Genomic DNA, 55,780 nt, shown 5'->3' with positions numbered 1-55,780 from the left:
CGATCTCCGCGACGGGGTTCGTGTTCCCGGTGGCGGCCTCCGCGTGCACCAGCGACACGAAGTCGATCGACGGATGCTCGGCGAACGCCTCCCGCACCTGCGCGGCGGTGACAGCGGTGTGGAAGGGCACCGCCAGGTCGATCACCGTCGCCCCGCAGTCCCGCAGCCAGTCGCCGAAGGTCTGCCCGTACGGACCGGTGATCACGTTGAGCGCGGTCGTGCCCGGCCCGGCGGTCCCGCGGATGGCACCCTCCAGCGGCAGCAGCGCCTCGCCCTGCATGATCACGACGTCCTGCTCGGTGGCGAGCAGCCGGGCCACGCGGTCCTCGATCGAGGCGAAGCGCGCGGCACTCAGCGGCGCCAGGTCCAGGAAGGGATGGGTCACGGCGGTGCTCTCTTCGCTCACGGGGTCGACAGATCAGAGGGTAACCGGCGCACTCGGGCCCCTCGGACCGGCGACTTCTGAGGCCAGACGGCGCAGCAACCATCGGATTGATTTGAGCAACTCAAACGTTTCCTTATAATCGGAACTCATAGTTCCCCCACAGGAGGTTCCCGTGAACTCGGTCCTCGGACGCCGGACCCGCATTCTGGCCGCCACCACCGCGACGGCCGGGCTGCTGCTCGTGGCCGGCTGTTCCTCGGACAGCGGAGGGGGCAAGACCACCGTCAAGGGGGTCCCCCTGGTCAAGGCGGGCCAGCTCACGACGTGCACCCACCTCCCGTACCCGCCCTTCCAGTCGGAGATCGACGGCAAGGTGCAGGGCTTCGACGTCTCCCTGATCGACCTGGCCGCCAAGGACCTCGGTGTGAAGCAGGTCATCGTCGACACGCCCTTCGAGAACTTCAAGACGGGCGCGTTCCTCAACTCCGAGCAGTGCGACCTCGCCGCGGCCGGCATGACGATCACCGAGGAGCGCAAGAAGAACGTCGACTTCTCCGACCCGTACTTCGAGGCCACGCAGGCCGTCCTGGTCGACAAGAAGAGCGGCGTCACCTCCCTCGCCGACGTGAAGGCGAAGGGCAAGAAGCTCGGCGCCCAGGCGCAGACCACCGGCGAGGAGTACGCGAAGAGCAAGGGCTTCGACCCGGTCTCCTTCGAGTCCTCCGACGCGGTCCTCAGCGGTCTGCGCAGCGGCCAGGTACAGGCCGTCATCATCGACTACCCGGTCGTCCAGGGCTGGCTGAAGGACAAGGCCAACGCCGACGCCTTCAAGGTGGTGGACAACCTCAACACCGGTGAGCAGTACGGCTTCACGGTGAAGAAGGGCAACACCAAGCTGCTCGCCGAGCTCAACAAGGTGATCAAGCAGGCGAAGGCCGACGGCACGTACAAGAAGATCTACGAGCAGTGGATCGGCCCGTACGACGCGTCCGCGGCCACCGCCTCCCCGTCCGCCTCATGAGCGGTGCCGACGCAACTGTCCAGCCCCGCAAGTCCGGCCTGACCCGACGTCAGAAGCGCGCGCTGTCGCGAGGCGCGCAGTACGTCGTGTTCGTCGCGGCCGTGATCGCCTTCGCGGTCACGGCCGACTGGGGACGTCTGAAGAACCAGTTCGCGCAGTGGGACCTGGTCAAGCAGATGTTCCCGGACGTCATCACGCTGGCCCTGAAGAACACCGTGCTCTACACGATGTCCGGCTTCGTCGTCGGTCTCGTGCTCGGCATGGTCATCGCCCTGATGAGACTGTCCCCGGTGGGCCCCTACCGCTGGGTCGCCGGCATCTACATCGAGATCTTCCGAGGCCTGCCCGCCCTGCTGATCTTCGTGTTCGTGGGCGTCGCCGTGCCGTTGGCGTTCCCGGGCACGGAGATCCCCGGCGGCACCTACGGCAAGGTGGCGCTCGCGCTCGGCCTGGTCTCGGCCGCGTACATGGCCGAGACGATCCGCGCGGGCATTCAGGCGGTGCCCAAGGGGCAGATGGAGGCGGCCCGTTCGCTGGGCTTCTCGCACACGCGGGCGATGGTCTCGATCATCATCCCGCAGGCCTTCCGCATCGTGATCCCGCCGCTCACCAACGAACTCGTCCTGCTCTTCAAGGACTCCTCGCTGGTGCTGTTCCTCGGGGTCACCCTGGAGGAGCGCGAACTCACCAAGTTCGGGCGGGACCTGGCGAGCCAGACCGCCAACTCCACGCCGATCCTGGTCGCGGGCCTGTGCTATCTGCTGGTGACGGTGCCGCTCGGTTTCGTCGTACGACGTCTCGAAGCGAAGGCGGGGGAGGCCACCAAGTGAGTACAGGTACTCCAGAGATCCAGGTCCGGGGCCTGCACAAGTCCTTCGGCGACAACGAAGTCCTGCGCGGCATCGACCTGGAGGTCGGACAGGGCGAGGTCGTCTGCGTCATCGGCCCGTCCGGCTCCGGCAAGTCGACCCTGCTCCGGTGCGTGAACCTCCTGGAGGAGCCCACCAAGGGGCAGGTCTTCGTCGGCGGTACGGAGGTCACGCACCCCGACGTCGACATCGACGCCGTACGCCGCCGCATCGGCATGGTCTTCCAGCAGTTCAACCTCTTCCCGCACCTGTCGGTGACCGAGAACCTCACGCTGCCGCAGCGCCGCGTCCTCGGCCGCGACAAGGCGGAGGCCGCGAAGGTCGCCGCCGAGAACCTCCGGCGCGTGGGCCTGTCCGAGAAGGCCGACGCGTACCCGGCCTCGCTCTCCGGTGGCCAGCAGCAGCGCGTCGCCATCGCCCGCGCGCTCGCCATGGGCCCCGAGGTGATGCTCTTCGACGAGCCGACCTCGGCGCTCGACCCCGAGCTCGTCGGCGACGTACTCGCCGTCATGCGGATGCTCGCGAACGAGGGCATGACCATGATGGTCGTCACCCACGAGATGACCTTCGCGCGCGAGGTCGCCGACCGCGTCGTCTTCATGGACGGCGGCGTGATCGTCGAGGACGGCACGCCCGCTCAGGTCATCGGCAACCCGAGCCATGAGCGGACGCGGCACTTCCTGTCCCGGCTCCTCGACCCGGCGATGGCGGATGTGGAGGAAGGGACCCCGGACCAGGTGGGCAAGGGGGACCAGGCCCCGAATTAAGGTGCAGTCCATGAGCGATCGCGCGGTGCTGCACGTGAAGGGACGGGTGCTCGTCGGGCCCGACGACGTCCGGGACGACCTCTGGGTCGTCGGCGGGAGGATCTCGTACGAGCGTCCCGCCGGCGCCCGTGACATCCGCACCGTGGAGGGCTGGGCGCTGCCCGGCCTCGTCGACGCGCACTGCCATGTCGGGCTCGACCACCACGGCCCGGTCCCCGACGACGTCTCCGAGAAGCAGGCGCTGACCGACCGCGAGGCGGGCACCCTGCTGATCCGGGACGCGGGCTCACCCTCCGACACCCGCTGGATCGACGACCGCGAGGACCTCCCGAAGATCGTCCGGGCAGGCCGCCACATCGCGCGCACACGCCGCTACATCCGCAATTACGCGTGGGAGATCGAGCCCGAGGACCTCGTCGCGTACGTCGCCCAGGAGGCCCGGCGCGGTGACGGCTGGGTCAAGCTGGTGGGCGACTGGATCGACCGCGGAACGGGTGACCTGTCGGCCTGCTGGCCGCGCGAGGCCGTCGAGGCGGCCATCGCCGAGGCCCACCGTCTGGGCGCCCGCGTCACCGCGCACTGCTTCGCCGAGGACTCCCTGCGGGACCTGGTGGAGGCCGGCATCGACTGTGTCGAGCACGCGACGGGCCTGACCGAGGACACCATCCCGCTCTTCGCCTCGCATGGTGTCGCGATCGTCCCCACGCTCGTCAACATCGCCACCTTCCCGCAGCTCGCGGCCGGCGGCGAGGCCAAGTTCCCCCAATGGTCCGCGCACATGCGGCGGCTGCACGAGCGGCGCTACGACACCGTGCGCGCCGCGTACGACGCCGGGATCCCCGTGTACGTCGGCACCGACGCGGGCGGCTCCCTCGCGCACGGGCTCGTCGCGGGCGAGGTCGCCGAACTCGTCACCGCGGGCATCCCGCCCGTCGAGGCGCTCTCCGCCACCACGTGGGGTGCGCGGCGCTGGCTGGGGAGGCCGGGGCTCGACGAGGGGGCGCCCGCGGACCTCGTGGTGTACGAGGGGGATCCGCGCGCGGACGTACGGGTGCTGGCGGCTCCGCGCCGGGTGGTGCTGAACGGGCGAGTGGTCGGCTAGGCGTTTGGTCGGTCGGGTCGGTCGGTCCGTCAGCCGGTCAGGTCGGTCAGGTCGGCCGGGTCGGCCGGGTCGGCCGGGTCGGTCTCCGGCGGCCGGTTGACGCTGCGTGACGGGCTGCCGGACCTGCTCGTTATGCACTCCTCTCCGTGCTCCGGCGCGTCAATCGGCGCGTTCGTACAAGGGCAGTTGAGCGGGTGACAACAGGGAACAACCGTGCCGTGAGATTCGAAGACATTCACGGAAACCCCACGTTGGAGTGAAGTCGCGGAAGGTTGCTGACTGTTCACTCTCCGTGCGTAATTCTTGCCGGGTCCCAAGCTTTCTCTTATGGGGGTCCCACCCTTGAACAGCAACAACCTCCGCATGCCCGCACGCCGTTTCGCGGCCACCGCGGCCGCCACCGTCCTCGCCGCCGGTCCCGCGGCGCTGGCCGGCGCGGGCTCCGCTCACGCGACCGCCGACCACGGTCGCGCGAGTGCCGTCGTGCTCCGCGCCGGGCTCGACGTGTCCCTGCTGAACAAGACCGTGAACGTGCCGCTCGCGGTCTCCCTCAACCAGGTGCAGGCGCCGCAGAGCGCCCAGAAGACCGCGTTGACCGCGCGGTTGGACGGTGTCGACGGCGGGCGTCCGTTCAGCGTACTGCGCGCCGACGTCGCCACCGCGAAGGCGACGGTCTCCGCCGGGAAGGCCGAGGGCTACACGAACCTCGCGCATGCCCAGATCCACGTCCCCGGGCTGCCGCTGCTGTCGCTCATCGAGGTCGAGGGGGTGACGTCCAAGGCCACCTGCGAGGCCGGGAAGAAACCCGTCGCCACGGCGAATCTGCTCGGCGGGGTCACGGTCCTCGGCAAGAAGGTGACGCTCTCCGCGGGCGGCCCGACGGAGGTTCAGGTGCCGGGGGTCGGTTCGGTCCGCCTCGACCTCTCCACGACGCAGACCACGTCCCGCACGGCGGCGGCGTCCGCGCTCGAACTCAAGGTGTCCATCAATCCGTTGAAGCTGAATGTGGCCGAGGTGGAGGGGACGTTGACCTTGGCGGGGGCGACGTGTTCGGCGCCCGCTGCTCCGGCGGCGGGCGCGCCGAGCGCCGATCCGGCGTCGGATGTGAAGCCGCAGGGTGCGCCTGCGGAGGCGAACCTCGCGGAGACCGGGGGGAGTTCTCTGACGCCGTACATCGCGGGCGGTGCGGTCGCGTTGTTGGTGACGGGCGGGGGATCGGTCGCGCTGGCGCGCCGCCGTCGGGGCTGAAGTCAGCCCGTCCGGCGTTTGAGGACGAGCGCGTCAGCGCGATACGGGGGTCTGGGGGCGGAGCCCCCGGGGACGGGAAGGGTGGGGGCGGAGGGGGCGAAAAACCCCTCACCGCCCCACCACCGTCACCGCCCGATCCAGAGCCTGCAGGAAACGGTTGACGGTGGCCCGGTCCCGTACCGCCAACCGCAGCCACTCCTCGTCGAGCCCGGGGAACGTGTCCCCGCGCCGCACGGCGAAGCCGAGATCGCGAAGGTGGCGGCGTACGGCGGCGGCACGGGGGAGACGGACCAGCACGAAGGGACCCTCCGCGGGCTCCACGACCCGCAGCCCGTCGGAGGCGAACTCCGCCAGCCCCGCCACGAGATGGGCCCGGTCCGCGGCGACGCGGTGGGCCGCGTGGGCGGCCTCCGCGAGGGCCTGGGAGGACACGCAGGCCTCGGCCGCGGCGAGGGCGGGCGTGGAGACGGGCCACAGAGGCTGCGCCCGCGAAAGGGCGGCGATCGTCTCGGGCTCGGCCAGGACGTACCCGATCCGCAGCCCCGCCAGCCCCCACGTCTTCGTGAGGCTGCGCAGCACGACCAGGCCCGGCACACCCGTCCGCCCGGCAAGAGCTTCCCGCTCACCCGGCACGGCGTCCATGAACGCCTCGTCGACGACCAACGTCCGCCCGGGCCGGGCGAGTTCGGCGATCGACTCGGCCGGATGCAGCACCGACGTCGGGTTGGTCGGATTGCCGATCACGACCAGGTCGGCGTCCTCGGGGACGGCCGCCGGATCGAGCCGGAAACCGTCCTCCTCCCGCAGCAGGACACGGCCGACGGTGTGACCGGCGTCCCGAAGCGCCGCCTCGGGCTCGGTGAACTGCGGGTGCACGACGACGGGTTGACGCACCTTCAGGGCGCGCGCGAGCAGCACGAACGCCTCGGCCGCGCCCGCCGTGAGCAGCACCCGCTCCACGGGCAGCCCGTGCCGCGCCGCCACCGCGGCCCGCGCGGCCCGCGCGTCCGGGTAGGCCGCGAGCCCGGTCAGCGACGCGGCGATCCGCTCGCGCAGCCACGCCGGAGGCGTGTCCGCGCGGACGTTCACGGCGAGATCGGTGAGCACGGAGCCGTCGTCACGCACCTCGGCGTCCCCGTGGTGCCGCAGATCGTGCGCGTCACCGCCCTCGCGCGTGTCCTCAGTGCGCATGGGAGTGGGAGGGCGCATGACCACCGTGGTGGTGCCCGTGGTGTCCGTCGTGGTGGTGACCGTCGTCGTCCGGGTGGAAGTGCGGCTGCTGGGGCAGCCCCACCTTGTCCTCGAAGCCCGGCAGCGCGATGCGGTAGACGCAGGAGTCGCAGTTCATCCGCAGGTCGCCCTTGACCGCCTCCCGGTAGCGCTCCATGACCAGGTCGAGCAACTCCGGCTCCGGGCCGATGACATCGGCGGAGCGCACCTCGACCTCCGGGTGCGCGGCGGCCCAGCCCTCGGTCTGCTGCCGCACCCGGTCCGGGAGGATCCCGGTGAAGAGGAAGTAGGGGAGGACGACGACGCGGCGCGCGCCCAGCTTCACGCAGCGGTCGAGCCCGGACGGTACGTCGGGAGCGGCCAGCGACACGAAGGCGGTCTCCACGCCCGCGTAACCCCGGCCCTCCCACAGCAGTCGCGCCGCCTTCAGCACCTCGGCGTTGGCATCCGGGTCGGTGGACCCGCGCCCGACGAGCAGCACGGTCACATCGGCCCGGTCCTCCGGCGTACGGGCCGTGCCGCCGAGCGCCTCGTCGAGCCGTCGCTCCAGGACGGCCAGCAGCGACGGATGCGGGCCCAGCGGACGCCCGTACGTGTAGGAGATCCCGGGGTGCCGCTCCTTCTCGCGGGCCAGCGCCGCCGGGATGTCCCCCTTGGCGTGCCCGGCGGACACCAGCATCAGCGGTACGGCGGCGAAACGTCGTACCCCCTGCTCGACCAGCTCGGTCACGGCGTCGCCCAGCGGCGGCGGCGACAGCTCGATGAAACCGCCCGTGACGGGCAGTTCGGGGTGACGGCGCCCCAACTCCCGTACGAAGTCGCGGAAGGCCTCGGCTCCGGCCTCGTCCCGGGTGCCGTGTCCGGCGATGAGCAGGGCGGGGGCAGGGGTGGTCACGATTTCTCCTTAGCGGCCTGTGCGGTCTTGGCGGCCTGTGAAACGGGGTGGTACAGCAGGGCGTTGAGCGCGGCGGCGGCGACCGCCGAGCCGCCCTTCTCGGACACGTTGCTGACAGCGGGCAGCCCGCTCTCGCGCAACGCCGCCTTGGACTCGGCCGCCCCGACGAAACCGACGGGCAGACCGATGACGAGCGCCGGATCGGCGTCCAGGGTCAGCAGCTCCTCCAGGGCGGTCGGCGCACAGCCGATCACCCACAGCGCGCCGGGCCCGACATCCTCGTACGCGAGCCGGATCGCGTGTGCCGAACGGGTCAGACCGGGGCCCGACTCGGCGTCCTTGAGGCGGCAGACGGTGTCGCGGCGCGTGATGCCCGCCGCGACCATCTCCACGTCCACCACGACGGGCGCCCCGGCGTGCAGCGCGGCATGGGCCCGCTCCAGGGCGCGCTCGTCGGTGACGAGGTCCGTCGCGTAGTCGAGGTCGGCCGCGGAGTGGATGACCCGCTCCACGACCGCGCGCGTCAGTGGCGCGAAGTGCGAGGTGTCCAGGCGGGCGCGCAGCCGCCGGAAGGACTCCTGCTCGATGGGGTGCACGACCCGGGTCTCCGGGAACACCTGGCTCACTTGGGCTCCTCCTGCCAGCGGTAGCCGCGCGGCGTCACCATGCGGCCGGCGATCTCACGGGTCGCCGTGTTGCCCACGGTCACGACGGTCATCATGTCCACCGTCGCCGGATCGAGTCCCGCGAGTGTGCTGAGACGGCTGGATTCGTCCGCCCGCGATGCGTTCCGTACGACACCCACGGGCGTCGTCGGCTCCCGGTGCTCCGCGAGGATCGCGAGCGCCTTGGGAAGCTGCCAGTCCCGGCCCCGGCTGCGCGGGTTGTAGAACGTCACGACGATGTCGGCCTCGGCCGCCGCCCGTACCCGCCGCTCGATGACCTCCCACGGGGTGTGCAGGTCGGAGAGGCTGATCGACACGTGGTCGTGCCCGAGGGGCGCGCCCAGGATCGCACCGGCCGCGAGCGCGGCCGTCACGCCCGGCACACCGACCACGTCGATGTCGTCGGACGCCTCGGCCAGCGCGGGCGACGCCATCGCGTACACCCCCGCGTCCCCGCTCCCGATCAGCGCGACGGCCTGCCCCCGCCGGGCCTGAGCCACCGCCGTACGCGCCCGCTCCTCCTCGGCACCGAGCCCCGACTCCAGGATCCGGGTGCCGGGGCGCAGCAGATCGCGGATCTGGTCGACGTACTGGTCGAGCCCGACGAGCACGGACGCCCGCCGCAACTCCGCCTTCGCACGGGGCGTCAGCAGATCACGGGCGCCGGGCCCGAGGCCCACGACCGCGAGCCGTCCGCGCGCCACCCTGCGCACCACCGCACAGGTCGCCATCGCGGGCTGCCCGTCCGCGCGCGCCGACTTCCGCTTGGGGACCAGGAGTTCACCGCCGCCCACGAGCGCCGCGGCCTCCGCCACGGACGGCGTCCCGACAGCGGCGAGCGGCGCGTCCGAGGGGTTCGGCACGTCCACCTCCGCCAACTCCTCGGCGGTGTACGTCACCACGGGCACCCCGAGCCGCCCGGCCGCCCCGACGATGCCGGGCTCATCGGCCTTGGCGTCGACGGTGGCGAGCTCGGCGACGGACTTCGGTGACAGCCCGGCGTCCCGGAGGGCCTCTTCGACGAGCCCGAGGACCTCGTCGACAGGCGCGTCCTTGGAGGCGCCGACACCGACGACGAGGGAGGGCGGGCGGAGGACCACTTCTTGGTCCGCGGATTCAAGGATGCGGTCGGAAATGCGAAGGATGGCGGTGCCTTGCTGTGCCGGGCTCCCCACATTCGAAGGCAGCGCGGGCAGAGGCCAGCTCAACTCCGCCTCCAGCGCGACGGGTTCCCCGTCCAGCATGGCCCGAGAAACCCCCGCCACATCCCCCTCCACAGGGAACCCGAGCGTATCCAGCCCCGGCACCCCGACGGAGTCGGTCGCGGTCGTCACGACGGGCTCGGCCCCGAGCAACTCGCCCACTTCCCGGGCGAGTTCATTGGCTCCTCCCCCGTGCCCCCCGACGAGGGACACGGCAAAGCGCCCCGCCTCGTCGACACACACGACCCCGGGGTCGGAGACCTTGTCGGAAAGCAGCGGCGCCACAAGACGCACCACCGCTCCCGTGGCGAGGAAGCACACCAGCTGGTCGCACTCCGCGAACGCGGCCCGCACGGCATCCCCGACGGACCCGTCGTACACACGCGCACGGGTGGGCCAAGCCGCGGCCAGCCGGTCACGGGCAGCCGCGCCCGCCGCCGTGGCGGAAATCAGGCCGATCACTGGGGGACTCCTTCGGTACGGGCCGGAGGACGGACGCCCCACAGCAGAAAAACGGGATTGGTGGCCGCGAGCCGGGTGACGTCACCCGGCAGCGGCGCGAGCCGGGAGGACTGCAACAGCACGCCGTCGCAGTCGAACCCGGCCCCGGTGAGCGCGCTTCGGGCAGCGGGAACCCGGTCGAGCGCGGCCATGGCGATGACGACCGCGCGCCGGGCCCGCCGCGCGCAGGTCGTGACGATGGCGGGCAGTTCGCGCCCGCCGCCGCCGATGAAGACCGCGTCCGGATCGTCCAGGTCGGACAGCACGGTGGGCGCGGCCCCGTGCACGACCTGTACGTCCACGCCGTGCGCCGCGGCGTTGGCGCGGATCCGCTCGACCCCGTCCCGCGTCTTCTCGATCGCGGTGACGGCGGCGCCGAACCGCGCGCACTCGACGGCGACGGACCCGGAGCCCGCGCCCACGTCCCAGATCAGCTCGCCGAGGCGCGGCCCGATCCGGGCCAGCGCGAGCGCCCGTACCTCGAACTTGCTGATCATCGAGTCGCGGTGGGTGAACTCGCTCTCGTCCAGGGCCCATCGGCCGGGCCCGGACGGCGGCCCGGCGACGGTTCGTACGGGCGCGAGGGCACGCGACTCGTCCAGACAGAGGACGACGCTCACCGCCGTACCCCAGTCACGGGCCGCGGCCTCGGCGGGCGTGACCCGCTCCACACGCTCGTGCTCGGGGTCGCCCAGGGCGCTCGCCACGACGAGGACCCGCTCGCCGGTGCGGTACGCGAGGGCGGCGCCCAGCTCGGCGGGCCCGGAGCCGGGGCCGGTCAGCACGGCCACCTTCGGGTGGGACCGGCAGACCTGGACAGCCGTGCGCAGATCACGCCCATGCGCGCTCACCACCACCGCGTCGTCCCAGGGCAGCCCCAGCCGCGCGAAGGCGGTGGCCACGGACGAGACACCGGGACGGACATCCAGCCTCTCCGGTCCGAACCGCTCGGCCAGCGCCCGCACGATCCCGAAGAACCCGGGGTCTCCGGAGGCGAGAACCACCACCCGGCCCTGCTTCTCCCCTTTTTTCAGGTATTGCTCGATCGAGTCCAGGGCGGGAGCCAGCGGCCCGAGCACGATCCGCTCCACCGCGTCCGGCAGCCGCGCGGCCGCCAGATGGCGCCGGGCACCCACGACGAGCCCGGCCTCGGCAAGAGCGGACGTGGCATCCGCGGGCAGCGGCGCCCCCGTCCCCGTACCGACGACCGTGATCACGACGGACTGCCCTTCCGCGCCGCACGCAGCTCCGCGCGCGCCTGCGGGTCGGCCTTGCGGAACCCGTGGAAGTGACCGGGGTGGTAGAGGTGCGAGCGCGTGCCGCTCGCGTCGAGCGCCGGGCCGACGAGGAAGAGGGTGTGCTTCCAGAGCTTGTGCTCCTTGACCGTCTCCTCGAGCGTCTCGATCGTGCACTTCACGACCAGCTCCTCCGGCCAGGTCACCTGGTAGGCGACCACGACCGGCGTGGACGTCGGATAGCCGCCCTCCAGCAGCTCCCGTACGAGCTGCCCGCTGCGGGCGGCCGACAGGAACAGCGCCATCGTCGTCCCGTGCCGGGCGAACTCGCGCACCTCCTCCCCGGGCGGCATCGGCGTCTTGCCGCCGCCGAGCCGGGTGAGGATCACGGACTGCGCGACCTCGGGAATCGTCAGCTCGCGCTGCGCGAGCGCGGCCACGGCGGAGAAGGAGGAGACACCCGGGATGATCTCGGTCTCGACCCCGATGTCCGTGCACCGGTCGAGCTGCTCCTGCGTACCGCCCCACAGTGCCGGGTCGCCGGAGTGGATCCGGGCCACCTTCAGCCCTTCCTCCGCGGCCCGCTCGTACACGGCGACGACGTCCTCAAGGGACATCGTGGCGGAATCCAGGATCTCCGCGCCCTCGCGCGCGTGGTCGAGGACCTCGGCCTGCACCAGGCTGGCCGCCCAGATCACGACGTCGGCCTCGGCGATGGCGCGCGCGGCGCGGAACGTCAGCAGGTCGGCGGCGCCGGGGCCTGCACCGACGAAGGTCACCTTGCCGGTGGGGGCATCGGCCATGGGAATCGGTCCTCTCCTACAAAAAATGCGAGTGCTACGAAAAGTCGGGGGTACGGGGCCGTCGGACGTGCGCGAACGGGGGCTGATCGGATAGCAAGGGCGTATGGCGGTCCTCGTCGCGCTCGGCGCGTTCCTGATGACGCTGGCCGGCGGCTGGACGGCACAGCGAGTCACCGACCGCCGCCATCTGGTCCTCGGCCTTGCGGGTGGCCTGATGCTGGGCGTGGTGGGCCTGGATCTGCTGCCGGAGGCACTGAGAGCGGCGGGCGACGAGGTCTTCGGCGTACCGGCCGCGCTGCTGCTGTTCGTCGTCGGCTTCCTGCTGGCCCATCTGGTGGAACGCCTGCTGGTCGCGCGCCAGGCCGCGCACGGCGGCGAGGAGAACAACGGAGGACGCGCGCCCGAGGTGGGCCTGACGGCGGCCGCCGCGATGGTCGGGCACAGTGCGATGGACGGCGTCGCGATCGGCGCCGCCTTCCAGGTGGGCGGCGGTATGGGCCTGGCGGTCGCCCTCGCGGTGATCGCCCACGACTTCGCGGACGGCTTCAACACCTACACGATCACGAGCCTGTACGGGAACGCCCGGCGCAAGGCGATCATGATGCTCGTCGCGGACGCCGCGGCCCCCGTGGTCGGTGCGGCCTCCACCCTCTTCTTCACCATCCCGGAGCAACCGCTCGGCTGCTATCTCGGCCTCTTCGGCGGCGTACTCCTGTACCTCGCCGCCGCCGAGATCCTCCCCGAGGCGCACCACGTGCACCCCGCCCGCTCGACCCTGCTGTGCACGGTCGCGGGCGTGGGCTTCATCTGGCTGGTGGTCGGCCTCGCGGCCTGATCCGTCTCCTGGACCGCTCACAGTTTCCCGCCGCGTCCGCCGTCGCGCGGGGCGGGCGCGATGAGCGTGGAGAGGTAGGGGAGCGGCCCTTCGTCGAGCTCGGCCGCGGGCCGGATGGACTCGTCCTCGAGGCCGAGCGCGGACCCCCACACGGCGTTGTCGAGCCGCCCGGTCTCGCGCAGCGCCTCCGCGACCTCCCGCGCCTGCCGCCCGAACTTGTACGCGACGACCGTGCCGGGCCCGTTGAGAGCGTCCTTGAGCACAGCGGCGCCGGCGGTGACGGGCACGAGGGTCAGCGGCTCGGTGCCTTCGGTGAGAACAGCCCCGGACCGGGCGGCGAGATCCTGCATGGCGGTGATGCCGGGCACGGTCTCGATCACCGTGCCCGGGACGAGTTCGCCGATGGTCTGCGCGAGATAGGTGAACGTGGAGTACACATTGGGGTCGCCGATGGTGGCGAACGCGACGGTCGCGTGCGCCCGCAGCAGCCGGGCGACCCGCTGACCCGCCGCGTCCCAGGCGGCCTCGCGCCGCCCCCGGTCGGTCCGCTCGTTGAGCGCGAACACGACCCGTACGACCTTGTCCTCGGGCACGTAGTGCAGGACGGTCGCCTCGGCGCGCCCCCGCTCTCCGGTGTCCATCACGGGTACGACGACGACCTCGGCGGTCCGCAGAGCGTTGACGCCCTTGACGGTCACCAGCTCCGGGTCACCGGGCCCGACCCCGACTCCGATCAGCTTGCTGCTCATGACGTCAGGCACCTCTCTACAAACCGACGGGCCACACCGGGCTCGGACGCCCAGTGCGTGTGCAGATAACTCGCGTGCACACCTTGCTGTACGAAACCTTCGACCCGCCGCTCCGGGGCGCGCACACCCCACGCGGCAGCCGCCCCCGCGCCGGGCTCGACGACAGTCCGGTGGAACTCGTGCCCGCGCATCCGTGTACCGGCGGCGGCCAGCACACTGTCGGACACGGCGACGGCGTCCCGATAGCCCAGCGTGAGCCGCTCGCTCATCCGGGCCGTGGCGTCGAGCACCCCGCACATGGGCTGCCCGTCGAGCTCGCGGGAGAGATAGAGCAGCCCGGCGCACTCGGCGGCGACGGGCGCGCCACTCGACGCCAGCTCGGCAACGGCCTTCCTGAGCGGCTCATTGGCCGACAGCTCGGGCGCGTACACCTCCGGGAACCCACCACCGATGACCAACCCACCCGTTCCTTCGGGCAGTTGCTCGTCCCGGAGGGGGTCGAAGGCGACAACTTCGGCTCCGGCGGCGGCAAGCAGTTCGGCATGCTCGGCGTAGGAGAAGGTGAAGGCGGCTCCGCCCGCGATGGCAACGCGGGGGACTTTCAGCCCGTCGTGGGGGTCCCCCCGCTCATGGGGGTCCCCCCGCTCGAGCGAAGTCGAGAGTGGGGGAGAAGTCGAGAGTGGGGGAGTTCGAGGACGAGGCCGTTCAGGCCGATACAGGGGTCTGGGGGCGGAGCCCCCGGGTTCGGGAATGGGAAGGGGCGGCGGGGGCGCTGCATCCATCAGCGGTTCCGCCGCGGGCCGCACCACCTCACCCGCATCCCAAGCCGCACCCGACAACGAAGGCGCACTGCGCGCCAGCGCGAGCAGAGCATCCAGATCGCACCCACCCCGCACATGCGAGGCCATGGCGGCAACCGCGTCGACGGCGTCGGCCCCCCGCTCGGCAACGGGCACCAGCCCGAGATGCCGAGACGGCGTCCCCATCTGCGAGGCGCGCCGCAAGGCGCCGAGCACCGGCACCCCGGACTCGTCCAGCGCCTCCCGAAGCAACTCCTCATGCCGATCGGACGCGACCTTGTTGAGGATCACCCCGGCAACCCGCACCTCGGGATCCCACGAGGCAAACCCATGCACCAGCGCGGCGACGGACCGCGACTGCGACGACGCGTCCACCACCAGCACCACAGGCGCCCGGAGCAGCTTCGCGACATGGGCGGTGGAGGCCAGCTCCCCCTGCCCCGCGGCCCCGTCGTACAGCCCCATCACGCCCTCGACGACCGCGAGATCGCAGCCTTGCGCCCCATGCGCGAACAGCGGCGCGATCAGCTCCGCCCCGCACAGATAGGCGTCGAGATTCCGCCCCACCCGCCCGGTGGCGAGCGCGTGGTACCCGGGGTCGATGTAGTCGGGCCCCACCTTGTGCGGGGACACGGCAAGCCCCCGCGAGGCGAAGGCCGCCATCAGTCCCGTGGCAACGGTGGTCTTGCCGCTGCCCGAAGAGGGCGCGGCAATGACCAGCCGGGGGACGGACGTCGAGGACATCATGACGGCATCACCACTCGATGCCCCTCTGGCCCTTCTGGCCGGCGTCCATCGGGTGCTTGACCTTGGACATGTCCGTCACGAGATCGGCGAACTCGACCAGCTTCTCCGGGGCGTTACGACCGGTGATCACGACATGCTGAGTCCCCGGCCGGTCCCGCAGCACGGCCACGACCTCATCGACATCCACCCATCCCCAGTGCATGGGGTAGGCGAACTCGTCGAGGACATACAGCTGGTACGTCTCGGCGGCGAGGTCCCGCTTGACCTGCTCCCACCCCTCGCGGGCCTTCTCCTCGTTGTCCATCTGGGAGTCGCGCTGGACCCAGGACCAGCCCTCGCCCATCTTGTGCCAGTCGACGGAGCCGCCCTCACCGCTGGCGCCCAGTACCCGCAGCGCGTTCTCCTCGCCGACCTTCCACTTCGCCGACTTGACGAACTGGAACACCCCGATGGGCCACCCCTGATTCCAGGCACGCAGGGCCAGCCCGAAAGCGGCCGTGGACTTGCCCTTCCCGACCCCCGTGTGCACCACGACCAGGGGACGATTGCGTCGCTGACGCGTCGTCAGACCGTCGTCCGGCACGACACTCGGCTGTCCCTGAGGCATTACGCGGCCCTCCTGTTGTTGCCCTGTACGTCCCTGACCAGCCCGGCGATGGAATCGGCCCGCAACTCGTCCAGCGTCACCGCGGTACCGCCCAGCTCACCCGCGAGCTGCCCCGCGAGCCCGAGCCGTACCGGCCCCGCCTCGCAGTCGACGACCACGGACGCGACCCCGTCGGCCGCGAACAGCCGCGCCGCACGCCCGGCCAGCGCGACGGGCTCCGGCCCGCCGGTGGCCCGTCCGTCCGTCACGACCACGACCAGCGGCCGCCGCGCCGCGTCCCGCAGCCGCTCGACCCGCAGCACCTCGTGCGCGCGCAGCAGCCCGGTCGCGAGCGGCGTCCGCCCACCCGTGGGCAGCGACTCCAGCCGCGCGGCGGCCGCGTCCACCGACGAAGTCGGCGGCAGCGCCACCTCGGCCGCGGACCCGCGGAAGGTCACGAGCCCCACCTTGTCCCGCCGCTGATACGCGTCGAGCAGCAGCGACAGCACCGCACCCTTCACGGCGCTCATCCGCTGCCGCGCCGCCATCGACCCGGAGGCGTCCACGACGAAGAGCACGAGGTTGCCCTCACGCCCCTCCCGGGTGGCCTGCCGCAGATCGTCCCGCCGTACGACGAGACCGCGCCCCGACCGCCCGCGCGCCCGCTGATGCGGCGCCGCCGCCTGCACGGTCGCCGCCAAGTGCAGCTTGGTGAGCGTCCCTCGGGGCCGTCGCGATCCGGTCGTCCGCCCGTGCTCGGTCCGCGCCCGCGAACGCCGGCCGGCGGCACCCTCCCCGAGCCCGGGCACGCTCAGCACCTTCGTGCGAAAGGGTTCGGCGGCCCGTACGGGAGACTGCTCGCCGCCGCCCTGCGCGGCAGGCGCCTGTCCGTCCTCCGAGGGCTCGCCCTGGGCCGGGACGTCACCGGCGGGGGAGTCGCCCTCCGGCCCGTCCTGCGGCGGCTGCCCGCCCCCACCGGGCCCGTCCGGATCCGGATCGTCGTCGTTCTCGTCCTGCCCGCCGAACTCCTCCAGCGTCTCGTCGAGCTTGTCCTCGTCGAGACCGGGAGCGTCGAAGGGATTGCGCCGCCTGCGGTGCGGCAGCGCGAGCAGCGCCGCCTGTCGCACATCCTCTGCGAGCACCTCGGTCCGCCCCGCCCATGCGGCGAGCGCGGTCGCGGTCCGGGCCATGACGATGTCGGCCCGCATCCCGTCCACCTCGAAGGCCGCACAGGTCGCCGCGATCTGCCGCAGCGCCGGGTCCCCGAGCCGCACCGACGGCAACAGCTCCCGAGCCGCCACGATCCGGGCCCGTACGGCGGACTCCTCGTCGGCCCAGCGTGCGGCGAAGCCCTCCGGATCGTCGTCGTACGCCAGCCTGCGCCGGACGACCTCGACCCGCTGATCGGGCTCCCGCGAGGCCGCGACCTCGACGGTCAGCCCGAACCGGTCCAGCAACTGCGGCCGCAGCTCGCCCTCTTCGGGGTTCATGGTCCCGACCAGCAGGAAGCGCGCGGCATGCCGTACGGAGACGCCCTCGCGCTCGACGTACGAGGCACCCATCGCGGCCGCGTCCAGCAGCAGGTCGACCAGGTGGTCGTGGAGAAGGTTGACCTCGTCGACGTACAGGATTCCGCGGTGCGCGTCGGCCAGCAGCCCCGGCTCGAAGGCCTTCACGCCCTCCGCGAGGGCCCGCTCGATGTCGAGGGCGCCGACGAGCCGGTCCTCGGAGGCGCCGACGGGCAGCTCGACCATGCGCGCGGGTCGCCGCACGCCCGGCCCGACCTCGTGCGGTCCGTCCGGGCACGCCGGATCGGGCGACCCGGGCGCACACGAGAAGCGGCACCCGGCGACGACGTCCACCTCCGGGATGAGGGCCGAAAGGGCGCGTACGGCAGTGGACTTGGCCGTGCCCTTCTCGCCGCGCACCAGCACGCCGCCGACGGCGGGCGACACGGCGTTCAGCAGCAGCGCGAGCCGCAGGTCGTCCTGGCCGACCACGGCCGTGAACGGAAACGGGGTACTCACTGGTCGTCGCCCTCCAAGTCGCCTTCGAGCTCCAGATAGGTGGCGCGCAGCCGCTCCAGCGTGTCCGCGTCCGGCTCGGCCCACAGCCCGCGGTCGGCGGCTTCGAGGAGTCGTTCCGTGATGCCACGCAGCGCCCACGGGTTGGACTTCTTCATGAAGTCCCGGTTCTCCGCGTCGAAGACGTACTCGGCGCTGAGCTTCTCGTACATCCAGTCGTCCACGACCCCGGCCGTGGCGTCGTACCCGAAGAGGTAGTCGACGGTCGCCGCCATCTCGAAGGCGCCCTTGTAGCCGTGCCGCCGCATCGCCGCCATCCAGCGCGGGTTGACGACCCGGGCGCGGAACACGCGGTGCGTCTCCTCGCCGAGGGTGCGGGTCTTCACCTGGTCGGGTACGGCCGAGTCACCGACGTACGCTTCCGGGCTCGCCCCGGTCAGATGCCTGACCATCGCGACCATGCCGCCGTGGTACTGGAAGTAGTCGTCCGCGTCGACGAGGTCGTGCTCGCGGGTGTCGACGTTCTTCGCGGCGACGGCGATGCGCTTGAACGCGGTCTCCATGTCGCCGCGCGCCGCCCGCCCGTCGAGCCCGCGCCCGTAGGCGTAGCCGCCCCACACCGCGTACACCTCGGCGAGGTCGGCGTCGGAGCGCCAGTTGCGCGCGTCGATGAGCGGCAGCAGACCGGCGCCGTACGCGCCCGGCTTGGAGCCGAAGATACGGGCCGTGGCGCGCCGCCGGTCGCCGTGCTCGGCGGTGTCCTCGTCGGCGTGCTTGCGGACGTAGTTCTGGTCGGCGGGCTCGTCCAGCTCGGCCACCGCCCGCACCGCGTCGTCGATGAGACCCACGACGTGTGGGAACGCGTCCCGGAAGAAGCCGGAGATACGGACCGTCACATCGATGCGGGGGCGCCCGAGTTCGGCCGGTGGCACGATCTCGAAGCCGTTCACCCGGCGCGACGCGTCGTCCCACACCGGGCGGCAGCCGAGCAGCGCGAGGATCTCCGCGATGTCGTCGCCCTGGGTGCGCATGGCGGAGGTGCCCCAGACGGTGAGGCCGACGGACGTCGGGTACTCGCCGGTGTCCTGGAGGTAGCGCTGGACGAGGGAGTCCGCGAGGGACTGCCCGACTTCCCAACTGAGCCTGGAGGGGATCGCCTTGGGGTCGACGGAGTAGAAGTTACGGCCGGTCGGCAGGACGTTGACGAGCCCACGGGTCGGCGATCCGGACGGGCCCGCCGGGACGTAACCGCCGTCGAGAGCCTTGAGGATGTGGTCGATCTCGTCCGTCGTCCGGGCGAGGCGCGGCACGACCTCACGGCAGGCGAACTCCAACACCGCGACGGCATCGGGAAGTTCGGTGCCCAGCACCTCGCGTACGAGAGCGGGGACGGCGGCCGTCTCCCAGCCGCGCTCCTCCATGCCCTCCGCGACCCGGCGGCACAGCTGCTCAAGGAGGTCGATCGCGTCGGCCGCCGTACGGGCAGGACCCTCGACGAGGTCCGTCAGCTCGACCGGCACCTTCACGGGCGCACCCGGCTCGGCGAGCAACTCCTTCTCGACCAGCCCGAAATGGGCCGCCATCGAGGCCCGCAGACCCGGCAGGGCGTTCGCCTGGCCGCCCCACACCTGCGAGGCGCGCAGCACGGCCAGCACGAGGTTCACGCGCGGCTCGGCCTCCGGGCCGCCGCCGAGAATGTGCAGGCCGTCCCTGATCTGCACGTCCTTGATCTCGCAGAGATAGCCGTCGATGTGCATGACGAACTCGTCGAAGTCACCGTCGTCCGGCTGCTCGTCGACATGCAGGTCGTGGTGGAGTTCCGCCGCCTTGACGAGGGTCCAGATCTGGGCGCGGACCGCCGGGGCCTTCGTCGGGTCCAGGTCGGACACGAGGGCGTACTCGTCGAGAAGCTGCTCCAGCTTCGCCAGATCGCCGTAGGTGTCCGCGCGCGCCATCGGCGGCACGAGGTGGTCGACGACCGTGGCGTGACCGCGGCGCTTGGCCTGGGTGCCCTCACCGGGGTCGTTGACGATGAAGGGGTAGATGAGCGGGAGTTCGCCGAGGACGGCGTCGGGTGCGCAGCCGCCGCTGAGCCCGAGTCCCTTGCCCGGCAGCCATTCCATCGTGCCGTGCTTGCCCATGTGGACGATCGCGTCGGCGCCGAACGAATTGTCCAGCCACCTGTACGCCGCCATGTAGTGGTGCGACGGCGGCATGTCCGGGTCGTGGTAGATCGCGATCGGGTTCTCGCCGAAGCCGCGCGGCGGCTGGATCATCACGACGACGTTCCCGAACTGGAGCGAGGCCAGGACGATGTCGTCGCCGTCGACGTAGAGGGAGCCCGGCGGCTCGCCCCACGCCTCGAGCATGCCGTTGCGCAGCTCGGGGTCGAGCTCGTCGAACCAGGCCCGGTAGTCGGCGAGCGGCACGCGCGCGGGGGCGGCGGCGAGCTGCTCCTCGGTGAGCCATTCGACGTCGTGGCCACCGGCGTTGATGAGCCGGTGGATCAGCTCGTCGCCGTTGTCGGGGTGCCCCTCGACGACGTACCCGGCGTCCCGCAGCGCGTCGAGGACACGTACGGCCGAGGCGGGGGTGTCGAGGCCGACCGCGTTGCCGACCCGCGAGTGCTTGGTCGGATAGGCGGTGAAGACGAGCGCGAGCTTCTTGTCCTCGTTCGGCTTGTGCTTCAACCGGGCGTGGCGTACGGCGATTCCGGCGACGCGCGCGGCCCGCTCGGGGTCGGCGACGTACACCGGGACGTCGTCCGGACCCTGCTCCTTGAAGGAGAAGGGGACCGTGATGAGACGGCCGTCGAACTCCGGGATGGCTACCTGCATCGCCGCGTCCATGGGGGAGAGGGCGGCGTCCGACGCGTCCCAGGCATCCTTGGACGAGGTAAGGCAGAGCCCTTGCAGGACAGGGACGTCGAGGTCGGCGAGCGCGCCGATGTCCCAGGCCTCCTCGTCGCCGCCCGCGGACGCCTGCGAGGCGTGCGTGCCGCCCGCCGCGAGCACGGTGGCGACCAGCGCGTCGGCCTTCCCGAGGATCTCGTACAGACCCGCGTCCGCGCCGCGCAGCGAACCGCAGTACACGGCAAGGGCGTTGGCGTCCCGCGCCTCGATCGCGTCGCACAGCGTGTCCACGAAGGCCGTGTTGCCGGACAGCTCGTGGGCCCGGTAGAAGAGCACGCCGATGGTCGGGCGGCCCTCGACGAAGGCGCGCTCGCCGTGGACGCCGTACTCGGGCATCTTGTGCGGCTCGGTGAAGCCCTCACCGGTCAGCAGCACGGTGTCGGAGAGGAAGCGGGACAGCTCGGTCAGGTTCTCGGGGCCGCCCTCGACGAGATAGCGCAGCGCCTCCGCGACGACGCCCGCCGGAACCGACGACTCGGCCATCAACTCCGCGTCCGGGACGGTCTCGCCGCCCAGCAGCACGGTCGGGATGCCGGACGCCTTCAAGAAGGCGAGCCCGTCCTCCCAGGCCCGCTTGCCGCCCAGCAGCCGTACGACGGCGATGTCCGCGCCCTCGACGAGCGCGGGCAGCTCGGCAGCCACGTCCACCCGGGTCGGATTGCCGATCCGGTACGGGGCGCCGGAGGCACGGGCCGCCAGCAGATCCGTGTCGGCGGTCGACAACAACAACACTGTGCTCATGCGGGCGCTCCCGGTGGAATGAAAGGCAGTCCTGACGGCGCGCCCGACTCGATGAGCCGCCACAGCGCGTCCGTGTCCGCGTGTTCCTCGATCAGATCGCCGAGCCGGTCGAGCTGCTCCTCGCGCAGCGCCGCGAACGACGTGTCGGCGGCCGGCACGAAACGACGGCCCGCGGCGGCCGCCACCTCGCGCAGGAAGGCGCGCCGGAATCCGTCCGACTCCAGCGAGCCGTGCCAGTGCGTGCCCCAGACGGCGCCGACCCGGCAGCCGTCCAGGCTGTGTCCATTGTCATCAGAGATGAACGCGTCCCCGCCGGTGACTTCGGCGATGCCGTGGTGGATCTCGTACCCGTCGACGTGCTCGCCGAGGGCCTCTCCGACGGGCCGGGTGAGGGTCTTCTCGCGCGCGAACCGCACGCGCACGGGCAGCAGTCCGAGCCCGTCCACATGGCCTTGGCGGCTTTCCACCTCGTCCTCGATGTGTTCGCCGAGGATCTGGAAGCCGCCGCAGATGCCCAGGACGGGACGCCCTTCCGCGGCCCTTCTGGAGAGGGCGTCCGCAAGGCCGCGCTCGCGCAGCCACTGCAGCGCCTTCACCGTCCCCCGGGTCCCCGGTACCACGACGAGGTCGGCGTCGGCCAGCTCCTCGGCCCGGTCCACGAACCGCACGACGACACCCGGCTCGGCGGCCAGCGCGTCCACGTCCGTGAAGTTGGACATCAGCGGGATCGCGCAGACGGCGACGCGCAGCACGTCCTCGCCGACGGGGGCACTCACCGCGGACTCGCGGACCGTCCCGCGCAACGACACCCGCAGCCCGTCCTCCTCGTCGATGCCCAGGCCGTGCTGGAAGGGCAGGACGCCGTACGAGGAACGCCCGGTGAGGTCCCGGAGCATGTCGAGGCCCGGCTCCAGCAGCGAGACGTCGCCGCGGAACTTGTTGACCAGGAACCCGGCGACGAGTGCCTGATCCTCGCGGGACAGCAGCGCGACGGTCCCGAAGAACGAGGCGAAGACGCCGCCACGATCGATGTCACCGACGACGAGCACGGGAAGCCGGGCATTGCGGGCGATCCCCATGTTCACGATGTCGGTGCGGCGCAGGTTGATCTCGGCGGGACTGCCCGCCCCCTCACAGATCACCGCGTCATACGTGCCCCGCAACTCGGCCAGACAGTCCAAAACGGTCCCGAGGAGCTGCTCCTGCCGTCCTCCGTGATACCCGCGCGCCGAGAGCTCGCCCACCGGCTTGCCCATGAGCACCACCTGACTGCTGCGGTCGCTCCCCGGCTTCAGCAGCACGGGATTCATCAGCGCGGTGGGCTCCACGCGAGCCGCCTGCGCCTGCATGGCCTGCGCACGCCCGATCTCCGCGCCCTCGCGCGTCACGAACGAGTTCAGGGACATGTTCTGCGCCTTGAACGGCGCGACCTTGACGCCCTGCCGCACCAACCACCGGCAGATCCCGGCGGTCACGACGCTCTTGCCCGCGTCGGAGGTGGTACCGGCGATCAGCAGCCCGCCGCTCATGATGTGGCCCCCCTCGAAAGCAGCCGCCCGGCGGCACTCACGCCGAGCGCGAGCCAGCCCACGCGCCGCGACAGCCGTACGGCCCGCTCGATGTCGTGGACCGCGACGGCGCGGCCCTCCCCGTTCAGTACGGGCCGGTGCTCGACCCTTCCCCCGTACGAGAGGGTCCCGCCGAGCCGCACGCCGAGCGCGCCCGCGAACGAGGCCTCCACGGGCCCGGCGTTGGGACTCGGATGCCGGCCGGCGTCCGCGCGCCAGGCGCGCACGGCCCCGCGCGGATCGCTGCCCGCGACGGCGGCGAGCACGGCGGTCAGCCGGGCCCCCGGCCACCCCGCGACATCGTCGAGCCGCGCGGAAGCCCACCCGTATCGCCGGTACTTGGGCGACTTGTGCCCGACCATCGCGTCGAGCGTGTTCACCGCGCGGAACCCGACAAGACCGGGCACACCGCCCAGCGCCCCCCACACGAGGGCGCCCACCACGGCGTCGGACGTGTTCTCGGCAACGGACTCGACGACGGCCCGCGCGATGCCGTCGGAGTCCAGCGACTGGGGATCCCGCCCGCACAGATGGGGCAGCCGCTCCCGGGCCACCTCGACATCGCCGACCGTGAGCGCCTCGCCGATCGCCCGTGCCTCGCGCCCGAGGGAGGTCCCCCCGACGACGGCCCAAGTGGCGGCGGCGGTCAGCGCGATGGAGGCGGTACGGGAGGCGCGTACGGAATGGCTCGCGAGCGCCGCGAGCCCGGCGGCACCGCCCACGCACACGGCGGTGTGCAGAGCGCCCCACCCGCGGTGGTCCCGCCACAACACCCGCTCCACGGCTCCCGCTGCCCGCCCGAACGCGGCGACCGGATGTCCCCGGCGCGGGTCGCCGAGCAGCAGGTCACCGAGAAGGCCGGCGGCGGCGCCGTACGCGAAGACGCGATCGGCACGCACCGGTTCAGCCGACCGTCAGGTCGGGTACAACCGTCGTTCGCGTCATTCGCTTCGTGGGCAAAGCACTTGGGCAGCCGCGCATGGCGATATGTCCTCACTCAGGGTGTCCACGCCCTGGTTCGACGAGACCGGCGGTGAGAGTTCCTGGCTCCCGAGGACTTCATTCCCCGGTGACAGTGGCGGGACCGCGCCGGATTCGCACCGGCTTCCTCTCTTGCCGCCGTACTTGGCTCCGGCAGTCCACCACGGGGTTAGAACACCCGTCAACTTGCTGTTGACCTGCGCGGGGAGAGTGTGCTGAGGCCCACACCCGTGGGCACACCAGCCCGCTGTGCGCCCCTCGTGCCGCGCATTCACCCGCATGAGGTGATTACCCGTCAGAGCGTTGCGGTCGCGGTGCGTGACGCCCTGCAATGTCCTGCGATCCACCAAGTTGTGCCATGGGGCGAGCGGAAGACGCGGCAGATCGCACCGCGAACGGGGATCGGCGAGGGCGGCGCACTGGATTTTGCGCCGGGGCATCACAATCCCAGGACGTCGACGCCTGGTTCTTCGTCGGCAATCTCCTGTCCGGGGCGACTGAGATGGGCACCGTCGACTACGACCTGGACCGCCTCATCGACGGCAAGCCCGACCAACTCTGCGAGCTGCTGGGCCCGCACCCCCCTGACGTGGGGCTCCCGTCCTCGTTCGCCGTCCCCCCGGAGGCAAACATGCGTCCGCCCTGCCCGGACCACCCATAAGGCGGCCCCGACAGGGCGGACGACGAAGCTGCGGCCCGCAGCCGTACGACTCAGGCCACGATGATGAAGATCCCGTACGCCACCGCAGCCGCACACGCCGCGAAGCAGGCGTACGCGCCGGTGACGGCGAGGGCGGCGGAGCCACCCCCGGCGGACGCCGACTCGCGCTTGGAGAGGCCGACGATGCCGAGGGTGAAGAGGCCGACGAGGGCCACGGTGGTCACGAGGCTGACTCCGAAGACGGAGCCGAGGGCTGCCCAGTCGATGTTCATGCGGTTCGTTCCTTACACCGTGGCCGGGCGGGTGGGCTCCGCGTCCGGGGACGGGATGGTGGTCTTCAGGTCGTCGGAGATCGGGCCCGCCGGGGGCGGGGTGACCGCGGCGATCGCCGTGGTGACGACGCCCGCGGGCTCGGCGGCGACCTCGTTGACGTTGTCGATGGTGACCGGCTCGCGGCGCGACAGGGTCCAGATGACCCCGGCACCGGCCACCAGCAGCACGCCCGTGAGGACGATGCCCCACGTGCCCTGCTTGGTCAGGAACTCGGCGCTCGCGCCGGCGAGACCGGCGGCGGGCAGCGTCAGGCCCCACGCGACGAACATCCGGGTCGCGGTCGACCAGCGGACGACACCGCCCTTGCGGCCGAGGCCCGCGCCCATCACGGCACCGGAGCAGACCTGGGTGGTGGAGAGGGAGAAGCCGATGTGCGAGGAGGCCAGGATGGCCGTCGCGGCGCTGGTCTGGGCGGCGAAGCCCTGCTGCGGCGCGAGGTCCGTCAGACCCTTGCCCATGGTGCGGATGATGCGCCAGCCGCCCAGGTAGGTGCCGAGCGCGATGGCCGTACCGGCCGACACGATGACCCACATCGGGGGGTTCGAGTCCGGGGCGATGACGCCGCCGGTGACCAGGGCCAGGGTGATGATGCCCATCGTCTTCTGCGCGTCGTTCGTGCCGTGGGCCAGGGAGACTAGGCCCGCCGAGGCGATCTGGCCCGCGCGGTAACCCTTGGCGGTCGCCTTCATGTCGCTGCGGCTGCCGATCTTGTACGTCAGCCGGGTGGCCAGCGTCGCGGCGAGGCCGGCCACGATGGGCGCGGCGACCGCGGGTATCAGGACCTTGGTGACGACGGTCGAGCCGTTCACCGACGACCAGCCGGCCGACATGACCGCGGCGCCGATCAGGCCGCCGAAGAGTGCGTGGGAGGAGCTGGAGGGCAGACCCAGAAGCCAGGTCAGCAGATTCCAGAGGATGGCGCCGACGAGCGCCGCGAAGATCACTTCGACGCGGATGCCCTCTTCGTTGATGATGCCGCCGGAGATCGTCTTGGCGACCTCCACGGAGAGGAACGCGCCGACGAGGTTCAGCACGGCGGACATGGCCACCGCCGTCTTGGGCTTCAGAGCGCCGGTCGAGATGGTCGTCGCCATCGCGTTGGCAGTGTCGTGGAAACCGTTCGTGAAATCGAACACGAGAGCGGTAACGATCACGATTCCGAGGAGGAGCGTGATGTGTTCCATTTACCCAGGCTTCTGTTTGACGTCAGTGGCACGTGGACCGTAGGCAACCTGGGTGAACGGAAGATGAACTGAGACGGGCGCAAGGGTGTATCAATCAGTGGACCGCCCCTCCGTTTGTGTCGAAGGGGCGGTCCCGTTGGTTCGAACGGAGGCGGAATATCGGGCTCCGCTACCCCCTTGCGAGCTTTTTGAGCTGGGACATGGAGCCGTTGAAGAGATTCTGGTCACCCGGCAGGCTGCCGCTGTTGTCGTACTGCCAGAACGTCCAGTACGACCAGCCGACGGGCAGCGTGCCCGCGTCCGCCGAGTCGTAGCGCGCGAGCCACAGGGCGTGGTTCGCGGCGAAGGCGCCACTGCCGCCGGTGCAGGTGTTCCACCAGTGCGTGGTCGTGTAGATCACCGGGCGGCGGCCGGTCTGCCGTTTGACCTCGTTGCTGAACGCCTTGATCCAGTTCACCATCTTGGCCTTGCTCAGGCCGTAGCACTTGTGCCTGCTGTAGGGGTTGTACTCGATGTCGAGCGCGGGCGGCAGCGTCCAGCCGTCCGCGCGCCAGGCGCCGCCGTTGCGCACGAAGTAGGCGGCCTGGGTGGTGCCGGACGACTTGTCCGGCAGTGCGAAGTGGTAGGCGCCGCGGAGGATCCCCGCGGTGCGTGCGCCGTTGTACTGCTGGCTGAAATACGGGTTGCGGTAGGTGTGGGACTCGGTCGCCTTGACGTAGACGAACCGGGCGCCCTTCGTCTTCGCGCTCTGCCAGTCGACGTTCTTCTGGTGCGAGGAGACGTCGTGCCCCTTGGGTTTGCTCGCCGCCGAGGCCGGAACCTCGGCGAGGGCGGTCCCCCCGATGGCTAACGCCGTCACGGTTGCCGCGATGACGCGGGCACGGTGACGGGACGGTTTGTGATCACGGGCCATATTTCCCCCCGGAATGGCGACGTGCACGACAAATCCCCAAGAGGTTACTGGAAGATCATCGAATGCCCGTCGATCGCTGGCCAATCACCAATAGAGGGGGATGTATGCCCATATGCGACCTTACGGACGCCCGGCTTCCGCCCTAAGGTGCCCTCGCCTGCATCGAGTTGACGTCCGCTGCTGGCAGGATCGCCGCATGGCTGAGCAGCGGCGGGACGCACGGGACGTGCGGGAGGACGCACAGGTTGCGCGGGAGCGGCACGCGCCGGACGCGCGGGGCGCGGTGGGGCGCGCGTGGGACGAGCTCGTCGCGACGGCCCGCCGGACGGTGGCCGACGGGCTGGTCGTCGGTACGTCGGGCAACGTATCGGTACGGGTCGACGGCACCGTCCTGGTCACGCCGACGGGAGTGCCGTACGACCGGCTGACGCCCGACGACGTCGTCGGCGTCGATCTCGACGGCCGTCAGATCCTCGGTTCGCTGCTTCCGACGAGCGAACTGCCGATGCATCTCGCGATCTACCGCGCCACCGACGCGCGCGCCGTCGTCCACACCCACGCCGCGCACGCGACCGCCGTCTCGACGCTCGTGTCCGAGCTCCCGCTCATCCACTACATGGCCGGAGCCCTCGGCGGACCCGTCCGTGTTGCCCCCTATGCGACATATGGCACGCCGGAGTTGGCCGAGAACATGCTCCAGGCCCTCACCCACCGCACGGCCTGCCTCCTCCAGAACCACGGCACCATCGCCCACGGCTCGTCTCTCTCCCAGGCCTACGACCACACAGCCCAGCTGGAGTGGATGTGCCGCGTCTGGCTGACGGCCTCGTCGGTACCGGGCCTGTCGCCCGCACTCCTGTCCCGGGAACAGGTGGAGGAGGCGGGGGAGCGGCTCCGGGGGTACGGACAGAAGGGCTAGCCCGCGCTCCAGAGACAGCCGCCCCGCTGTATTCCGCGGGGAGCAGGCCACCCTGCCCACCCCGGCCAGGCCGTGCTCCGCACACACGGCGCCCTTCGCCGCGCTGGGGCGGGCATCCCCTCCCGCCGCGGCGGCGCTCAGCCGAGACACGCCGATCCGGGGGTGCCGAACCATCCGCACCACCGGAAAACAAGAACCTCTCCCCCCACCGGAAGGCGCCATCCCAAGCCCCGCTCCCGCTGGCCGATAGCGGGCTCCCCCGGGAGACTGGACCCGTGCGCACAATCAAAGCCACGGCCGCAGCCCTCACCGTAGCCATAGCCGCGGGCGCAGCCTCCGTGGCGGCGGGCCGGTTCGCCAGCGACGCCGCACTGAAGGTGACGCCCGGCAGGCCCCTGCCCACCGAGCCCCGGCTCACCGTGCACGCCACGGCGGCGGGCGGGATCACGCTCACCCGGGACCTGGCCTCCCTGCGCCCGGGCACGTACGGCCTCGCCGGCGACGGCTCCCACGCGGTCGTCGGCCCGGTCCTGGACGCCACGCCCCACCCCGCCGACACGGTCGTACGCCGCCTGAAGGGTGTCACTCACGGCACCCTCGAACCCGGCGACAAGGTGTGGCTCACCCCGAACCTGCACATCGGCGACCCGAGGGCTGCCCTCGGCCTCGACCACGCCGACATCGACATACCCGGCGAACTCGGCACCCTGCCCGCCTGGTTCGTGCCCGGCGTCCGCGACACCTGGGTGATCACCGTGCACGGCCTGGGCGCCACCCGCGAACACCCCATGAACGTGCTGGGGTTCCTGGCCCGCCACCACTTCCCGGTACTCGACCTCGCCTACCGCGGCGACCTCGGCGCACCCCGCTCCCCGGACGGTCTGAACCACCTCGGCGAGACCGAGTGGCGCGACCTCGACGCGGCCATCCGGTACGCCGTGCGGTACGGCGCCGAGCAGGTCGTCCTGTACGGCTGGTCCACCGGCGCCACCATGGCCCTGCGCGCCGCGGCGCACTCCGCGCTGCGCGACCGTGTCTCCGGACTCATCCTGGACTCGCCCGTCCTGAGCTGGGAGACCACCCTGCGCGCCCTCGCCACGGCCCGCCGCACGCCCAGCGCCCTGCTGCCCCTCGCGGTGCGCGCCGCCCAGGGCCGCACCGGTCTGCACGGCGACCGCATCGAGAACGCCGCGCACCCCGACCACCTCAAGGTGCCGACCCTGCTGCTGCACGGCCCGGACGACACCATCGCCCCCTGGGGCACCTCCCGCCGCCTCGCCGAGCGCCGCCCGGACCTGGTCACCCTGTACACGGTCCCGCAGGCCCCGCACGGCGCCATGTGGAACGCCGACCCGGCAGGCTACGAAGAGGCCCTGCGCCGCTTCCTCACCCCCCTGATGTAGCCCCTGACGCAGGCGCCGCGACGGCCGGAGCACCGTCCCGTACGAGGCACCCCGGAGAAGCCGAGGGCGCGCTTCCGGTTCGGCCCGCGGCAACTCGCGTGAGGGCCCGTTCCCGCGTCTCTGGCGCCCCGAGAAGCCCGCGCGCCCACCGCCCCTGTCACCTGCTGTGGCATTCCGTTTGGGTTTTCGGACCGTCAACCGGAAGACTGCACCCGTGACGTCCCGTAACCCGCGCGACTCCAGGCTCCGACTCGTCAGCCCGCGGCCCCTGGCCGCTGCCCCCCGAGCGGTGACCCAGCGCCGCTCGCGCCGCCCCGCACCGCGGCCGCCCGAGGGCACGCCGCCGCCCGCGGAACTGGCCCGCATGGCACGCACCGGCCTGGCCGACGCGGCCCGTGTCGCCCGCTGGGCCGACGCCGCCCTGCGCCCGGGGCGCGACGGCGCGGCCCCCGACGGCAAGGGCACCCTCTCCGACGCCACCGCAGAACGGGCCGCCGCCGAATTGGGTCTGACCCCGGCTCAGGTCCGCGCCGACTGGGACACCGCACGCCTGGCGGGCCTCGTCGAGGTGCACGGCGACACCGCCCGCCCCGGCTGGCGGCTGCGCGCCTGGAACCGCGACGACAGCGCCGTACTGCGCGGCTGGGTCGCCCTCTTCGACGCCTGGTCGCTCGCGTATCCGGAACCCGCGGACCGCGAGCCCTCAGCCGTCGCCGAGGTCGTCTCCGCGATGCCTCAGGTGCTCTCCTTCCTCCAGCTCTCCGCGGGGCCCGTCCCCGTGGAGCAACTCCTCGACCTGCTCGAACAGCGCGTCACGGAACTGCGCACCGAGCGCTGCGAGATCCCCTACGGCTCCCAGCCGGAGGTCGCCCCGGACGCCGCCGAGGTCGCCGACGCCCCGCTCGCCCCCCTCCTCGACTGGGCCCTGCACGCCCTCGCCTCCGTGGGCGCGCTCACCTGCGCCGACGGACAGGCCACCCTCACCCCGCTCGGCAGCTGGGCGGTCTGGGTCAAGCTGGAGCAGATCTGCGTCGCCGCGCAGAGCCCCGCCGGGAACATCGAGCAGTCCGCCGAGGACATGCTCCGCGGCTGCGCCCAGCTGCGCCCGAACGCGGCCCGCGCCGAGTACCGCGCCTGGCTCGCCGCCCGCCCTGTCGGCAGCGCCGTCACCGAACTCCTCGACGCCGCCCGCGGTGAGGACGCCCTGACCCGCGGTCTCGCCTTCGAGGCCCTGCGCGTGGTCGGCGCCCCCGCCGAGCCCGACGTACGCGCCGTGGCCGAGGAGACCTCGCTGCGGCCCTACGCCCTGCTGTGGCTCGCCGAGCACGACGGGCACGACCCGGAGGACGCCCACGAGGTGCTCACCCGTGAGGAGTCCACCTGGCTGTGGGTGGACACCGCGGCCGCCGTCGCCGACCACGGTGAAGCCCCGCTCCTCGTACGGCACTTGGAGTCCGCGGTGCAGCCCACCGTGCCCGCGCTGCTCGACGAGGTGCGCGCGGTCGGGCATCCCCGCACCGTGCAGGTCCTGGTCGCGCTCGCCGCCGCCCACCCGGACCCGGCCCTCGCCAAGGCCGTACGCCGGGCCGCCTTCCAGGTGCACACCGGGGGGAACTGAACGCCCCGGCGTCAGTCCGCTATCTCAGGGGCGTACGTGCCGAAGCTCCAGATGTTGCCCTCGGCGTCCCGGGCCATGTAGTCCCGCGAGCCGTAGTCCTGGTCGGTCGGGGGCATGAGGATCTCCGCGCCGTGGTCCAGGGCGCGCTGGTGGTGTGCGTCGACGTCGTCCACGACGACATACACCCCGGTGGGTCCCGCGTCCTTCATCGCGCCGTCGAAGACGCCGCCGCGGCCCGTGGAGCCGAGCATCACCGCGCCGTTGCCCTGCACCAGCTCGGCGTGCATCACCGAGCCGTCCTCACCCTCGTACACCGAAGCCTCGGTGAAGCCGAAGGCCTCCGTGAGCTGCTTGATCGCCGCCTTCGCATCCGCGTACAGCAGCGTCGGGTAGATGCTCGGGCGCCCGCTGTCCATGCCTGCCATGCCGATCACTCCCACTCGTCCCGCCGCCGGAATGTCATCCGCTGCCCAGTCTTGCACCGGGTACTGACAACGCCCCGCCGAGCGGAACCGGACTCCCCGCCACTGCGGAGCGAGCGGCTCAGCGGAACGTGTTGCACCGCGCCATGTCGCCGCTGCGGTAGCCCTGGTAGAACCACTGCTGCCGCTGCTGGGCCGAGCCGTGCGTCCAGGTCTCCGGGGTCACCCGGCCCTGGAACCGCTCCTGGATCCGGTCGTCGCCGACGGCCGCCGCCGCGTCCAGGCCGTCGCGGATGTCGGCGTCCGTAAGGCTGGTCATCAGCGGTTTGCCCGTCGACGGGTCCTTCGTCGTCGTCGCGTTGTGCGCCCACACCCCGGCGTAGCAGTCGGCCTGCAGCTCCACCTTCACCGCGTTGCTGTTCGCGCCGGTCCCGCCGTCCTGTGACCTGCTCAGCGTCCCCATCAGGTCCTGCACGTGGTGCCCGTACTCGTGCGCCACCACGTACGCCTGCGCGAACGGCCCGCCGCTGGAGCCGAACTTGGTCCGCAGGTCGTCGAAGAAGCCCAGGTCCAGATAGACCTTGCGGTCGCCGGGGCAGTAGAACGGCCCGACAGTGGACGTCGCGGTGCCGCACGCCGTGCCGACCTGGTTGCTGAAGAAGACCGTCGGGGAGCGCGTGTAGGTGCCACTGCGGCGCCTGAACTCCTGCGTCCAGTAGTCCTGCACGCTGTTGACCACCGCCACGATGCGGCAGTCTTCCTTGGCGTTCGCGTCGCTTCCCTTGCGGCAGGTCTGCTGGACCTGGGCGAGGGAGGAGGAGGTCGCCGCGGGCTGGTCGTTGCCGGAGGAGAGTCCGAGCTGGTCGGGCCCGACTCCGAAGAACAGGCCGATGAGCAGGGCGATCAGGCCGGCGATGCCACCGCCTACGGTCGCCTTGCCGCCGGGGATTCGACTGCCGCGCACATCCTGCACCTCGGAGGTGTCCAGGTCGGCGTCGTCGTCGAACTGCATGGGCACACCACCCTCTGCCGTACGAGGCTCACACGAGGCTCTGTGGCGCCATCCTCATACGCTCCCGGGCCCCCGGCCCCGAGCGGAGGTCCGAACGGGGGACGCCCCCGCCCGCCGTGTCCCGACCGCCCCCTACGGGGATCACGTCAGCGTCCACGCGCGCGTGGACGCGATCGCGCTCTGGGACGACGGGCTGGTCACCGACACCGCGCGGGACGACGGCGGCGCGGTGCGCCGGCACCGGGCCTTGCCCGGGGCCGTCCCGTGGCTCGCGGCCCATGGGGGACCGGTGTGCTGCGGCCCCTCAGCCCCTGGATGCTCGCTTTGGTCACCCCTCAGCGCATCGCCGCGTACCGCATCGCCGACGGCGATCTGCGCTGGGTGCTGCCGCCCGCCGCGGCTGTGCCTTCGCCGCCGCGCGCGCGGTGCGCCATCACAGGGCGCTGCTCATCGCGCAGCCCTGCGCCGCCACGGACAGCTGGACCGGCGAGATCATCGCCGTGGACGACCTGGGCAGGATCGCCCCGGACCGCACGCCGCTGGGCAACGAGCTACGGGGCGAGCATCACAGTGCCGAACACCCTCACACAGAAAAAGTGGTTGCACGGCCCCGTTAGACTTGGCCCATGGCCATTCTCCTCGCGCATTAGACGGCGGGAACGTCCTCAGCCGTCCATCCCGCCCCCATCCGCCCTGGAGTCTGTCCGTGATCTCCGCCTCCGGTATCGAGCTGCGCGCCGGCGCCCGCCTCCTCATCGAGTCCGCCACCTTCCGTATCGCCAAGGGCGACCGCATCGGCCTGGTCGGCCGCAATGGCGCGGGCAAGACGACGCTCACCAAGGTCCTCGCGGGCGAGGGCGTCCCCGCCGCCGGCAATGTCGCCCGCTCCGGCGAGGTCGGCTACCTGCCGCAGGACCCGCGCACCGGCGACCTCGACATACTCGCCGGTGACCGCATCCTCTCCGCGCGCGGCCTGGACACCCTGATCCGCAAGATGCGCGAGAACGAGCAGCGCATCGCCAACGGCTCGGGCGCCACCCGCGAGAAGGCCATGCGGCAGTACGAGCGCCAGGAGACGGAGTTCCTCACCAAGGGCGGTTACTCCGCCGAGGCCGAGGCCGCCACCATCGCCGCCGCGCTGAACCTTCCCGACCGCGTGCTCGGCCAGCCCCTGCACACGCTCTCCGGTGGTCAGCGCCGCCGTATCGAGCTGGCCCGGATCCTCTTCTCGGACGCGGACACGCTCCTCCTCGACGAGCCGACCAACCACCTCGACGCCGACTCGATCGTCTGGCTGCGCGACTACCTGAAGACGTACCGTGGCGGCTTCATCGTGATCTCCCACGATGTCGACCTCGTCGAGACGGTCGTCAACAAGGTCTTCTATCTGGACGCCAACCGCGCCCAGATCGACGTCTACAACATGGGCTGGAAGCTCTACCAGCAGCAGCGCGAGGCCGACGAGAAGCGCCGCAAGCGCGAGCGGCAGAACGCCGAGAAGAAGGCCGCCGCGCTGCACTCGCAGGCGGACAAGATGCGCGCCAAGGCCACCAAGACGGTCGCCGCGCAGAACATGGCCAAGCGCGCCGACCGGCTGCTCGCCGGACTCGACGCGGTACGGGTCTCGGACAAGGTCGCCAAGCTGCGCTTCCCGGAGCCCGCGCCCTGCGGCAAGACCCCGCTCATGGCCGAGGGCCTGTCGAAGTCGTACGGCTCCCTGGAGATCTTCACCGACGTCGACCTGGCCATCGACAAGGGCTCACGCGTCGTGATCCTGGGCCTGAACGGTGCCGGTAAGACGACCCTCCTCAGGCTCCTCGGCGGCGTCGAGACGCCCGACACCGGCGAGGTCGTCGAGGGCCACGGCCTCAAGCTCGGCTACTACGCGCAGGAGCACGAGACCCTCGACCCCGAGCGCACGGTCCTGGAGAACATGCGCTCCGCCGCCCCCGACCTCGACCTGGTCGAGGTCCGCAAGACGCTCGGCTCGTTCCTGTTCTCCGGCGACGACGTCGACAAGCCGGCCGGAGTCCTCTCCGGCGGTGAGAAGACCCGTCTCGCGCTCGCGACCCTCGTGGTCTCCTCCGCGAACGTCCTCCTCCTCGACGAGCCGACGAACAACCTCGATCCGGCCTCCCGCGAGGAGATCCTCGGCGCGCTGCACACCTACAAGGGCGCCGTCGTCCTCGTCACCCACGACGAGGGCGCCGTGGAGGCGCTCCAGCCGGAGCGGATCATCCTGCTGCCGGACGGCGTCGAGGACCTGTGGGGTGCCGACTACGCCGATCTGGTCGCGCTGGCCTAGCTCCCGACCCGGGCCCCGAGGACGTCAGCGGGGCGTGATCGAATGACTGATCCACTGCGTATGGATCATTCGGCCGATCCGTGATCCATCATCTGTGTGAGATCTCCTCGTACCGAGGTGTGTCCTACATCGATTTCGCGGCCGAGCCCTTTGTTCCCAAGGGCTCGGCCGTCTCGCGTCGCTGACCAGGTACTTCGCGGAAGAACCCGTTCGGCTGTACGGACGATGGCCCCCGGAACCTGTGATTCCACTCGTGGGGACGGGCTCCTGTCGTCAAAAGCTTGTCTTACGGACCTTGCCGAATGGGTGGCCATGAGGCCCAGGAGGGGTGATCATGAGAGTCCAGAGCGCACTTCCCATGAGGAGGCACGGGTGGCCGAGACTCTGAAGAAGGGCAGCCGGGTAACCGGCGCCGCGCGCGACAAGCTCGCGGCAGACCTGAAGAAGAAGTACGACTCCGGTGCGAGCATCCGAGCGCTGGCCGAAGAGACCGGCCGCTCGTATGGCTTCGTGCACCGGATGCTCAGTGAGTCGGGCGTCACGCTCCGAGGGCGTGGTGGAGCGACGCGGGGCAAGAAGGCCGCCTCGGCCTGAGGCCGGGCGGCCCCATCGGCTTCGGTGGTGACCACCCGGTCGGTCGGGTGATCGACCGGGTGGTTACTGTGCAGTCACTTAGGTGTGTCCCTCGTGTTCCTCACGGGGTAAGCACCTGATCCGACTGCACCCATCGGAGGCGCCCCATGGCTTCGCTCGACCCGGTATTCGACAAGGACGGCGTACGGCTCACCGTCGACGACGCGATCGCCACGGTGACACTGGCCAACCCGGACAAGCGCAACGCCCAAAGTCCTGCTCTGTGGCGGGCGTTGACGCAGGCCGGGCGGTCACTGCCGGGCTCTGTCCGTGTGGTCGTCCTGCGCGCCGAGGGCAAGTCCTTCTCCGCGGGGCTCGACCGGCAGGCGTTCACGCCCGAGGGCTTCGACGGCGAACCGTCGTTCATCGACCTCGCGCGTGGCTCCGATGCCGAGCTCGACGCGACCATCGCCGAGTACCAGGAGGCGTTCACCTGGTGGCGGCGCAGCGACGTCGTGTCCATCGCCGCCGTGCAGGGGCATGCCATCGGTGCGGGGTTCCAGCTCGCGCTCGCCTGTGACCTGCGCGTCGTCGCGGACGACGTGCAGTTCGCCATGCGCGAGACTAGCCTGGGGCTCGTCCCCGACCTCACGGGTACGCATCCGCTGGTGAGCCTCGTGGGATACGCCCGCGCGCTCGAAATCTGCGCGACGGGTCGGTTTGTGCTGGCCGAGGAGGCCGAGCGCACCGGTCTCGCCAACCTTGCGGTGCCCGGCGGGCAGCTTGATGAAGCGGTGCGGGATCTTGCCGGTGCGCTGTTGTCTGCGCCCCGGGACGCGGTCATCGAGACGAAGGCGTTGTTGCGCGGGGCGCAGGACCGTACGTACGAGGAACAGCGCGTTGCTGAGCGTGCCGCTCAGGCTCGGCGGCTGCGGGATCTTGCGGGGGTGGGTGACTGAGGTCGTCTCGGGGCTGCGGGTTCGGGTGGGCTGGTCGCGCTCACGCGGCGGAGCCGCATAGGTCACAGCCCCGCGCCTCTGAACGGGCGCTCTAGTGGACGGCGGTTACCAGGACAGCCACCGATGGGCTGTCCGGCAGGACCTGCGTGACTGCTGCTCTCACGGCCCTTGCCACATCTGCGGTCCGCTCCTCCGCCGTCACTGCCAGTTCGACGCGGACATGGCGACGCGGCAGGGCCGGGTCGCCGCCGCGCACCTCCTCGATGTGCACCGGGCGGCCCAGAACGTCCGTCAGACGGGTCACGCCCGGGACGGACAGCGCGGCGGCTGCCACCTGTGACTCGTCGGCGCCTGTCGGCTCGGCGGCCGGTCGCACCTCATCGGGGTGTACGGCGGCAGGGGTGCCGTCCTGTTCCAGCAGGCCCGTCACCCGCAGGTCCACGTCCGTGACCGTCAGGCCGAGCCGTTCCGTCGCCGCCGCTGCCAGGGCCAGGCGGAGGCGGGCCGCCGTTGTCGGGAGCGGGTCGATGCCCGGGGCCGTGGGGTCCGCCGAGGCCGTGAACTCCGCGCCGATGCGCAGGGAGCCGGGTGGCAGAGCGCTCGGCGGGGGCGGCACGACGGGGTCGTCCGCCTGGTCCGGGTCGGCGAGGGAGATCCGGAGCGTGCCGAGGTGCACGCCGCGCACGGAAGCCGTCGCGCGCCGCAGTACCGAGTCGGCCGCCTCCTCCGTGATCCACGCGCCGTCGTGCGGGAGGCCGAGGGGCAGCAGCCTGCCGAGCCCGAGCTGCTTTCGTACCACCTGTGTCCACCGGTCCGCCGTCATTGCCCCAGCCTGCCGCATCCCCGGCGCGCGAGCGCGCAACCCCACTTACTGTGGGCAGAGGAGGACGACCGAAAGGGACGTACGGCCATGACCGACATGACGGAGCGGAACCGGACGGGGACTTCCGAGGGCGAGAAGGAGTCACCGCAGACCCGTAAGCCCGGTGTCACCAAGCGCGGCGGCGGTGATCCCGCCACCCGGGGACGGACCACGATCGCCGACGGAGTCGTGGAGAAGATCGCCGGGCTCGCCGCCCGCGACGTGCTCGGCGTGCACGCGATGGGCAGCGGGCTGAGCCGCACCTTCGGGGCGGTGCGCGATCGAGTGCCCGGCGGTTCGAAATCCGTCTCGCGGGGCGTCAAGGCCGAGGTCGGTGAGCTGCAGACCGCGCTCGACCTGGAGATCGTCGTGGACTATGGCGTGTCGATCGCGGACGTCGCCCACGCCGTACGGGAGAACGTCATCGCGGCCGTCGAGCGCATGACCGGGCTCGAGGTCGTCGAGGTCAACATCGCCGTCAGCGACGTGAAGCTGCCGGACGAAGAGGAAGAGGAGCCGGAGACGCGGCTTCAGTGACCCCCCGGCCACCGAACTGCTGAGGAGCGCACCATGAGCTTGGCCGTGATCGGCATGATCGCCGGAATGGCGCTGGCCTTCGCCGGGTACTTCGGCGGATTCGGGGCCTTCTTGCTGGTGGCCGCCCTGGGGGCCATCGGCTTCGTCGTCGGGCGGTTCCTGGAGGGGGACCTGGACGTCGGTGACTTCTTCCGCAGCCGCGACGACCGGCGGCGGTGACGCGTGACCTCTCACCCCGGTCGGCTCGGTGAGCCACGGCGGCCCGTGACGGCCGTCGCGGCGGCCGAGCGGGGCGCGACCCGGATCGCCGACCGGGTCGTCGCGAAGATCGCCGCGCAGGCGGCGCGGGAGGCCCTGGTGGCGCTGCCCCCGGACGCCATGCCCCCGCACGCGACGGTCGTCGTGCACCACGAGAGCGCCCGCGTCCGCGTCAGCCTGGAACTCGACTATCCCTCCGACATCGGTGGCCAGTGCCATGCGGTGCGTCGCCATGTCGCCCAGCGGGTAAGGGCGTTGGTAGGGATGGAAGTGCCGGAGGTGGCCGTCCAGGTGGAGCGGCTGCACCTGGCGCAGGCGCCCGGCGCGGCACAGGGGAGGACGCAATGAGCGAGCCCCAGGGCTCCGAGAACACCCGGCGCATGCCTGTCATGGAAAAGGCCGCCGAGAGCGAGCTCGGCCAGTCCGCCTCCTCGGCGGCCTACGAACCGCTGCCCACTCTCGATGCCGAGGACGGCGGCCAGGGCCGGTTCTGGTCCGCTCGCCGCGTCCCCGCGGGCATCCTCGCGACGCTGCTCCTCGTCGGCGCGGGTGCCTTCCTGTACGACATCGCGGCCGTACGGGCCCACCGGCCCGCCATGCACTGGCGCAGGTCCCTCGCCCGGCAGCTCGCCCAACGCCCCCTCGACGACACCTGGGTGCTCGTCGGCGCCGGAGTGGTGGCCGCTCTGGGCATCTGGCTGGTCGTACTCGCCGCCACCCCCGGACTGCGGGACGTCCTGCCGATGCGCCGCACCCATGCCGACGTGCGGGCGGGACTGCACCGGGGCGCGGCCGCGACGGCGCTGCGCGACCGGGCCATGGAGGTCGCCGGAGTGCAGTCGGTCCGCGTCCGCATGGGACGCAGGAAGGTCGACGTCCGCGCGCTCTCGCACTTCCGTGAACTCGACGACGTACGAGCCGACTTGGACGCCACGCTCGCCGACGGCATCAGGGGGCTCGGCCTCGCCCGGCCGCCCGCTCTGTCGGTGCACGTCGCACGCCCGGGCCGGAAGGGGTGAGGCCGGTGCTCAGGATCGTCAACCGCGTCCTGCTCGGGATCATCGGTCTCGCGCTGGTCGTCCTCGGCGGCTCCGTGCTCGCCGTCGGGCTCGGTCTCGAGCCGCCCTCGTGGTGGATCCACGACGGGCGGCACGACGTACTGCTCAGTGACGCGGACCGGACCCGGTGGCGGGACCACGGGTGGTGGTGGCCGAGCGTCATCGCCGTCCTCGCGGTCCTCGTCGTGCTCGCCCTGTGGTGGCTGTCGTCCGTGCTGCGGCGGCGCCGGCTCACGGAGGTGCTCGTCGACACCGGCGACGGCGAGGGCGCGCTGTTGCGCGGGCGGGCCCTGGAGGGCGTACTGGCCGATGAGGCGGGGCAGTCGGACGGCGTCCAGCGGGCCCAGGTGCTGCTGACCGGGCGGCGCAGCACCCCCGAGGCGCGGGTGCAGCTCCTGCTGGAACCGCATGTGGACCCCGGGCACGCGCTGCACCTGCTGACGACCGAGGCGCTCGCGCACGCGCGGGACTCCGCGGGCCTGGCCGCGCTCCCCGCGGACGTACGCCTCCGCGGGGTCAAGCACCGGGCCGAGAGGGTGAGTTGACCCTCCGGCTCAGAACCCGTGCCGCATCCCGCCGTCCACCGGCAGCATGATGCCCGTCAGATACGACGCCGCGGGCGAGAGCAGGAACGCGGCCGCGCGGCCGAACTCCTCCGAGGTGCCGTAGCGGCGCAGCGGGATACGGGCCTCGTTGGCGGCGCGGGTGGCCTCCGGGTCGGCGGAGAGGCCGTCGAGTTCGCGGACGCGGTCCGTGTCGATGCGGGACGGGAGCAGGCCGACGACGCGGATGCCGCGCGGGCCGAGCTCGTCCGCGAGGGACTTGGCGAAGCCCGCGAGGCCGGGGCGCAGACCGTTGGAGATGGTCAGCCCCGGAATCGGCTCGTGCACCGAGCCGGACAGCACGAAGCCGATGACACCGCCCTCGCCGAGCTCCGCCGCGGCCGCGCGGGCCAGCCGCACCGCGCCCAGGAAGACGGACTCGAACGCGGCCGTCCACTGCTCGTCCGTGTTGTCGGCGACGAACCCGGGCGGCGGGCCGCCGACGCTGATCAGGATGCCGTCGAAGCCCCCGAAGCGCTCACGGGCCGCCGCGATCAGCCGGGCCGGGGTCCCCGGGCCGGCGTTGTCGGCGGCCACCCCGACCGCGTTCGGGCCGAACGCGGACGCGGCGTCGGCGACGCTCTTCTCGTCGCGCCCCGTGACGATCACCTTCGCGCCGTCGGCGACGAGTTCACGCGCGGCGGCGTTGCCCAGGCCACGGGTGGCTCCCGTGACGACGTACACACGGTCCTTCAGTCCAAGATCCATGGCCCCTATCCTGCCTGCTCGCCCCCGAACAGAGCGAGGGCGGTCCCCACCAGGCCGATATGGCTGAACGCCTGCGGGAAGTTGCCGAGCTGGAGGCCCGCGACGGGGTCGTACTCCTCGGACAGCAGGCCCACGTCGTTGGCCAGCCCCACCAGCCGCTCGAACAGCTCGCGGGCCTCCCGCGTACGGCCCGTCAGATGCAGTGCCTCCGCGAGCCAGAACGAGCAGACCAGGAACGTGCCCTCGCCGCCCGGGAGCCCGTCGATGCTGGGTCCTTCGGCGGTGTAGCGGCGCAGGAAGCCGTTGTGGCCGAGATCCTCGCGGACCGCGTCGATCGTGCCGACGACCCGTGGATCGTCGGGCGGCAGGAAGCCGACGCGGGGGATGAGCAGCAGCGACGCGTCCAGCTCGCGCGAACCGTAGGACTGCGTGAAGGTGTTCCGCTCCGGGTCGAAGCCGCGCTCGCACACCTCTTGGTGCACCTCGTCGCGCATCGCTCGCCAGCCCGCCAGGTCACCGTCCAGCTTCGGGTCGCCCTCCAGAGCGCGCACCGCGCGGTCGGCGGCCACCCATGCCATCACCTTCGAGTACACGAAGTGCCGACGCGGGCCACGCACCTCCCAGATCCCCTCGTCCGGCTGCCGCCACACCGTCCGCAGGAACTCCATAAGGGCGACCTGCAGCCGCCACATGTGCGGCTTGGAGGGCAGCCCCGAACGCCGGGCCAGCGACAGCGAGTCGATGACCTCGCCGTACACGTCGAGCTGCAGCTGCTGTACGGCGTCGTTGCCGACCCGGACCGGGTACGAGCCGGCGAAGCCGGGCAGCCACGGCAGCTCGTACTCGGTCAGGCGGCGCTCGCCGGCGAGGCCGTACATGATCTGGAGATCCGCCGGGTCGCCGGCGACCGCGCGCAGCAGCCAGTCGCGCCAGGCCTCGGCCTCGTCGAGATAACCGGCCGCGAGGAGCGCGCCGAGCGTGAGTGTGGAGTCGCGCAGCCAGCAATAGCGGTAGTCCCAGTTGCGGACGCCGCCGAGCTCCTCGGGGAGCGAGGTGGTGGGGGCGGCCACGATGCCGCCGGTCGGCGCGTAGGTGAGGGCCTTGAGGGTGATCAGGGAGCGCACGACCATGTCGCGGTGCGGGCCGTCGTAACGGCAGCGCGCCGCCCACGCCTGCCAGTCCTCGACGCTGGTGCGCAATGCCTCGTGCGGGTCGGACAGCGGCGGGCGCGGCTGGTGCGAGGGGTGCCAGGTCAGCACGAAGGCGACCTTCTCGCCCTCGGCGACCGTGAACTCCGAATACGTGCGGAAGTCCTTGCCGTAGGTGTGCACGGGCGGCTCGCTGCGCAGCCACACCGCATCCGGGCCCGCGACCGCGACGCGGTGCCCGTTCGCCCGGCGCATCCACGGCACGATCGAGCCGTAGTCGAAGCGCAGCCGGAGCAGACTGCGCATCGTCACCCGGCCGCTCAGCCCTTCGACGATGCGTACGAGATCGGGGGCGTGCTCGCGCTGCGGCATCAGGTCGGTCACCCGGACCGTGCCCTCGTCCGTGTCCCACTGGGTGTCGAGCACGAGCGTGTCGGGGCGGTACGCGCGCCGGGTGCAGGCGCCCGCCCCCTTGGGCGCGATGCGCCAGTGGCCGTTGTCCTCGTCGCCCAGCAAGGCGGCGAAACAGGCCGCCGAGTCGAACCGGGGCAGACAGAGCCAGTCGACGGACCCGTCCCGGCCCACCAGGGCGGCGGTCTGCTCGTCGCCGATGAGCGCGTAGTCCTCGATGCGTTGTTGCACGTGGGGCGAGTTCCCGGCGGGGGCCGGGGTCAATCGGTGAGGGGGCCGACCGGGTGAGGGGCGGGCTGCGGAGCCGAACCGGCCGGATCCTGTGCGGCGGCTTGCCGCAGGGCGGACACGTACGGGGCAGGTCGGACGTGTCGCCCGGCGGGCCGGGGTGCGTTGCGGCCAGGCCTCGCACGGCCAAGCCCCGCCCGGCCCGTCCCGGCGCTACACGGCCGCGGCGGCCGTTTCCGGAGTGGACTCGGCGGCGGCGGCCTCCGCGCGGTCGCGGCGCTCCCGCCTGGCCAGGATCACCCAGCCCACCGGGACGCCCGCCGAGAACAGCCACCACTGGACCGCGTACGCCATGTGCGGACCGATGTCGCTGTGTTCGGGGTCGGGGATCAGCTCGGGGGAGTCGCCCTTGGGCTTCGGCGCGGTCTGCTCGATGTAGCCGCCGAGGACCTGCTTGCCGAGCCGCTGTGCCTGCTGCTCGCTGTTGATCAGCATGACCTGGCGGTCCGGCAGGCCCTGGACGTTCTTGATGCCGCTCTCGGCGGTCGTCTCGTCGGCCATCAGCCGGCCGGTGACGGTGATCTCACCCTTCGAGGGCGCCGGGATCTTCGGGAACGCGGTCTGCGCGCCGTCCGCCGGGACCCAGCCCCGGTTGACGACGAGGACCCGGCCGTCGTCCAGGACGAAGGGGGTCAGGACGTGGTAGCCGACCTCGCCGTCGGAGTTGGTGCGACGGCGTACGACCTCTTCGTGGGCGGTGTCGAAGTGGCCCTTCGCGGTCACCCGGCGGTACAGGTCGTCGTGCTTGACGTGCCGCCCCGGCGCGGTGAGCGACTCGGCGGGCACCGGCTTCGCGGTCAGCGACTCGGAGATCACCGTGTTCAGCGCGACCTTGTGCTCATGGCGGTGCAGCTGCCAGAAACCCAGCTTGATCATCGTCGGGATGAGCGCGAGGGTCACGAGGGTGAGAATCACCCACTGCCGGGACAACAGGAAGCGGTACACCCCACGACCGTACAACTCGGTCGTGGGGCGTATTCAGGGGGGTGCGGGACTCAGACCTTGTCGACGATCCCCACCTTCCCCTCCGCGCGGGCGCAGTGCGCGCCGCAGAACCAGTGGCCCTCGACCTCGACCCCTTGCCCGATGACCTGTACACGGCAGTGCTCGCAGATGGGGGCCATCCGGTGGATCGCACAGGAGAAACAGTCGAAGACATGCACCGCGCCCTGCGCGTGCACCTCGAACGTCATGCCGTAGTTGTTTCCGCACACTTCACATGTCGCCATGCGCCACAGGGTGAGGCGCCGACGCGGCGCGGGCGAGCGGGCGCCGGGCGAGTCGCCCGGCAATCACCCGTCTGACAGTCTCCGGACGGGCGTCACGCTTGCGTCGCGGGCTCCACGTCCCGCAGCAGCTGGCCGAACGCCGCCTCGTCGAGCACCGGTGTCCCGTACTGCTTGGCCTTGACCACCTTGGACGTACTGGAGTCCGGGTCGTTCGTGACGAGCAGGCTGGTGAGCCGGGACAGGCTCGTGGCGACATGCAGCCCGGCCTCGACGGCGCGGTCCTCCAGCAGCTCGCGGTCGACGGACGTGTCCCCGGAGAACGCGACCCGCATGCCCTGCTTGAGTGGTTTGCCCTCTTCGTATCGTCCTGGGTTGGGATAGGGGCATGCGGGGCGTTTGCGTGAAGGGCGCCAACTCCCGGACGGGTAGCCGCTCCCGGACGGGTAACCGCCGGACTGCCGCCCGATCCGCGGCGCGGCGGCGCTGTCGGACCACTCCTTGAGCGGCCGGCACTCAAGGAGCGGCAGCCGCACCCCGTCGCGCGCGGCGGCCCGCAGGCTCGGCCGGAACGCCTCGGCCAGCACGCGCGCGTCGTCCAGCGCGTGGTGCGCCCGCTGCTGTACGACCCCGAAGTGCGCGGCCAGCGACTCCAGCTTGTGGTTGGGCAGCGGAAGCCCCAGCTCCTTGGAGAGTGCGATGGTGCACAGCCGCTGGCGCACCGGTGCCTCGCGCTCCGCGCGCGCGTACTCCCGCGCGATCATCGACCAGTCGAAGACCGCGTTGTGCGCGACGAGCACGCGGTCGGCGAGCCGGGAGGAGAACTCCTCGGCGACGTCCTGGAAGAGCGGCGCCCCCTCAAGCATGTCGCTCGTCAAGCCGTGGATCCACACGGGGCCCGGGTCCCGCTCCGGGTTGACCATCGTGTACCAGTGGTCCTCGACCTCACCGCGCGCGTCCAGCCGGTAGACGGCGGCCGAGATTATCCGGTCGTCCCGGGCCAGGCCGGTGGTCTCCACGTCAACGACCGCGTATCCCTGCGGATACGCGGCCGGCCAGGAGGCTGGGGACGCTGCGGTCGTGAGGTCTTCGAGCATGGTCCATGAGGATACGGGCCACGACTGACAGTCCCGTGCCCGGACTCCGCACCCTGCGGATCCCGGGCGCCGCACTCCTCGGATCCCGCCGCGCCCTTCGAAGAGCCCGTTCGGGCTGCAGGGCGGCTCTAGGACGCCAAAAGTCCGGCCACGAGCGCCTTGATGGAGGCGCTGAACAGTTTCTCCGTGTCGACCGGGCCCGCCAGCGCCCGCGCGAGCGCGGGATCGCGCTCCGCCGTCCGCGCCCCCCACAGCTCCTCTTCGCCGGGGTGCTGCGCCGGGGCGCGCTCGCGGTTGCGCTCGACCAGGACGTGCCCGACGACCTGGAACTGCACGGCGCGTACCACCGCCGCGGCGCGCGCCCCCCGTAGCCCCGCCGCATGCACCTCGTGCACCAGCGCCTGCTGCGCGGGCAGGAACATCCGCTCCGTCAGGCCGCGTTCGTGCACCATCGCGACGAGGTGGGGATGGTCGCGCAGCTGACGGCGCAGGGCGCGGGCCACCGACACGATGCGCTGCGCGGGCGTGCGCCCGGTGGGGCGGATCTCCTCCAGATCGGTGACGGTCCGCCCGACGAGTGCGTCGAGCAGGGACTCGCGATTGCCGACGTGCCAGTAGATCGAGGTGACCGCGGTGCCCAGCTCGGCGGCGAGCTTGCGCATCGTCAGGGCGTCCGGGCCGTGCTGCTTCACCAGGTTCGCGGCGACGTCGAGGACCGTCTCGCGGGTGAGTGCCGGTCTCGTCATGGCGCCCCCAAGTCTTCGTCGTGCACGCGTATTTACCCTGCGCCGGGTCTGCTGTAACTCTGTTACAGGTGACGGCCCATCAGAGAAGGGCGGTACGACATGGCGCGAGTGAGGTACGGCGCGCGGACCGAGGCGGAGATCGCCGCCGCGCGCACCGCGAGCTCCAAGCTCCCCGACATCTGGTCCACCGGCGTGGTGGCCGTCTGGGAGAGCGATCCGGACGCGGTCGCGGCGGTCCTGCCGCCCCCGCTGAAACCCACCGGGCGGCCGCTGGTGCGGGTGAACATCAGCAAGGTCGACCTGCCCGGATACCCGCTGGGCGCGGGCTCGTTCGCCGTCGCCGCCGCGCACGACGGTGTCGAGGGCTGGTATCCGCTGGTCATGCCGATGACCCACGAGCGGGCCCTGATCGGCGGACGCGAGGTCTTCGGGGAGCCCAAGAAGCTCGGCGAGGTGACGGTCGAGCGGGACGGTCTCGTCGTACGGGCGTCGCTCGCCCGGCACGGCATCGCGTTCGTCGAGGTGCGCGGCGCGGTGAGCGGGGACCTGCCGCTTCCCGAGCCCGTCCAGAAGACCGACTTCTACTTCAAGTTCCTTCCCTCGGTGGATGGTTCGGGCTTCGACGCCGGCCCCGTCCTCGTCCACTGCCTGCGCAACGAGAAGGTGCGCAAGCTGGAGCGCGTCACCGGGGACGTCGTCCTGCGCGAGTCGATGTACGACCCGGTCGCCGACCTCCCCGTGCGCACACTCGTCGAGATCACCCTCGGCGAGAAGACCACCGACCAGAAGGGCAAGGTCGTGGAGCGGGTCAGCGCGCAGGCCCTGCTGCCGTACATCCACCAGCGCTACGACGATCCGCAGCAGATCCTCGACGGCCCGCCGGAGGGAAGCGTCTGATGGAGCTCAGGGAAGGACAGGTCGCCGTCGTGACCGGCGCGGCGAGCGGGATCGGGCTCGCGATGGCACGGCGGTTCGCGGCGGACGGTCTGAAGGTGGTCCTCGCGGACGTCGAGGAGGGCGCCCTGGAGAAGGCCGCCGCCGAACTGCGGGAGGACGGCGCCGACGTGCACGCGCGCGTGGTGGACGTCGGGGAGCGCGAACAGGTCGTCGCGCTGGCTTCGGAGACGTACGAGAAGTACGGCGCGGTGCACGTCCTGTGCAACAACGCCGGGGTCGGCTCCGGCGCCGAGGGCCGGATGTGGGAGCACGACCCGAACGACTGGAAGTGGGCGTTCGCCGTCAACGTCTGGGGCGTCTTCCACGGCATCCAGGCGTTCGTGCCCCGGATGATCGCCGGGGGAGAGCCGGGCCACGTCGTCAACACCTCGTCGGGCGACGGCGGGATCGCCCCGCTGCCCACCGCCTCCGTGTACGCCGTCACCAAGGCGGCCGTCGTGACGATGACCGAGTCCCTGTACGCCCACCTGAAGGCGGAGCACGCGCGCGTGGGGGCGTCCGTGCTGTTCCCCGGGCCCCACATGCTCCGTACGGGACTGTGGGAGTCGCACCGCAACCGGCCGTCGCGGTACGCGAAGCAGAAGCCCAGGAAGACCCCGTACCGCAGCCTCGACCAGTGGGAGGCCGCGATGAAGGAGGCGGGCCAGGAGGTGCGGTTCACGCCGGTCGAGGAGGTCGCCGACCTCGTCGCCGAGGGGATCCGCCGAGGCCGCTTCTGGCTGCTGCCCGAGAGCGAGCACAGCGACCGGCAGATCCGGGCGCGGTCGCAGTCGATGCTCGACCGGGCCGAGCCGTCGTACCTAGAGAACTTCATCCTGGACTGAGGGGTGTGCGATGAATCCTGGAACGAGGGGTGCGCGATGACCGGCCAGGACCCCTACCTGATCATCTCCTCCGACTGTCACGCCGGGCTCCCCACCGAGGAGTACCGGCCCTATCTGGACCCCCGTTTCCACCGGGACTTCGACGAGTTCCTCGCGGGCCGCGACCGGCGCCGTGCGGAGATGACGCGGCTCGGCATCCGCAACGAGGCGTTCGCGAACAAGTGGTTCCAGGACAACGAGGAAGGCCTGCGCGGCGGATGGGACACCGCGCAGCGCCTCAAGGAGCTGGACGGCGACGGTGTGGCGGGAGAGGTGGTCTTCCCGGACGCGGACGCCGTGGACAGCCAGACGGCCGCCCCGTTCGGTGTGGGCCTCGGCCTCTCCGGCGACCAGGACCCGGAGCTCGGCATGGCGGGCGCGCAGGCGCACAACCGCTGGCTCGCCGAGTTCGTGGGGGAGAACCCCGAACGGCACTGCGGGGTCGCCCTGCTGCCCGTCACGGCGTCGCCCGACAAGGTCGTCGCGGAGGTGTACCGCGCCAAGGAGTCGGGGCTCGGCGCCCTGATGATCCCCTCCATGTGGGTCGACAAGGAGCCGTACCACGACCGCCGTTACGACCCCGTGTGGGCGGCGGCCGCCGAGTGCGGAATGCCGGTGGTGACCCACTCCGGGGCGGCGCCACGTCACGAGTACGGCGACCATCTGGGCATTTACGTGAGCGAGGTGACCTGGTGGCCCGCCCGCCCGCTCTGGTTCCTGTTGTGGTCCGGCGTGTTCGAGCGGCACCCGGGGCTGAAGTTCGGTGTGGCGGAGTCGGGCTGCTGGTGGCTGCCCAACCTCCTCTGGTTCATGGACCGCCTCTACCTGGGCGCGCACGGCGGCAAGAAGCTGTCGCCCTTCGCGGAGCTGAAGCGGCCTCCGCACGAGTATCTGGACCGGCAGCTCTTCATCTGCGCGACGAACACCAAACGCCGTGAACTGGCCCAGCGCTACGAGATCGGCGTCGACAACATCCTCTGGGGCAGCGACTTCCCGCACCCCGAGGGCACCTGGCCCGACACGCGCGCGTGGCTGTCGAAAACCTTCCATGACATCCCGGTCGAGGAGACGCGCCGCATGCTCGGCCTGGCGGCGGCGGAGGTCTTCGGCTTCGACGCCGAGAAGCTGACCCCACTCGCCCGGCGTATCGGCCCGACCCCCGCCGACCTCGGCCAGTCCGACGACCAGACGGCCGTCGAGGCGTCCTGGGCACGCTCGCGCGAGGTGGGCCGCCACTGGCTGACGGACCACGACTTCCCGACCCTGGGGGTGACTCCATGACCGAAGACCGCTACACGGTGATCTCCGCCGACTGCCACGCGGGAGCCGATCTCCTGGACTACAAGCCGTACTTGGCCAAGGAGTACTACGACGCGTTCGACGCGTGGGCGGCCACGTACGTCAATCCGTACGAGGACCTGCTCGCCGACACGGCCGACAAGAACTGGAACTCCGAGCGGCGCCTGGCGGAGCTGGAGGCGGACGGGATCGTCGCGGAGGTCGTCTTCCCGAACACCATCCCGCCGTTCTTCCCGTCGGCCTCCCTGATGGCACCGGCCCCGACGGCGGAGGAGTTCGCGCAGCGCTGGGCCGGGCTGCGCGCCCACAACCGCTGGCTCGCGGACTTCTGCGCCGCCGCGCCGGGCCGCCGCGCGGGCGTGTTCCAGATCCTCCTGAACGACGTGGACGAGGCGGTGAAGGAGATCCGCTGGGCGGCCGGCGCGGGCCTCAGGGGCGGCCTGCTGCTCCCCGGCACGCCCCCGGGCTCGGGCCTCCCGGAGCTGTACTCGTCGACGTACGACCCGATCTGGGCGGTCTGCGCGGAGCTGGACGTGCCGGTGAACCACCACGCGGGCTCCGCGTCGCCACCCCTCGGCGACGAACCGGCCGCCCGCGCGGTCTTCATGGTGGAGACGACGTGGTTCTCGCACCGGGCGCTGTGGCACCTGGTGTTCGGCGGCGCGTTCCGCCGTCACCCGGACCTGAAACTGGTGCTGACCGAGCAGGGCTCGGGCTGGATCCCGGGGGTCCTCGACATGCTGGACTACTACCACGGCCGACTGGTCGCGGCGGCGACGAAGTCCTCCACCGCGGAGTCGAAGTTCGGCGCGGGTCTCGCCGCGTCGATGGGCAAGGGCCCCTCGGAGGTCTGGCGCGACAACTGCTGGGTCGGCGCGAGCTTCATGCGCCCGCACGAGGTCACGCTGCGCGACCGGATCGGCCTCGACAAGATCATGTGGGGCAGCGACTACCCGCACGACGAAGGCACGTATCCCTACTCCCGGGAGGGCCTGCGGATCGCGTACGCGGGCCTGCCGCGTGAGGAGATCGCGGCGATGGTCGGCGGCAACGCGGCACGCGTGTACGGCTTCGACCTGGCGTACCTGGACGGGATCGCGGCGAAGGCCGGCCCGACGGTGGCGGAAATCGCCGAGCCGCTCGGTGATCCGCCCCCGGACGCGACGAGTCCGGTGTTCGCGAGGGGAGCGTCGGTACGAGTGTGGTGATGCGTCGGTACGCCGCTGACGGCGCCCGGGGTGCGATCCTCCCCGTGTGACGGAACCAACGCACGACGAGGCCCACGTCGGAACGCTCGGTTCGCGGCTGAACTGGCTTCGGGCAGCGGTCCTGGGTGCCAATGACGGCATCGTCTCCACCGCGGGCCTCGTCGTCGGCGTGGCGGGCGCCACGGACGACCGCTCCGCGCTGCTCACGGCGGGGCTCGCGGGGCTGCTGGCCGGGTCCATGTCGATGGCGGCGGGCGAGTACGTCTCGGTGTCCACACAGCTGGACTCCGAGAAGGCCGCGCTGGCGCAGGAGCGGCGAGAGCTCCAGGAACAGCCGGAGGCCGAACTCGAGGAGCTGACCGAACTGTTGCAGGAGCGCGGCCTGTCACGGGACGTGGCCCGCGAGGCGGCGGTGCAGCTGACGGAACGGGACGCCCTGAAGGCGCACGCGCGCGTGGAGCTCGGCATCGACCCCGACGACCTCACCAACCCCTTGCACGCGGCCTGGGCGAGCTTCCTCTCCTTCACGGTGGGCGCCCTGCTCCCGCTGCTCGCGATCGTCCTCCCGCCGAGCGGCTGGCGCCTGCTCGTCACCGTCGTCTCGGTCCTCGCCTCGCTGGTCGTCACCGGCTGGGTGAGCGCACGGCTGGGATCGGCGGAGGCGGGCCGCGCCGTACTGCGGAACGTGGGCGGGGGCGCGCTGGCGATGGCGGTGACGTACGCGGCGGGGACCCTGCTGGGAGCTGCGGGAGTGTGAGCGCACTGTCCATGGCCGCGGCGCCCCTTGGTGGAGATCACCAAGAAGCAAGCGCGTACCGCCGGTAATACTTGTGGGTAACAACCCCTAGCGGCGGCGGACCAGCGGTTCTACGGTGCATCCATGCCGAACCTCCCCGATGTCGTGGTCTGGTCGATACCCGCCTTTGTACTGCTCACGGTGATCGAGATCGTGAGCGTCCGCCTGCATCCCGACGAGGACGACGCCGGGTACGAGACGAAGGACGCCGCGACGAGCGTGGGGATGGGGCTCGGCAGTCTCGTCTTCGACTTCCTGTGGAAGTTCCCGATCGTCGCGATCTACTCGGCGGTCTACGAGCTGACCCCCCTGCGCGTACCCGTCCTGTGGTGGACCGTCCCGCTGATGCTCCTCGCGCAGGACTTCTTCTACTACTGGTCCCACCGCGGCCATCACGTCATCCGCATCCTCTGGGCCTGCCACGTCGTCCACCACTCCAGCCGGAAGTTCAACCTCACCACCGCCCTGCGCCAGCCGTGGACGTCCCTCACCGTGTGGCCCTTCTACCTCCCGCTCATCGCCCTCGGCGTGCACCCCGCCGCACTCGCGTTCTGCTCGTCGGCGAACCTCGTCTACCAGTTCTGGATCCATACCGAGCGCATCGACAAGCTGCCCCGCCCCTTCGAGTTCGTCTTCAACACGCCCTCCCACCACCGCGTCCACCACGCCTCCCAAGGCGGCTATCTGGACCGCAACTTCGGCGGGATCCTCATCGTGTGGGACCGGCTCTTCGGCTCGTTCGTCCCCGAGATCGAGCGGCCCGTCTACGGGCTCACCAAGAACATCGCCACGTACAACCCCCTGCGGGTGGCCACCCATGAGTACGCCGCCATCGCCAGGGACCTGAAGGCGGCGGCGAGTTGGCGCGAGCGGGCGGGGCGGGTCTTCGGCGGGCCCGGCTGGCAGCCCGCAGAGACGGCCGCCGCGAAGAGACCGGTCACGGAGCCCGTCGCGTGAACCCACGCCTCGCGCGCGTGCTGCTCGTTTCCTTCGGCCTCGCGGTGGTCGTCGACCTCGTCTTCCTGGGTGCGGGGTTCGACCTCGGGCACCGGATCGCCAAGCCCCTCCTGATGCCCCTGCTCGCCGCCCACGTGGGCGTGCGCGGCGGCCCGCGGCTCCTTGTCGCCGCCCTGCTCTGCGGCTGGGGCGGTGACGTACTGCTCCTCTCCGGCGCCGACCCGGCCTTCCTCGCGGGGATGTCCTGCTTCGCGGCGGGGCACGTCTGCTATCTCCTGCTCTTCAAGAACACGATTTCCTTCAAGAACACGATTTCCGAAAAGGGCACCGCACGCGCGCGTGGAGTCCGGCTCGCAGGGGGGTACGCCGTAGCCCTCGTCGCCACCGTCACCCTCCTGTGGCCCGACCTGCCCGCCGATCTCCGCATCCCCGTCGCGGGCTACAGCCTGCTGCTGACCGCGATGGCGTACGGGGCCACCCGGCTCGGGCTCGTCGCAGGGCTCGGCGGCGCCCTCTTCATGCTCTCGGACACCCTCATCGCCACCGGAGTGGCCGACTGGCCGCAGCTGCCGCGGCCGGACTTCTGGATCATGCTCACGTATGCCGCGGCCCAGTATCTGCTGGTCCGCGGGGTGCTGGGCACCCTCGGCGCGCGACTTGCGCCCGCGGCGGCGTACGGTGAGATGCGCTCAACCACCCCCTGAGCGCATCTCACCGACGCCCCGTACGAGAAGGACCCTCGCCATGCGCGCCACCACCATCCACGCCCCGTTCGACATGCGCGTGGAGGACGTGCCCGAGCCCGTGGTGCAGCTGCCCACCGACGCGGTCGTGCGGGTGCTGCGCTCCTGCATCTGCGGCAGCGACCTGTGGGCGTACCGCGGCGAGGCGGCCCGGCAGCCGGGGCAGCGGATCGGGCACGAGTTCCTCGGCATCGTCGAGGAGACCGGCTCCGAGGTGACCGGCGTCAAGCGCGGTGACCTGGTCGTCGCGCCCTTCATGTGGTCCGACGGCGTGTGCGACTACTGCCGCGAGGGTCTCACCACGTCCTGCGAGCACGGCGGCTTCTGGGGTGCCGTCGGGTACGACGGCGGACAGGGCGAGGCCGTGCGCGTTCCCTTCGCGGACGGCACCCTCGTACAGCTGCCCAAGGAGGCGGCGTCCGACGAGCACCTGCTGTCGGCCCTGCTGACGCTGTCCGACGTCATGGGTACGGGCCACCACGCGGCCCTCGGCGCGGGGGCCACCAAGGGCGCCACCGTCGCCGTCGTCGGTGACGGCGCCGTCGGGCTGTGCGCGGTGCTGGCCGCCAAGCGACTCGGCGCCGAGCGGATCATCGCGCTCGGACGCCACCAGGTGCGTACGGACATCGCGCGCCGCTTCGGCGCCACGGACGTCGTCGCCGAGCGCGGCGAGGCGGCCGTCGAGGCCGTCCGCGAGCTGACCCGGGGACAGGGCGCGCACGCCGTCGTGGAGGCGGTCGGGACCGAGCAGTCCATGCGGACGGCCGTGAACATCACCCGCGACGGCGGCGCCATCGGCTTCGTCGGGGTGCCGCACGGCAGCGGTACGGGCCTGGACCTGAGCGTGATGTTCGACCGGAACATCGCCCTGCGCGGCGGTGTCGCGCCGGTGCGCGCGTACATCCCGGAGCTGCTGCCCGACGTCCTCGACGGGACCATCGACCCGTCGCCCGTCTTCGACATGACCGTCGGCCTGGAGGGCGTGCCCGAGGGCTACAAGGCGATGGACGAGCGGACGGCTCTCAAGGTCCTCGTCGCCAACTGAGGCCGCCGACAGGGCTCACCATCTGATGGGCAGCGGCAGCGCCGTCAGCACGCCCGAGACCGCGACGACCACGCCCAGTGCCACGACCTCCGCGCGTGCGGGGACGTAGGCGCTGAGCGGGTCCGGTGCGCGGCGCAGGCGGAGGCGCGCCCAGAGGGCCAGGACGGCGACAACGGCCACGACGAGGACCTTGGCGAACAGAGCGCGCCCGTACGCCGTCGTCGTCAGCTGGTCCAGGATCGTGCCGGACGGCATCCGGCGCAGGGCGCTCCAGATGCCCGTCGCGGTGATCGCCGCGAACAGGACGGCCGCCACGCGCGTGTAGCGGCCGAGCAGCGCGATGCCCGCCTCCGAAGGACGCCACTTCCGCAGCATCCGCAGGACGTGCAGCAGACCGCCCGCCCACAGCGTCGCGCAGGTCACGTGAACGAGTGTCAGGCCGGAGCCGAGCAGAGGACTGTGCTCGGTGGCGGGGTGGGCGCGCAGAGCCTCCGCGACGACCACCGTGGCCAGGGGCCACACCTGGGTCGCCGGCCGGCGCGAGCGGGCGCACAGCCATGCCACCGCGAACGCGTTGACCTCCAGGAGCGCCAGTTTGCCGTCCCGGGTCCGGTAGAGCCCGCCGACGTCCATGTCGGCGAGATGATGCGGCAGCAGATTGCCGGTCGCCACCACGGACGCGAGCCCAAGCGCGGCGACGAACCCGGCGGCAGCGGTGCCGGGCGCCCAACTGCGGGGCGCGTCCTCCAGCGGGGCGCCGGGCACGTGGCGGGCCAGCCGGGCCGCGAACAGCTCGCCCGCGGGCACGCACAGCGCCACGAACAGGAGGACGCGCAGCACGGCGATGCCGCCGACACCGGGGGCCGCGGCCTCGCCCGTACCGTGCAGCGCGGTGCGCGGGCCGAGCAGCGGGACCAGGGCCGCGACGGTCACCAGGGTGAGCACGGCGACGGCCCGTCCGATGGCCCGGCGCCGTGCCGGCTCGCCCGCGCCCGCCATCTCGGCTGTGGGTCGTATCAACGTCACCTCGAGATCTTCACCAGGTGTCACAGAACCGGGCAAGTGCAGGGAAACAATGGGCGGAACGGCATTCCGCCCATAGGTACGTTTCCGCTCGACCCGTGACTCAGGCCGACCCGTGAACTATGCCCACCGAGCCGTGTCCGTCCCCCAAGGCCCCGGCGGGCGCGCCCAGTCGGCGGGTCCGCCGGCGAACGAGACCGGCGGCAGGGCGTATCGGAGACGCCCGATTCCGCTGTCTGTTTCGGCGAGCCAGGAGTCCGGCCGGTCGTACGTCACGTCCCCCGCCGCACCCCGCTCGATCCCGTCCGTCAGCCAGGCCGCGGTGCGCGCGAGCGCCAGCCGTACCAAGCGGCCGTACCCCTGCTCCGACTGCTCGGTCAACGCGCGCAGCACGGCCGCCGCCAGCAGATACCCCGTGCCGTGGTCGAGGGCCTGCGCGGGCAGCGCGCCCGGCCGTTCCTGCGACCCCTCCGTCGCGGCGATCCCGGTGGCCACCTGCACCACGCTGTCGAACCCCCGCCGCTCACGCCATGGCCCGTACGCACCCCACGCCGACAACTGCGCCACGATCAGCCCGGGCCTGCGCTCGGCCAGCGCCTCGGGCGAAAGCCCGAACCGGTCAAGGGCGCCCGGCCGGTAGCCGGTGACGACGACGTCCGCCACGGCCAGCAGTTCCTCGAAGGTGCGCCGATCGGTCGCCAGGTCCAGCGTCGTCGACCGCTTCCCGAAGCCCGTGTCGGCGTGCGCGTCGGGGTCTTCGGGCAGCTGCGGCGCGTCCACACGCAGCACGTCCGCGCCCAGAAGGGCGAGCGTGCGGGTGGCGACCGGGCCGGCGATGACCCGGGTCAGGTCCAGGACGCGCACCCCGGCGGCGGGCAGCAGCGGATCGCCGTCGAGCGGGGCGAGCAGGCGCGCGCGTGCGGAGTCCATACGTTCACGCTCGATCAACGGCCGTTCGGCCACCGCGATCGCCTGCTCGTGCGCGGCCCACTCCTTGGCCGTGCGCAGCGCGACGGCGAGACCCCCGGCGCCGCACACCGTCTCCTCCACCTCCAGCGCGGACCGCTCGGCGAGCAGGCCGCCAACTTCCTCCACCGTCGCGTCGTCCGCCAGCCCCAACGCGCCCAGCAGCCGCGCCCGATGGTGCGGATAGTTCGCGTGCGTCCGCACCCACCCGTCCGCCGTCCGCCAGAACCGAGACACCGGCGCGAAGTTGACCGGCGCGCGCCCGTCGATCAGCAGATGCCGCTCGCTGACGAACGCGGTGGCCACGGCCCCGTCGTCCACCCGCACCTCGGGCACGTCCACGAGCCCGGCCCGCCGCGCCCCCAACTCGGTGGCCGCCAGCGCGCACACTCCCACACAGGCCCGCGCCAACTCCCGTACAGGCAGGCGAGCCTCCAGCGCGCCCTCCCGCACCACGGTCGAAACCCGGGAGAGCAGCGCTGGGTCTCCGCCCAGCCCCTCCCACACTGCAGCCATCGGTGAATGCGTCATACAGGCACTATGCCGGGTGGACTCAATCAACATGGGAGGCAGCAGGTCTCTTACCTCATGGATGCGTGACGTCAACAGGCGCAGGTCGGACAGGATGCCAAGATGCACCGGCGCGGAAGCCGGTTCGACGGCTCCTGACACCGTTTCCGCCGTTCGCGATGCCGTCATTGTGATGGTTCGCCGACCGCTTCCGCCCGGGGGGGGGGGGGGGCGGGGGGGGGGGGGGGGGGGGGAGGGGGGGGGGGGGGGGGGGGGGGCGGGGGGGGGGGGGGGGGGTTGTTTT

54 protein-coding genes and 1 riboswitch (1 of these 55 running past the window's edge) are annotated in these 55,780 nt (G+C 71.7%); of the genes, 26 read left to right on the top strand and 28 right to left on the bottom strand.

The genetic code is table 11. The annotated features are described in order from the left end of the window. Window positions 1-385 carry the 5' end (the start) of a pyridoxal-phosphate-dependent aminotransferase family protein gene (locus ACZ4WS_RS28380; RefSeq protein WP_467984991.1) on the bottom strand. The gene continues 719 nt to the left of window position 1, outside the view, so 385 of the gene's 1,104 nt are visible here — the first part of the coding sequence; its start codon is at window positions 383-385; the stop codon falls past the left edge of the window. A 172-nt stretch (window positions 386-557) separates the two neighbouring features. On the opposite strand from ACZ4WS_RS28380, the gene ACZ4WS_RS28375 reads away from it, so the two are divergent. The 5 genes from ACZ4WS_RS28375 (at window position 558) to ACZ4WS_RS28355 (ending at window position 5,392) form a co-directional block, all read left to right on the top strand. Beyond that, window positions 558-1,406: a transporter substrate-binding domain-containing protein gene (locus ACZ4WS_RS28375; RefSeq protein WP_467984707.1), complete on the top strand. Its 849-nt coding sequence runs from the start codon at window positions 558-560 to the stop codon at window positions 1,404-1,406. Continuing rightward, complete coding sequence (locus tag ACZ4WS_RS28370) at window positions 1,403-2,236, top strand: amino acid ABC transporter permease (protein WP_467984704.1); 834 nt, start codon at window positions 1,403-1,405, stop codon at window positions 2,234-2,236. Before ACZ4WS_RS28375 ends, ACZ4WS_RS28370 begins: the two co-directional genes overlap by 4 nt. Next, window positions 2,233-3,042 carry an amino acid ABC transporter ATP-binding protein gene (locus tag ACZ4WS_RS28365; protein ID WP_467984701.1) on the top strand — a complete coding sequence of 270 codons (810 nt, stop codon included), beginning with the start codon at window positions 2,233-2,235 and terminating at the stop codon, window positions 3,040-3,042. The genes ACZ4WS_RS28370 and ACZ4WS_RS28365 overlap by 4 nt, the downstream gene beginning before the upstream one ends. Before the next feature lie 10 nt (window positions 3,043-3,052). Further along, on the top strand, window positions 3,053-4,144 hold the full coding sequence (locus ACZ4WS_RS28360) for an amidohydrolase family protein (protein WP_467984699.1): 1,092 nt from the start codon (window positions 3,053-3,055) through the stop codon (window positions 4,142-4,144). Between the two features lie 342 nt (window positions 4,145-4,486). Continuing rightward, a complete protein-coding gene (locus ACZ4WS_RS28355) occupies window positions 4,487-5,392 on the top strand; it encodes an SCO1860 family LAETG-anchored protein (protein WP_467984697.1) in 906 nt (301 codons plus the stop codon). Window positions 5,393-5,500: 108 nt separating this feature from the next. On the opposite strand, the gene cobC is transcribed toward ACZ4WS_RS28355, so the two are convergent. From cobC to cobM, 6 genes are read right to left on the bottom strand one after another with little or no spacing between them, the layout of a single operon-like run. Continuing rightward, window positions 5,501-6,583, bottom strand: coding sequence for an Rv2231c family pyridoxal phosphate-dependent protein CobC (gene cobC / locus ACZ4WS_RS28350; protein ID WP_467984695.1), 1,083 nt, complete (start codon window positions 6,581-6,583; stop codon window positions 5,501-5,503). Beyond that, window positions 6,573-7,517 carry a sirohydrochlorin chelatase gene (locus ACZ4WS_RS28345; protein ID WP_467984693.1) on the bottom strand — a complete coding sequence of 315 codons (945 nt, stop codon included), beginning with the start codon at window positions 7,515-7,517 and terminating at the stop codon, window positions 6,573-6,575. The genes cobC and ACZ4WS_RS28345 overlap by 11 nt, the downstream gene beginning before the upstream one ends. Then, a complete protein-coding gene (locus ACZ4WS_RS28340; RefSeq protein WP_467984691.1) occupies window positions 7,514-8,143 on the bottom strand; it encodes a precorrin-8X methylmutase in 630 nt (209 codons plus the stop codon). The genes ACZ4WS_RS28345 and ACZ4WS_RS28340 overlap by 4 nt, the downstream gene beginning before the upstream one ends. Next, window positions 8,140-9,846: a precorrin-3B C(17)-methyltransferase gene (cobJ, locus tag ACZ4WS_RS28335; protein WP_467984689.1), complete on the bottom strand. Its 1,707-nt coding sequence runs from the start codon at window positions 9,844-9,846 to the stop codon at window positions 8,140-8,142. The genes ACZ4WS_RS28340 and cobJ overlap by 4 nt, the downstream gene beginning before the upstream one ends. Beyond that, on the bottom strand, window positions 9,843-11,102 hold the full coding sequence (cbiE, locus tag ACZ4WS_RS28330) for a precorrin-6y C5,15-methyltransferase (decarboxylating) subunit CbiE (RefSeq protein ID WP_467984687.1): 1,260 nt from the start codon (window positions 11,100-11,102) through the stop codon (window positions 9,843-9,845). The genes cobJ and cbiE overlap by 4 nt, the downstream gene beginning before the upstream one ends. Next, entirely contained in the window at window positions 11,099-11,923 is an 825-nt protein-coding gene (cobM, locus tag ACZ4WS_RS28325; RefSeq protein WP_467984685.1) for a precorrin-4 C(11)-methyltransferase, read from the bottom strand. Before cobM ends, cbiE begins: the two co-directional genes overlap by 4 nt. A gap of 103 nt (window positions 11,924-12,026) precedes the next feature. On the opposite strand from cobM, the gene ACZ4WS_RS28320 reads away from it, so the two are divergent. Continuing rightward, complete coding sequence (locus tag ACZ4WS_RS28320; RefSeq protein ID WP_467984683.1) at window positions 12,027-12,758, top strand: ZIP family metal transporter; 732 nt, start codon at window positions 12,027-12,029, stop codon at window positions 12,756-12,758. A gap of 17 nt (window positions 12,759-12,775) precedes the next feature. Here the strand turns inward: ACZ4WS_RS28320 and cobI are convergent, their stop codons facing one another. The 7 genes from cobI to ACZ4WS_RS28285 are packed head-to-tail and all read right to left on the bottom strand — an operon-like array spanning window position 12,776 to window position 23,784. After that, window positions 12,776-13,507: a precorrin-2 C(20)-methyltransferase gene (cobI, locus tag ACZ4WS_RS28315; RefSeq protein WP_467984680.1), complete on the bottom strand. Its 732-nt coding sequence runs from the start codon at window positions 13,505-13,507 to the stop codon at window positions 12,776-12,778. After that, window positions 13,504-15,054, bottom strand: coding sequence for a cobyrinate a,c-diamide synthase (locus tag ACZ4WS_RS28310; RefSeq protein ID WP_467984678.1), 1,551 nt, complete (start codon window positions 15,052-15,054; stop codon window positions 13,504-13,506). Before ACZ4WS_RS28310 ends, cobI begins: the two co-directional genes overlap by 4 nt. 7 nt (window positions 15,055-15,061) lie before the next feature. After that, a complete protein-coding gene (cobO, locus tag ACZ4WS_RS28305; protein WP_467984677.1) occupies window positions 15,062-15,661 on the bottom strand; it encodes a cob(I)yrinic acid a,c-diamide adenosyltransferase in 600 nt (199 codons plus the stop codon). Beyond that, window positions 15,661-17,667 carry a putative cobaltochelatase gene (locus tag ACZ4WS_RS28300; protein WP_467984675.1) on the bottom strand — a complete coding sequence of 669 codons (2,007 nt, stop codon included), beginning with the start codon at window positions 17,665-17,667 and terminating at the stop codon, window positions 15,661-15,663. The genes cobO and ACZ4WS_RS28300 overlap by 1 nt, the downstream gene beginning before the upstream one ends. Then, on the bottom strand, window positions 17,664-21,317 hold the full coding sequence (gene cobN, locus ACZ4WS_RS28295; protein ID WP_467984674.1) for a cobaltochelatase subunit CobN: 3,654 nt from the start codon (window positions 21,315-21,317) through the stop codon (window positions 17,664-17,666). Before cobN ends, ACZ4WS_RS28300 begins: the two co-directional genes overlap by 4 nt. After that, window positions 21,314-22,846 carry a cobyric acid synthase gene (locus ACZ4WS_RS28290; RefSeq protein WP_467984672.1) on the bottom strand — a complete coding sequence of 511 codons (1,533 nt, stop codon included), beginning with the start codon at window positions 22,844-22,846 and terminating at the stop codon, window positions 21,314-21,316. The genes cobN and ACZ4WS_RS28290 overlap by 4 nt, the downstream gene beginning before the upstream one ends. Further along, entirely contained in the window at window positions 22,843-23,784 is a 942-nt protein-coding gene (locus tag ACZ4WS_RS28285; protein ID WP_467984670.1) for a cobalamin biosynthesis protein, read from the bottom strand. Before ACZ4WS_RS28285 ends, ACZ4WS_RS28290 begins: the two co-directional genes overlap by 4 nt. 119 nt (window positions 23,785-23,903) lie before the next feature. Continuing rightward, window positions 23,904-24,044: riboswitch (cobalamin riboswitch) on the bottom strand. Between the two features lie 324 nt (window positions 24,045-24,368). Here ACZ4WS_RS28285 and ACZ4WS_RS28280 point away from each other — a divergent pair. After that, on the top strand, window positions 24,369-24,527 hold the full coding sequence (locus tag ACZ4WS_RS28280) for a hypothetical protein (RefSeq protein ID WP_467984668.1): 159 nt from the start codon (window positions 24,369-24,371) through the stop codon (window positions 24,525-24,527). Between the two features lie 50 nt (window positions 24,528-24,577). Here ACZ4WS_RS28280 and ACZ4WS_RS28275 read toward each other — a convergent pair whose 3' ends face one another. The 3 genes from ACZ4WS_RS28275 to ACZ4WS_RS28265 all read right to left on the bottom strand — a co-directional run bounded on the left by ACZ4WS_RS28275 (window position 24,578) and on the right by ACZ4WS_RS28265 (window position 26,957). Further along, window positions 24,578-24,799 (bottom strand): hypothetical protein, encoded by a 222-nt coding sequence (locus tag ACZ4WS_RS28275; RefSeq protein WP_467984666.1) that lies wholly within the window; start codon window positions 24,797-24,799, stop codon window positions 24,578-24,580. A 12-nt stretch (window positions 24,800-24,811) separates the two neighbouring features. Further along, on the bottom strand, window positions 24,812-26,044 hold the full coding sequence (locus ACZ4WS_RS28270) for an inorganic phosphate transporter (protein WP_467984664.1): 1,233 nt from the start codon (window positions 26,042-26,044) through the stop codon (window positions 24,812-24,814). A gap of 169 nt (window positions 26,045-26,213) precedes the next feature. After that, a complete protein-coding gene (locus tag ACZ4WS_RS28265; RefSeq protein ID WP_467984662.1) occupies window positions 26,214-26,957 on the bottom strand; it encodes a lysozyme in 744 nt (247 codons plus the stop codon). 196 nt (window positions 26,958-27,153) lie between these two features. On the opposite strand from ACZ4WS_RS28265, the gene ACZ4WS_RS28260 reads away from it, so the two are divergent. The 3 genes from ACZ4WS_RS28260 (at window position 27,154) to ACZ4WS_RS28250 (ending at window position 30,897) form a co-directional block, all read left to right on the top strand. Then, window positions 27,154-27,876, top strand: coding sequence for a class II aldolase/adducin family protein (locus ACZ4WS_RS28260; protein ID WP_467984661.1), 723 nt, complete (start codon window positions 27,154-27,156; stop codon window positions 27,874-27,876). A gap of 275 nt (window positions 27,877-28,151) precedes the next feature. Beyond that, window positions 28,152-29,279, top strand: coding sequence for an alpha/beta hydrolase family protein (locus tag ACZ4WS_RS28255; protein WP_467984659.1), 1,128 nt, complete (start codon window positions 28,152-28,154; stop codon window positions 29,277-29,279). 214 nt (window positions 29,280-29,493) lie between these two features. Continuing rightward, a complete protein-coding gene (locus ACZ4WS_RS28250) occupies window positions 29,494-30,897 on the top strand; it encodes a hypothetical protein (RefSeq protein ID WP_467984657.1) in 1,404 nt (467 codons plus the stop codon). Window positions 30,898-30,908: 11 nt separating this feature from the next. Here ACZ4WS_RS28250 and ACZ4WS_RS28245 read toward each other — a convergent pair whose 3' ends face one another. Both ACZ4WS_RS28245 and ypfJ read right to left on the bottom strand, forming a co-directional pair. Further along, window positions 30,909-31,322: a VOC family protein gene (locus tag ACZ4WS_RS28245; protein ID WP_467984655.1), complete on the bottom strand. Its 414-nt coding sequence runs from the start codon at window positions 31,320-31,322 to the stop codon at window positions 30,909-30,911. 118 nt (window positions 31,323-31,440) lie between these two features. After that, entirely contained in the window at window positions 31,441-32,331 is an 891-nt protein-coding gene (ypfJ, locus tag ACZ4WS_RS28240) for a KPN_02809 family neutral zinc metallopeptidase (protein WP_467984653.1), read from the bottom strand. Window positions 32,332-33,037: 706 nt separating this feature from the next. Between ypfJ and ACZ4WS_RS28235 the strand changes: the two genes are divergently transcribed. The 3 genes from ACZ4WS_RS28235 (at window position 33,038) to ACZ4WS_RS28225 (ending at window position 36,168) form a co-directional block, all read left to right on the top strand. Then, on the top strand, window positions 33,038-34,636 hold the full coding sequence (locus tag ACZ4WS_RS28235) for an ABC-F family ATP-binding cassette domain-containing protein (RefSeq protein WP_467984651.1): 1,599 nt from the start codon (window positions 33,038-33,040) through the stop codon (window positions 34,634-34,636). 372 nt (window positions 34,637-35,008) lie between these two features. Beyond that, window positions 35,009-35,230, top strand: coding sequence for a helix-turn-helix domain-containing protein (locus tag ACZ4WS_RS28230; RefSeq protein WP_006123601.1), 222 nt, complete (start codon window positions 35,009-35,011; stop codon window positions 35,228-35,230). Between the two features lie 146 nt (window positions 35,231-35,376). Further along, window positions 35,377-36,168, top strand: coding sequence for an enoyl-CoA hydratase/isomerase family protein (locus tag ACZ4WS_RS28225; protein WP_467984649.1), 792 nt, complete (start codon window positions 35,377-35,379; stop codon window positions 36,166-36,168). Window positions 36,169-36,259: 91 nt separating this feature from the next. Here ACZ4WS_RS28225 and ACZ4WS_RS28220 read toward each other — a convergent pair whose 3' ends face one another. Further along, entirely contained in the window at window positions 36,260-36,991 is a 732-nt protein-coding gene (locus ACZ4WS_RS28220) for a nucleopolyhedrovirus P10 family protein (protein ID WP_467984647.1), read from the bottom strand. An 87-nt stretch (window positions 36,992-37,078) separates the two neighbouring features. Here ACZ4WS_RS28220 and ACZ4WS_RS28215 point away from each other — a divergent pair, with 87 nt between their 5' ends. From ACZ4WS_RS28215 to amaP, 5 genes are read left to right on the top strand one after another with little or no spacing between them, the layout of a single operon-like run. Continuing rightward, the gene (locus tag ACZ4WS_RS28215) at window positions 37,079-37,567 is read left to right on the top strand and encodes an Asp23/Gls24 family envelope stress response protein (RefSeq protein ID WP_467984645.1); all 489 of its coding nucleotides are present in this window, start codon (window positions 37,079-37,081) and stop codon (window positions 37,565-37,567) included. 33 nt (window positions 37,568-37,600) lie between these two features. After that, on the top strand, window positions 37,601-37,786 hold the full coding sequence (locus tag ACZ4WS_RS28210; protein ID WP_467984643.1) for a hypothetical protein: 186 nt from the start codon (window positions 37,601-37,603) through the stop codon (window positions 37,784-37,786). A gap of 3 nt (window positions 37,787-37,789) precedes the next feature. Next, the gene (locus ACZ4WS_RS28205; RefSeq protein ID WP_467984642.1) at window positions 37,790-38,173 is read left to right on the top strand and encodes an Asp23/Gls24 family envelope stress response protein; all 384 of its coding nucleotides are present in this window, start codon (window positions 37,790-37,792) and stop codon (window positions 38,171-38,173) included. Beyond that, on the top strand, window positions 38,170-38,844 hold the full coding sequence (locus tag ACZ4WS_RS28200; RefSeq protein WP_467984640.1) for a DUF6286 domain-containing protein: 675 nt from the start codon (window positions 38,170-38,172) through the stop codon (window positions 38,842-38,844). The genes ACZ4WS_RS28205 and ACZ4WS_RS28200 overlap by 4 nt, the downstream gene beginning before the upstream one ends. After that, the gene (amaP, locus tag ACZ4WS_RS28195) at window positions 38,841-39,428 is read left to right on the top strand and encodes an alkaline shock response membrane anchor protein AmaP (RefSeq protein WP_467984638.1); all 588 of its coding nucleotides are present in this window, start codon (window positions 38,841-38,843) and stop codon (window positions 39,426-39,428) included. Before ACZ4WS_RS28200 ends, amaP begins: the two co-directional genes overlap by 4 nt. Window positions 39,429-39,437: 9 nt before the next feature. Here amaP and ACZ4WS_RS28190 read toward each other — a convergent pair whose 3' ends face one another. The 6 genes from ACZ4WS_RS28190 to ACZ4WS_RS28165 all read right to left on the bottom strand — a co-directional run bounded on the left by ACZ4WS_RS28190 (window position 39,438) and on the right by ACZ4WS_RS28165 (window position 45,109). Further along, window positions 39,438-40,193, bottom strand: a complete 756-nt coding sequence (locus ACZ4WS_RS28190; RefSeq protein WP_467984635.1) for an SDR family oxidoreductase — start codon at window positions 40,191-40,193, stop codon at window positions 39,438-39,440. A gap of 5 nt (window positions 40,194-40,198) precedes the next feature. Then, window positions 40,199-41,983 (bottom strand): glycoside hydrolase family 15 protein, encoded by a 1,785-nt coding sequence (locus ACZ4WS_RS28185; protein ID WP_467984633.1) that lies wholly within the window; start codon window positions 41,981-41,983, stop codon window positions 40,199-40,201. 210 nt (window positions 41,984-42,193) lie between these two features. Further along, entirely contained in the window at window positions 42,194-42,985 is a 792-nt protein-coding gene (locus ACZ4WS_RS28180; RefSeq protein ID WP_467984630.1) for an SURF1 family cytochrome oxidase biogenesis protein, read from the bottom strand. Window positions 42,986-43,035: 50 nt separating this feature from the next. Then, on the bottom strand, window positions 43,036-43,269 hold the full coding sequence (locus ACZ4WS_RS28175; RefSeq protein ID WP_467984629.1) for a hypothetical protein: 234 nt from the start codon (window positions 43,267-43,269) through the stop codon (window positions 43,036-43,038). Between the two features lie 92 nt (window positions 43,270-43,361). Then, on the bottom strand, window positions 43,362-44,363 hold the full coding sequence (locus ACZ4WS_RS28170; protein ID WP_467984626.1) for a DEDDh family exonuclease: 1,002 nt from the start codon (window positions 44,361-44,363) through the stop codon (window positions 43,362-43,364). 128 nt (window positions 44,364-44,491) lie between these two features. Beyond that, window positions 44,492-45,109, bottom strand: a complete 618-nt coding sequence (locus ACZ4WS_RS28165; RefSeq protein ID WP_467984625.1) for a TetR/AcrR family transcriptional regulator — start codon at window positions 45,107-45,109, stop codon at window positions 44,492-44,494. A gap of 99 nt (window positions 45,110-45,208) precedes the next feature. Between ACZ4WS_RS28165 and ACZ4WS_RS28160 the strand changes: the two genes are divergently transcribed. From ACZ4WS_RS28160 to ACZ4WS_RS28125, 8 genes are all read left to right on the top strand, one after another. Then, window positions 45,209-46,006, top strand: a complete 798-nt coding sequence (locus ACZ4WS_RS28160; RefSeq protein ID WP_467984623.1) for an acetoacetate decarboxylase family protein — start codon at window positions 45,209-45,211, stop codon at window positions 46,004-46,006. Beyond that, entirely contained in the window at window positions 46,006-46,890 is an 885-nt protein-coding gene (locus ACZ4WS_RS28155; RefSeq protein ID WP_467984621.1) for an SDR family NAD(P)-dependent oxidoreductase, read from the top strand. Before ACZ4WS_RS28160 ends, ACZ4WS_RS28155 begins: the two co-directional genes overlap by 1 nt. A 36-nt stretch (window positions 46,891-46,926) precedes the next feature. Beyond that, window positions 46,927-48,210: an amidohydrolase family protein gene (locus ACZ4WS_RS28150; protein ID WP_467984619.1), complete on the top strand. Its 1,284-nt coding sequence runs from the start codon at window positions 46,927-46,929 to the stop codon at window positions 48,208-48,210. Continuing rightward, window positions 48,207-49,436, top strand: a complete 1,230-nt coding sequence (locus tag ACZ4WS_RS28145; protein WP_467984617.1) for an amidohydrolase family protein — start codon at window positions 48,207-48,209, stop codon at window positions 49,434-49,436. Before ACZ4WS_RS28150 ends, ACZ4WS_RS28145 begins: the two co-directional genes overlap by 4 nt. A gap of 46 nt (window positions 49,437-49,482) precedes the next feature. Further along, a complete protein-coding gene (locus ACZ4WS_RS28140; RefSeq protein WP_467984615.1) occupies window positions 49,483-50,193 on the top strand; it encodes a VIT1/CCC1 transporter family protein in 711 nt (236 codons plus the stop codon). A gap of 123 nt (window positions 50,194-50,316) precedes the next feature. Beyond that, window positions 50,317-51,189, top strand: a complete 873-nt coding sequence (locus ACZ4WS_RS28135) for a sterol desaturase family protein (RefSeq protein WP_467984614.1) — start codon at window positions 50,317-50,319, stop codon at window positions 51,187-51,189. Continuing rightward, entirely contained in the window at window positions 51,186-51,893 is a 708-nt protein-coding gene (locus ACZ4WS_RS28130) for a lysoplasmalogenase (RefSeq protein WP_467984612.1), read from the top strand. The genes ACZ4WS_RS28135 and ACZ4WS_RS28130 overlap by 4 nt, the downstream gene beginning before the upstream one ends. Before the next feature lie 40 nt (window positions 51,894-51,933). Then, window positions 51,934-52,977: a zinc-dependent alcohol dehydrogenase family protein gene (locus ACZ4WS_RS28125; protein WP_467984610.1), complete on the top strand. Its 1,044-nt coding sequence runs from the start codon at window positions 51,934-51,936 to the stop codon at window positions 52,975-52,977. Window positions 52,978-52,992: 15 nt separating this feature from the next. On the opposite strand, the gene ACZ4WS_RS28120 is transcribed toward ACZ4WS_RS28125, so the two are convergent. Further along, the gene (locus tag ACZ4WS_RS28120) at window positions 52,993-54,003 is read right to left on the bottom strand and encodes a CopD family protein (RefSeq protein WP_467984608.1); all 1,011 of its coding nucleotides are present in this window, start codon (window positions 54,001-54,003) and stop codon (window positions 52,993-52,995) included. A 117-nt stretch (window positions 54,004-54,120) separates the two neighbouring features. Further along, a complete protein-coding gene (locus tag ACZ4WS_RS28115) occupies window positions 54,121-55,497 on the bottom strand; it encodes a CoA transferase (protein WP_467984606.1) in 1,377 nt (458 codons plus the stop codon). Window positions 55,498-55,780 lie beyond the last annotated feature (283 nt).

The sequence above is a fragment of the Streptomyces sp. NPDC029292 genome, from assembly GCF_055569295.1.
This window is presented reverse-complemented; position numbering and strand designations above follow the sequence as displayed.

Excerpts from the sequence above, each read along its gene's own strand:
- ACZ4WS_RS28370 (WP_467984704.1), top strand. The coding sequence starts at position 1,403 with ATGAGCGGTGCCGACGCAACTGTCCAGCCCCGCAAGTCCGGCCTGACC.
- ypfJ (WP_467984653.1), bottom strand. The coding sequence starts at position 32,331 with ATGCAGTTCGACGACGACGCCGACCTGGACACCTCCGAGGTGCAGGAT.
- ACZ4WS_RS28190 (WP_467984635.1), bottom strand. The coding sequence starts at position 40,193 with ATGGATCTTGGACTGAAGGACCGTGTGTACGTCGTCACGGGAGCCACC.
- ACZ4WS_RS28135 (WP_467984614.1), top strand. The coding sequence starts at position 50,317 with ATGCCGAACCTCCCCGATGTCGTGGTCTGGTCGATACCCGCCTTTGTA.
- ACZ4WS_RS28200 (WP_467984640.1), top strand. The coding sequence starts at position 38,170 with ATGAGCGAGCCCCAGGGCTCCGAGAACACCCGGCGCATGCCTGTCATG.
- ACZ4WS_RS28170 (WP_467984626.1), bottom strand. The coding sequence starts at position 44,363 with ATGCTCGAAGACCTCACGACCGCAGCGTCCCCAGCCTCCTGGCCGGCC.
- cobI (WP_467984680.1), bottom strand. The coding sequence starts at position 13,507 with ATGAGCAGCAAGCTGATCGGAGTCGGGGTCGGGCCCGGTGACCCGGAG.
- ACZ4WS_RS28160 (WP_467984623.1), top strand. The coding sequence starts at position 45,209 with ATGGCGCGAGTGAGGTACGGCGCGCGGACCGAGGCGGAGATCGCCGCC.
- ACZ4WS_RS28280 (WP_467984668.1), top strand. The coding sequence starts at position 24,369 with ATGGGCACCGTCGACTACGACCTGGACCGCCTCATCGACGGCAAGCCC.
- ACZ4WS_RS28150 (WP_467984619.1), top strand. The coding sequence starts at position 46,927 with ATGACCGGCCAGGACCCCTACCTGATCATCTCCTCCGACTGTCACGCC.
- ACZ4WS_RS28220 (WP_467984647.1), bottom strand. The coding sequence starts at position 36,991 with ATGACGGCGGACCGGTGGACACAGGTGGTACGAAAGCAGCTCGGGCTC.
- ACZ4WS_RS28310 (WP_467984678.1), bottom strand. The coding sequence starts at position 15,054 with ATGATGTCCTCGACGTCCGTCCCCCGGCTGGTCATTGCCGCGCCCTCT.
- ACZ4WS_RS28165 (WP_467984625.1), bottom strand. The coding sequence starts at position 45,109 with ATGACGAGACCGGCACTCACCCGCGAGACGGTCCTCGACGTCGCCGCG.
- ACZ4WS_RS28260 (WP_467984661.1), top strand. The coding sequence starts at position 27,154 with ATGGCTGAGCAGCGGCGGGACGCACGGGACGTGCGGGAGGACGCACAG.
- ACZ4WS_RS28210 (WP_467984643.1), top strand. The coding sequence starts at position 37,601 with ATGAGCTTGGCCGTGATCGGCATGATCGCCGGAATGGCGCTGGCCTTC.
- ACZ4WS_RS28265 (WP_467984662.1), bottom strand. The coding sequence starts at position 26,957 with ATGGCCCGTGATCACAAACCGTCCCGTCACCGTGCCCGCGTCATCGCG.
- ACZ4WS_RS28175 (WP_467984629.1), bottom strand. The coding sequence starts at position 43,269 with ATGGCGACATGTGAAGTGTGCGGAAACAACTACGGCATGACGTTCGAG.
- ACZ4WS_RS28245 (WP_467984655.1), bottom strand. The coding sequence starts at position 31,322 with ATGGCAGGCATGGACAGCGGGCGCCCGAGCATCTACCCGACGCTGCTG.
- cobN (WP_467984674.1), bottom strand. The coding sequence starts at position 21,317 with ATGAGCACAGTGTTGTTGTTGTCGACCGCCGACACGGATCTGCTGGCG.
- ACZ4WS_RS28215 (WP_467984645.1), top strand. The coding sequence starts at position 37,079 with ATGACCGACATGACGGAGCGGAACCGGACGGGGACTTCCGAGGGCGAG.
- cobM (WP_467984685.1), bottom strand. The coding sequence starts at position 11,923 with ATGGCCGATGCCCCCACCGGCAAGGTGACCTTCGTCGGTGCAGGCCCC.
- ACZ4WS_RS28320 (WP_467984683.1), top strand. The coding sequence starts at position 12,027 with ATGGCGGTCCTCGTCGCGCTCGGCGCGTTCCTGATGACGCTGGCCGGC.
- ACZ4WS_RS28360 (WP_467984699.1), top strand. The coding sequence starts at position 3,053 with ATGAGCGATCGCGCGGTGCTGCACGTGAAGGGACGGGTGCTCGTCGGG.
- ACZ4WS_RS28155 (WP_467984621.1), top strand. The coding sequence starts at position 46,006 with ATGGAGCTCAGGGAAGGACAGGTCGCCGTCGTGACCGGCGCGGCGAGC.
- ACZ4WS_RS28225 (WP_467984649.1), top strand. The coding sequence starts at position 35,377 with ATGGCTTCGCTCGACCCGGTATTCGACAAGGACGGCGTACGGCTCACC.
- cobO (WP_467984677.1), bottom strand. The coding sequence starts at position 15,661 with ATGCCTCAGGGACAGCCGAGTGTCGTGCCGGACGACGGTCTGACGACG.
- ACZ4WS_RS28290 (WP_467984672.1), bottom strand. The coding sequence starts at position 22,846 with ATGAGCGGCGGGCTGCTGATCGCCGGTACCACCTCCGACGCGGGCAAG.
- cobC (WP_467984695.1), bottom strand. The coding sequence starts at position 6,583 with ATGCGCACTGAGGACACGCGCGAGGGCGGTGACGCGCACGATCTGCGG.
- ACZ4WS_RS28115 (WP_467984606.1), bottom strand. The coding sequence starts at position 55,497 with ATGACGCATTCACCGATGGCTGCAGTGTGGGAGGGGCTGGGCGGAGAC.
- ACZ4WS_RS28145 (WP_467984617.1), top strand. The coding sequence starts at position 48,207 with ATGACCGAAGACCGCTACACGGTGATCTCCGCCGACTGCCACGCGGGA.
- ACZ4WS_RS28270 (WP_467984664.1), bottom strand. The coding sequence starts at position 26,044 with ATGGAACACATCACGCTCCTCCTCGGAATCGTGATCGTTACCGCTCTC.
- ACZ4WS_RS28125 (WP_467984610.1), top strand. The coding sequence starts at position 51,934 with ATGCGCGCCACCACCATCCACGCCCCGTTCGACATGCGCGTGGAGGAC.
- ACZ4WS_RS28275 (WP_467984666.1), bottom strand. The coding sequence starts at position 24,799 with ATGAACATCGACTGGGCAGCCCTCGGCTCCGTCTTCGGAGTCAGCCTC.